General features: G+C 70.9%; 54 protein-coding genes, 1 tRNA gene, 2 pseudogenes and 1 riboswitch (2 of these 58 running past the window's edge). Of the genes and pseudogenes, 25 read left to right on the forward strand and 32 right to left on the reverse strand.

The window, feature by feature from the left end:
- The 19 genes and pseudogenes from G3I77_RS14165 to G3I77_RS14250 all read right to left on the reverse strand — a co-directional run.
- Positions 1-18: the 5' end (the start) of a Ppx/GppA phosphatase family protein gene (locus G3I77_RS14165; protein ID WP_248503635.1), read on the reverse strand. The gene continues 924 nt to the left of window position 1, outside the view; 18 of the gene's 942 nt are visible here — the first part of the coding sequence; its start codon is at positions 16-18; the stop codon falls past the left edge of the window.
- A complete protein-coding gene (locus G3I77_RS14170; RefSeq protein ID WP_248503636.1) occupies positions 15-614 on the reverse strand; it encodes a DUF501 domain-containing protein in 600 nt (199 codons plus the stop codon). The genes G3I77_RS14165 and G3I77_RS14170 overlap by 4 nt, the downstream gene beginning before the upstream one ends.
- A 53-nt stretch (positions 615-667) precedes the next feature.
- Complete coding sequence (locus G3I77_RS14175) at positions 668-1,144, reverse strand: septum formation initiator family protein (protein ID WP_248503637.1); 477 nt, start codon at positions 1,142-1,144, stop codon at positions 668-670.
- Positions 1,145-1,251: 107 nt separating this feature from the next.
- Positions 1,252-2,532 (reverse strand): phosphopyruvate hydratase, encoded by a 1,281-nt coding sequence (gene eno / locus G3I77_RS14180; protein ID WP_248503638.1) that lies wholly within the window; start codon positions 2,530-2,532, stop codon positions 1,252-1,254.
- A 262-nt stretch (positions 2,533-2,794) separates the two neighbouring features.
- The gene (locus G3I77_RS14185) at positions 2,795-3,487 is read right to left on the reverse strand and encodes a transglycosylase family protein (RefSeq protein ID WP_248503639.1); all 693 of its coding nucleotides are present in this window, start codon (positions 3,485-3,487) and stop codon (positions 2,795-2,797) included.
- A 4-nt stretch (positions 3,488-3,491) separates the two neighbouring features.
- Positions 3,492-3,657, reverse strand: a riboswitch (cyclic di-AMP (ydaO/yuaA leader).
- 228 nt (positions 3,658-3,885) lie between these two features.
- Positions 3,886-4,845 (reverse strand): transglycosylase family protein, encoded by a 960-nt coding sequence (locus G3I77_RS14190; protein ID WP_248503641.1) that lies wholly within the window; start codon positions 4,843-4,845, stop codon positions 3,886-3,888.
- A 121-nt stretch (positions 4,846-4,966) separates the two neighbouring features.
- Positions 4,967-6,268 carry a cytochrome P450 gene (locus tag G3I77_RS14195; protein WP_248503643.1) on the reverse strand — a complete coding sequence of 434 codons (1,302 nt, stop codon included), beginning with the start codon at positions 6,266-6,268 and terminating at the stop codon, positions 4,967-4,969.
- Positions 6,269-6,397: 129 nt separating this feature from the next.
- The gene (locus G3I77_RS14200) at positions 6,398-6,622 is read right to left on the reverse strand and encodes a helix-turn-helix transcriptional regulator (protein WP_248503647.1); all 225 of its coding nucleotides are present in this window, start codon (positions 6,620-6,622) and stop codon (positions 6,398-6,400) included.
- Positions 6,622-6,972: a DUF2975 domain-containing protein gene (locus G3I77_RS14205; RefSeq protein WP_248503649.1), complete on the reverse strand. Its 351-nt coding sequence runs from the start codon at positions 6,970-6,972 to the stop codon at positions 6,622-6,624. The genes G3I77_RS14200 and G3I77_RS14205 overlap by 1 nt, the downstream gene beginning before the upstream one ends.
- 100 nt (positions 6,973-7,072) lie before the next feature.
- Positions 7,073-7,510, reverse strand: a pseudogene (locus G3I77_RS41180) (PH domain-containing protein); the annotation flags it as partial.
- On the reverse strand, positions 7,447-7,833 hold the full coding sequence (locus G3I77_RS14210) for a hypothetical protein (RefSeq protein WP_248503651.1): 387 nt from the start codon (positions 7,831-7,833) through the stop codon (positions 7,447-7,449). The pseudogene G3I77_RS41180 and the gene G3I77_RS14210, both read right to left, overlap by 64 nt.
- A 271-nt stretch (positions 7,834-8,104) precedes the next feature.
- Entirely contained in the window at positions 8,105-8,314 is a 210-nt protein-coding gene (locus G3I77_RS14215; protein ID WP_248503653.1) for a hypothetical protein, read from the reverse strand.
- A 243-nt stretch (positions 8,315-8,557) separates the two neighbouring features.
- Complete coding sequence (locus G3I77_RS14220; protein WP_248503655.1) at positions 8,558-9,760, reverse strand: RHS repeat domain-containing protein; 1,203 nt, start codon at positions 9,758-9,760, stop codon at positions 8,558-8,560.
- Positions 9,761-9,849: 89 nt separating this feature from the next.
- Positions 9,850-10,884 (reverse strand): nucleoside triphosphate pyrophosphohydrolase, encoded by a 1,035-nt coding sequence (locus G3I77_RS14225; protein WP_248503657.1) that lies wholly within the window; start codon positions 10,882-10,884, stop codon positions 9,850-9,852.
- 106 nt (positions 10,885-10,990) lie between these two features.
- On the reverse strand, positions 10,991-11,638 hold the full coding sequence (locus tag G3I77_RS14230) for a SurA N-terminal domain-containing protein (protein ID WP_248503659.1): 648 nt from the start codon (positions 11,636-11,638) through the stop codon (positions 10,991-10,993).
- A 143-nt stretch (positions 11,639-11,781) separates the two neighbouring features.
- On the reverse strand, positions 11,782-13,278 hold the full coding sequence (locus G3I77_RS14235; RefSeq protein ID WP_282572954.1) for a serine/threonine-protein kinase: 1,497 nt from the start codon (positions 13,276-13,278) through the stop codon (positions 11,782-11,784).
- A 38-nt stretch (positions 13,279-13,316) separates the two neighbouring features.
- Complete coding sequence (locus G3I77_RS14240; RefSeq protein ID WP_248503661.1) at positions 13,317-13,949, reverse strand: hypothetical protein; 633 nt, start codon at positions 13,947-13,949, stop codon at positions 13,317-13,319.
- A gap of 183 nt (positions 13,950-14,132) precedes the next feature.
- Positions 14,133-14,876, reverse strand: coding sequence for an N-acetyltransferase (locus tag G3I77_RS14245; RefSeq protein ID WP_248503663.1), 744 nt, complete (start codon positions 14,874-14,876; stop codon positions 14,133-14,135).
- 159 nt (positions 14,877-15,035) lie between these two features.
- Positions 15,036-15,812: an HNH endonuclease family protein gene (locus tag G3I77_RS14250; RefSeq protein ID WP_248503665.1), complete on the reverse strand. Its 777-nt coding sequence runs from the start codon at positions 15,810-15,812 to the stop codon at positions 15,036-15,038.
- 162 nt (positions 15,813-15,974) lie between these two features.
- Here G3I77_RS14250 and G3I77_RS14255 point away from each other — a divergent pair, with 162 nt between their 5' ends.
- Positions 15,975-16,160 (forward strand): antitoxin, encoded by a 186-nt coding sequence (locus tag G3I77_RS14255; protein WP_248503667.1) that lies wholly within the window; start codon positions 15,975-15,977, stop codon positions 16,158-16,160.
- An 88-nt stretch (positions 16,161-16,248) separates the two neighbouring features.
- Here G3I77_RS14255 and G3I77_RS14260 read toward each other — a convergent pair whose 3' ends face one another.
- The gene (locus tag G3I77_RS14260) at positions 16,249-17,163 is read right to left on the reverse strand and encodes a hypothetical protein (protein WP_248503669.1); all 915 of its coding nucleotides are present in this window, start codon (positions 17,161-17,163) and stop codon (positions 16,249-16,251) included.
- 104 nt (positions 17,164-17,267) lie between these two features.
- On the opposite strand from G3I77_RS14260, the gene G3I77_RS14265 reads away from it, so the two are divergent.
- A complete protein-coding gene (locus G3I77_RS14265) occupies positions 17,268-17,870 on the forward strand; it encodes a TetR/AcrR family transcriptional regulator (RefSeq protein WP_248503671.1) in 603 nt (200 codons plus the stop codon).
- A 363-nt stretch (positions 17,871-18,233) separates the two neighbouring features.
- On the opposite strand, the gene mfd is transcribed toward G3I77_RS14265, so the two are convergent.
- The 3 genes from mfd to G3I77_RS14280 all read right to left on the reverse strand — a co-directional run bounded on the left by mfd (position 18,234) and on the right by G3I77_RS14280 (position 25,457).
- A complete protein-coding gene (gene mfd, locus G3I77_RS14270; RefSeq protein WP_248503673.1) occupies positions 18,234-21,791 on the reverse strand; it encodes a transcription-repair coupling factor in 3,558 nt (1,185 codons plus the stop codon).
- A gap of 301 nt (positions 21,792-22,092) precedes the next feature.
- On the reverse strand, positions 22,093-24,672 hold the full coding sequence (locus G3I77_RS14275) for an ABC transporter permease (RefSeq protein WP_248503675.1): 2,580 nt from the start codon (positions 24,670-24,672) through the stop codon (positions 22,093-22,095).
- Positions 24,669-25,457: an ABC transporter ATP-binding protein gene (locus G3I77_RS14280; RefSeq protein ID WP_248503677.1), complete on the reverse strand. Its 789-nt coding sequence runs from the start codon at positions 25,455-25,457 to the stop codon at positions 24,669-24,671. The genes G3I77_RS14275 and G3I77_RS14280 overlap by 4 nt, the downstream gene beginning before the upstream one ends.
- 469 nt (positions 25,458-25,926) lie before the next feature.
- On the opposite strand from G3I77_RS14280, the gene G3I77_RS14285 reads away from it, so the two are divergent.
- From G3I77_RS14285 to G3I77_RS14300, 4 genes are all read left to right on the forward strand, one after another.
- Complete coding sequence (locus G3I77_RS14285; RefSeq protein WP_248503680.1) at positions 25,927-27,420, forward strand: MFS transporter; 1,494 nt, start codon at positions 25,927-25,929, stop codon at positions 27,418-27,420.
- Positions 27,421-27,440: 20 nt separating this feature from the next.
- Positions 27,441-27,965 carry a GNAT family N-acetyltransferase gene (locus G3I77_RS14290; protein ID WP_248503682.1) on the forward strand — a complete coding sequence of 175 codons (525 nt, stop codon included), beginning with the start codon at positions 27,441-27,443 and terminating at the stop codon, positions 27,963-27,965.
- Positions 27,966-28,125: 160 nt separating this feature from the next.
- Complete coding sequence (locus tag G3I77_RS14295) at positions 28,126-28,575, forward strand: DUF485 domain-containing protein (RefSeq protein WP_248503684.1); 450 nt, start codon at positions 28,126-28,128, stop codon at positions 28,573-28,575.
- Positions 28,572-30,185, forward strand: a complete 1,614-nt coding sequence (locus tag G3I77_RS14300) for a cation acetate symporter (RefSeq protein ID WP_248503686.1) — start codon at positions 28,572-28,574, stop codon at positions 30,183-30,185. The genes G3I77_RS14295 and G3I77_RS14300 overlap by 4 nt, the downstream gene beginning before the upstream one ends.
- A gap of 349 nt (positions 30,186-30,534) precedes the next feature.
- Here G3I77_RS14300 and G3I77_RS14305 read toward each other — a convergent pair whose 3' ends face one another.
- From G3I77_RS14305 to G3I77_RS14320, 4 genes are all read right to left on the reverse strand, one after another.
- A complete protein-coding gene (locus G3I77_RS14305; RefSeq protein ID WP_248503687.1) occupies positions 30,535-31,422 on the reverse strand; it encodes a cellulose-binding protein in 888 nt (295 codons plus the stop codon).
- A 143-nt stretch (positions 31,423-31,565) separates the two neighbouring features.
- Complete coding sequence (locus G3I77_RS14310; RefSeq protein ID WP_248503689.1) at positions 31,566-32,027, reverse strand: carboxymuconolactone decarboxylase family protein; 462 nt, start codon at positions 32,025-32,027, stop codon at positions 31,566-31,568.
- A 172-nt stretch (positions 32,028-32,199) separates the two neighbouring features.
- Positions 32,200-35,220, reverse strand: a complete 3,021-nt coding sequence (locus tag G3I77_RS14315; RefSeq protein WP_248503691.1) for an SUKH-4 family immunity protein — start codon at positions 35,218-35,220, stop codon at positions 32,200-32,202.
- Between the two features lie 8 nt (positions 35,221-35,228).
- Positions 35,229-36,233, reverse strand: coding sequence for an SMI1/KNR4 family protein (locus G3I77_RS14320; protein WP_248503693.1), 1,005 nt, complete (start codon positions 36,231-36,233; stop codon positions 35,229-35,231).
- 398 nt (positions 36,234-36,631) lie between these two features.
- Here G3I77_RS14320 and G3I77_RS14325 point away from each other — a divergent pair, with 398 nt between their 5' ends.
- Both G3I77_RS14325 and G3I77_RS14330 read left to right on the forward strand, forming a co-directional pair.
- Positions 36,632-37,177, forward strand: a complete 546-nt coding sequence (locus G3I77_RS14325; RefSeq protein ID WP_248503694.1) for a YwqJ-related putative deaminase — start codon at positions 36,632-36,634, stop codon at positions 37,175-37,177.
- 80 nt (positions 37,178-37,257) lie between these two features.
- On the forward strand, positions 37,258-37,752 hold the full coding sequence (locus tag G3I77_RS14330) for an SUKH-3 domain-containing protein (RefSeq protein ID WP_248503696.1): 495 nt from the start codon (positions 37,258-37,260) through the stop codon (positions 37,750-37,752).
- Between the two features lie 21 nt (positions 37,753-37,773).
- On the opposite strand, the gene G3I77_RS14335 is transcribed toward G3I77_RS14330, so the two are convergent.
- Positions 37,774-39,078, reverse strand: coding sequence for a sensor histidine kinase (locus G3I77_RS14335; RefSeq protein WP_248503698.1), 1,305 nt, complete (start codon positions 39,076-39,078; stop codon positions 37,774-37,776).
- A 168-nt stretch (positions 39,079-39,246) separates the two neighbouring features.
- On the opposite strand from G3I77_RS14335, the pseudogene G3I77_RS14340 reads away from it, so the two are divergent.
- From G3I77_RS14340 to G3I77_RS14375, 8 genes and pseudogenes are all read left to right on the forward strand, one after another.
- A pseudogene (locus tag G3I77_RS14340) lies at positions 39,247-40,120 on the forward strand (hypothetical protein).
- A gap of 12 nt (positions 40,121-40,132) precedes the next feature.
- Positions 40,133-40,204: transfer RNA gene (locus G3I77_RS14345), tRNA-Gln, on the forward strand.
- Between the two features lie 124 nt (positions 40,205-40,328).
- The gene (gene glmU, locus G3I77_RS14350; RefSeq protein WP_248503700.1) at positions 40,329-41,777 is read left to right on the forward strand and encodes a bifunctional UDP-N-acetylglucosamine diphosphorylase/glucosamine-1-phosphate N-acetyltransferase GlmU; all 1,449 of its coding nucleotides are present in this window, start codon (positions 40,329-40,331) and stop codon (positions 41,775-41,777) included.
- A gap of 135 nt (positions 41,778-41,912) precedes the next feature.
- A complete protein-coding gene (locus tag G3I77_RS14355; RefSeq protein WP_248503703.1) occupies positions 41,913-42,893 on the forward strand; it encodes a ribose-phosphate diphosphokinase in 981 nt (326 codons plus the stop codon).
- Between the two features lie 188 nt (positions 42,894-43,081).
- Complete coding sequence (locus G3I77_RS14360; RefSeq protein ID WP_248503705.1) at positions 43,082-43,678, forward strand: 50S ribosomal protein L25/general stress protein Ctc; 597 nt, start codon at positions 43,082-43,084, stop codon at positions 43,676-43,678.
- Positions 43,679-43,747: 69 nt separating this feature from the next.
- The gene (gene pth, locus G3I77_RS14365; protein ID WP_030844875.1) at positions 43,748-44,350 is read left to right on the forward strand and encodes an aminoacyl-tRNA hydrolase; all 603 of its coding nucleotides are present in this window, start codon (positions 43,748-43,750) and stop codon (positions 44,348-44,350) included.
- 42 nt (positions 44,351-44,392) lie between these two features.
- Positions 44,393-44,896 carry a hypothetical protein gene (locus G3I77_RS14370; protein WP_248503707.1) on the forward strand — a complete coding sequence of 168 codons (504 nt, stop codon included), beginning with the start codon at positions 44,393-44,395 and terminating at the stop codon, positions 44,894-44,896.
- A gap of 138 nt (positions 44,897-45,034) precedes the next feature.
- Complete coding sequence (locus G3I77_RS14375) at positions 45,035-45,739, forward strand: LPXTG cell wall anchor domain-containing protein (RefSeq protein WP_248503710.1); 705 nt, start codon at positions 45,035-45,037, stop codon at positions 45,737-45,739.
- Between the two features lie 62 nt (positions 45,740-45,801).
- Here the strand turns inward: G3I77_RS14375 and ppc are convergent, their stop codons facing one another.
- The gene (gene ppc, locus G3I77_RS14380; RefSeq protein ID WP_248503711.1) at positions 45,802-48,534 is read right to left on the reverse strand and encodes a phosphoenolpyruvate carboxylase; all 2,733 of its coding nucleotides are present in this window, start codon (positions 48,532-48,534) and stop codon (positions 45,802-45,804) included.
- A gap of 294 nt (positions 48,535-48,828) precedes the next feature.
- On the opposite strand from ppc, the gene G3I77_RS14385 reads away from it, so the two are divergent.
- The 4 genes from G3I77_RS14385 to G3I77_RS14400 are packed head-to-tail and all read left to right on the forward strand — an operon-like array spanning position 48,829 to position 51,055.
- Positions 48,829-49,842, forward strand: coding sequence for a fatty acid desaturase (locus G3I77_RS14385; protein ID WP_248503712.1), 1,014 nt, complete (start codon positions 48,829-48,831; stop codon positions 49,840-49,842).
- Positions 49,839-50,516: a TetR/AcrR family transcriptional regulator gene (locus tag G3I77_RS14390; protein ID WP_248503713.1), complete on the forward strand. Its 678-nt coding sequence runs from the start codon at positions 49,839-49,841 to the stop codon at positions 50,514-50,516. Before G3I77_RS14385 ends, G3I77_RS14390 begins: the two co-directional genes overlap by 4 nt.
- Before the next feature lie 42 nt (positions 50,517-50,558).
- Positions 50,559-50,810: a type II toxin-antitoxin system Phd/YefM family antitoxin gene (locus tag G3I77_RS14395; protein WP_248503714.1), complete on the forward strand. Its 252-nt coding sequence runs from the start codon at positions 50,559-50,561 to the stop codon at positions 50,808-50,810.
- The gene (locus G3I77_RS14400; RefSeq protein ID WP_248503716.1) at positions 50,807-51,055 is read left to right on the forward strand and encodes a type II toxin-antitoxin system RelE/ParE family toxin; all 249 of its coding nucleotides are present in this window, start codon (positions 50,807-50,809) and stop codon (positions 51,053-51,055) included. Before G3I77_RS14395 ends, G3I77_RS14400 begins: the two co-directional genes overlap by 4 nt.
- Before the next feature lie 7 nt (positions 51,056-51,062).
- Here the strand turns inward: G3I77_RS14400 and G3I77_RS14405 are convergent, their stop codons facing one another.
- On the reverse strand, positions 51,063-51,893 hold the full coding sequence (locus G3I77_RS14405; protein WP_248503719.1) for a trans-aconitate 2-methyltransferase: 831 nt from the start codon (positions 51,891-51,893) through the stop codon (positions 51,063-51,065).
- Positions 51,894-52,020: 127 nt separating this feature from the next.
- Here G3I77_RS14405 and tamR point away from each other — a divergent pair, with 127 nt between their 5' ends.
- On the forward strand, positions 52,021-52,518 hold the full coding sequence (gene tamR, locus G3I77_RS14410; RefSeq protein ID WP_161369771.1) for a MarR family transcriptional regulator TamR: 498 nt from the start codon (positions 52,021-52,023) through the stop codon (positions 52,516-52,518).
- On the opposite strand, the gene G3I77_RS14415 is transcribed toward tamR, so the two are convergent.
- Positions 52,477-53,244, reverse strand: a complete 768-nt coding sequence (locus G3I77_RS14415; protein ID WP_248503722.1) for a response regulator transcription factor — start codon at positions 53,242-53,244, stop codon at positions 52,477-52,479. The two genes, tamR and G3I77_RS14415, sit on opposite strands and share 42 nt — an antisense overlap.
- Positions 53,245-53,552: 308 nt before the next feature.
- Here G3I77_RS14415 and G3I77_RS14420 point away from each other — a divergent pair, with 308 nt between their 5' ends.
- The 4 genes from G3I77_RS14420 (at position 53,553) to G3I77_RS14435 (ending at position 55,764) form a co-directional block, all read left to right on the forward strand.
- The gene (locus G3I77_RS14420) at positions 53,553-54,011 is read left to right on the forward strand and encodes an N-acetyltransferase (protein WP_248503725.1); all 459 of its coding nucleotides are present in this window, start codon (positions 53,553-53,555) and stop codon (positions 54,009-54,011) included.
- 96 nt (positions 54,012-54,107) lie between these two features.
- A complete protein-coding gene (locus tag G3I77_RS14425; RefSeq protein WP_248503728.1) occupies positions 54,108-54,767 on the forward strand; it encodes a hypothetical protein in 660 nt (219 codons plus the stop codon).
- On the forward strand, positions 54,755-55,132 hold the full coding sequence (locus tag G3I77_RS14430) for a hypothetical protein (protein WP_248503731.1): 378 nt from the start codon (positions 54,755-54,757) through the stop codon (positions 55,130-55,132). Before G3I77_RS14425 ends, G3I77_RS14430 begins: the two co-directional genes overlap by 13 nt.
- Before the next feature lie 176 nt (positions 55,133-55,308).
- Entirely contained in the window at positions 55,309-55,764 is a 456-nt protein-coding gene (locus G3I77_RS14435) for a hypothetical protein (RefSeq protein WP_248503733.1), read from the forward strand.
- Between the two features lie 56 nt (positions 55,765-55,820).
- Here the strand turns inward: G3I77_RS14435 and galK are convergent, their stop codons facing one another.
- Positions 55,821-56,161, reverse strand: the final stretch of a protein-coding gene (gene galK, locus G3I77_RS14440) for a galactokinase (protein WP_248503735.1). The gene runs 814 nt beyond the window's last position; the window shows 341 of its 1,155 coding nt (coding positions 815-1,155); its start codon lies beyond the right edge, outside the window; its stop codon occupies positions 55,821-55,823.

Consider the following 56,161-nt stretch of genomic DNA (forward strand, 5'->3'; position numbering starts at 1 on the left):
GGCGGCGACCCGGGTCATTTCCCGTCCTCCTCGATCGGCTTGAAGGCGAAGTGGCCCGAGTCCGTGCTCTCCACCTGCCACCCGTCACCGCTCGGCGGTCCGGCGGGCGTCACACAGGCGCCCTTGCGCCACCACTCCGGCAGCATCGCCAGCGCCTCGTCGCCCAGCGGGTTCACACCCGGCCCCGCGGCCAGCGAGTGGGCCACCAGGACGTGCAGGCACTTCACCCGGTCCGGCATGCCGCCCGCGCTCGGGAAGTTCTTCAGTTCCTCGATCTCGTCGCGCCGCCGGATGTAGTCCTCGTGCGCGGCCCGGTACGCCGCCGCCAGCTCCGGGTCCGAGGCCAGCCGCTCGGTCATCTCCTTCATCACGCCGTTGGCCTCCAGCGTGCCGATGGCCGAGTTCGCCTTCGGGCACGTCAGGTAGTACAGCGTGGGGAACGGCGTGCCGTCCGGCAGCCGTGGGGCCGTCTCGACGACGTCCGGCTGTCCGCACGGGCAGCGGTGCGCGATCGCGCGCAGACCGCGCGGGGGCCGGCCGAGCTGCTGCTTGAAGGACTCGACGTCGGCGTCGCTGGGCTCGGTGCGCGGGGTGGTCGGCGGGGGCGTTTCCATGACTGTCTTCAGGCTGTCTTTCTCTGGGTTCAGGTCACTGACTGGGGCTCGGGTCACCGGTCGGAGGCGTCGGCCTTGTCGACCCCGTCCCAGACGTTCGAGTACCAGGGGCGGTCGGCCGCCCCCAGGTCGGTGCGCGACTGCTTCGCCGCGCGTGGGTCGACGACGATGAAGCCCGTCTCCCCCGGCATGACGTAGTGCAACCGCCGCCGGATCTGCTGCTCGGCGTACGCGTCGTCCTGCCAGCGCGCCTTCAGGTCGCGCAACCGTTCGACGCGTTCGCGGGCCTGCCGCTGTTCGCGCTGGAGGTCCTCGATCTCGGCGCGCTGCGAGACGTACTCCCGCATCGGGTAGGCCAGGGCCACGATCAGCGAGCACATCACCAGGGCGAGCAGCGCGGCCCGGCCGGTCAGCCGCGAGCGGCGGGCCTGGCGCTTGGTCTGGGAGCGGTAGACCCGGGCCGCGGTCTGCTCGCCGAGCAACCGGATCCTGGTCGCGGTGGAGAACCGGTCCCGGTCCTTCACGGCCATCTGTCCGCCTCCCGCTCCACCGTCATACGCGCGTACGTCCCCGGACACGGTACGGGACCGAGTACGGGGACGTACGTACGACTGGCTAAGGCTTAACCCGGTGAGGGTCAGCCCTTGAAGCGCGGGAAGGCCGAGCGGCCGGCGTACACCGCGGCGTCGTCGAGGATCTCCTCGATGCGCAGCAGCTGGTTGTACTTGGCGACGCGCTCGGAGCGGGCCGGGGCGCCGGTCTTGATCTGGCCGCAGTTGGTGGCGACGGCCAGGTCGGCGATGGTGACGTCCTCGGTCTCGCCGGAGCGGTGCGACATCATGCACTTGAAGCCGTTGCGCTGGGCCAGCTCGACGGCGTCCAGGGTCTCGGTCAGCGAACCGATCTGGTTGACCTTGACCAGGAGCGCGTTGGCGGCGCCCTCGTCGATGCCGCGGGCCAGGCGCTCGGGGTTGGTGACGAACAGGTCGTCGCCGACGAGCTGGACCTTGTCACCGAGCTTGTCGGTGATGGTCTTCCAGCCCTCCCAGTCGTCCTCGAACAGCGGGTCCTCGATGGAGACGAGCGGGTACGCGTCGACGAGCTCCGCGTAGTACTCGGTCATCTCGGCGGCCGAGCGGTCCTTGCCCTCGAAGGTGTAGACGCCGTCCTTGTAGAACTCGGAGGCGGCGACGTCGAGCGCCAGGGCGATCTGCTCGCCCGGGGTGTAGCCGGCTTCCTTGACGGCCTCGAGGATGAGGTCGAGGGCCTCGCGGTTGGAGCCGAGGTTCGGGGCGAAGCCGCCCTCGTCGCCGAGGCCGGTGGCCAGGCCCTTCGACTTCAGGACCTTCTTCAGCGTGTGGTAGACCTCGGCGCCCCAGCGCAGGGCCTCGGAGAAGGACTCCGCGCCGATCGGGGCGATCATGAACTCCTGGATGTCCACGTTGGAGTCGGCGTGCGAGCCGCCGTTCAGGATGTTCATCATCGGCACCGGCAGCAGGTGCGCGTTGGGGCCGCCCAGGTAGCGGAACAGCGGCAGGTCGCTGGCCTCGGAGGCGGCGTGGGCGACGGCGAGGGAGACGCCGAGGATGGCGTTGGCGCCGAGGGAGCCCTTGTTGTCGGTGGCGTCCAGGTCGAACATGGCCTGGTCGATCAGACGCTGCTCGGTGGCGTCGTAGCCGACCAGCTCCGGGCCGATCTGCTCGATGACCGCGAGGACGGCCTTCTCCACACCCTTGCCGAGGTAGCGGTTCGAGTCGCCGTCGCGGAGCTCGATGGCCTCGAAGGCGCCCGTGGAGGCGCCGGACGGGACGGCGGCACGACCGGTGCTGCCGTCGTCGAGGCCGACCTCGACCTCGACCGTGGGGTTGCCTCGGGAGTCCAGGATTTCCCGGGCTACGACGACGTCGATGGACGGCACGAGCATCTCCTTCTTCATGTGACGCGGTGACGCGGGTCGCGTGGACCCGGCGAGGTGCGGGCCCGGTGGCTCGCGACATGAGCCTAACCGGCTCCGGGCGATCGGCCACCGGGTCGCCCACCCCATGGACAGAACCGAGAGTAAATTGTTTCCGAACGGAACAAAGCCGGTTGCCGAAAAAACCCCGCCCCGGTGCGTACGGGGGATGACGCACCGGGGCGGGGAGCCTGTGGACCCTGGGCGGGTCCGGGCGGGGCGCTGCTTACTTCAGGTGCAGCTGCTGGCCCGGGTAGATGAGGTTGGCATCGGTGACGATGTCCTTGTTCAGCTCGAAGAGCTTCTCCCAGCCGCCCTTGACCTTCTCGTCCTCGGCGATCGAGCTGAGGGTGTCACCCTTGGCGACCTTGTACTCGCCGTCGCCCTTCTTGACCTTCTTGCCGGTCGGGGTGGTGACGGTCTTCTTGGCCGCCGGGCGCTCGTCGGAGCGGGAGGCCGGCTGCTGCTCGCTCTCGCGGGACTCGGTGCCCTGCTGGTTCTGCGCGGAGCTGCCCGAGTCGCTGGAGGAGCCGCCACCGGTGTAACCGGCGCTCGACAGGCCCTTGCCGCAGACCGGCCAGGCACCCTTGCCCTGGCCCGCGAGGACCTTCTCGGCGATCTCGATCTGCTGCGCCTTGGTGGCCTGGTCGGCGGTGGAGGCGTACTTGGTGCCGCCGTAGCCGGACCAGGTGGAGGCGGAGAACTGCAGACCGCCGTAGTAGCCGTTGCCGGTGTTGATGGACCAGTTGCCGCCGGACTCGCACTGGGCGACGGCGTCCCACTCGGAGGCGGTGGCGGCGGAGGCGTTGCCGGCCGCCATCAGCGGGGCGGCGACGGCGGCGCCGGTGACACCGGCGATGGCGATGACCCGAGAGGCCTTGGACGGACGGCGGTGCGTGCCCTTGCCGGAAAACAGCATGGAGAGATCCCCTCACCGACGCCTGCGAGGTGAGCTGTCGGGTTCGGGCCGGTTGAGTTGCCCGGCCGCGTCCCTCCCGGGACACGGCTTCACCCCAAGCCCTTCCGGCCAACCGGCCGGTCGGGCACCTACCTTGGGTCCCCCGCTCCTGCCTACGGCGCTTGACGCGACGACTGTTCCCGTGCGGCCGCTGGCAGGATTCGGCGTTGCGGCAGCCGGGGCTCGTGGTGACGAGCGGTCACGACCGTAGACACGCGATCCGCGGAATTTCAAAGACGATCAGGGCTTCTGAGATCTATCTCTCACGGGCCCCAAACGGGACATTCGTAGCGAATCATGACGCGAACTCGTGCGGTTTGGGGGCGACTTCCGCCCCCGTTTCCGCACTGCCCGAACGGCTACTTCTCGTCCCCTTCGCCCGCCACCGTGAGCTTCTGACCGGGGTGGATGAGGTTCGGGTCGGTACCGACGGCCTGCTCGTTGCCGTCGTAGAGCGCGCGCCATCCGCCGCTGACCCGGAGGGCGTCGGCGATGGACCAGAGGTTGTCGCCGACGCCCACGATGTAGGCACCTTCGGACGCGTCAGGGGTGCCCTCGTCGCCGCGCGAGGAGTGGCGGCCCGTGGACTCGTCCGCACGGCCGCTCTCGGGCGTGCCGGTTTCGTCGGCACTGGGACCGCGATGACGACCGGAGCCGGTGTCGGTCAGCGCCGAGGAGTCGTCGCCCTGCTGCGAGTTGCCGGACCGGCCGCTCTCGGGGGTGGCCGACGGAGAGCCGTCGGACTGCCGGTCCTGCGACGAGCCGGAGGATTCGGGCGACTTGTCGGACTTATCAGGCTTGTCGGTTTCGTCACTCAGGGATGACGATGCATCGGGCGAGGACGACGGGGACGAGGAAGGGCTCGCGGAGGGCGACGGATCCAGCGAGTCGAGCAGACCGCGCGAGTCCTCTGAACCGGATGTTCCGGACGAGTCCGACTTCTTGCCCTCCTCGAGTCCCGAGAGCAGTCCGCAAGTGCGCCACGCGCCGACCCCCTGGTCGGCGAGGATTCTCTCGGCCACGGCTATCTGCTGGGAGCGACTGGCCAGGTCGGCGCTCGCTGCGTAGTCGAGACCGCCGTGGTTCTCCCAGTCCTCCTGGGACAACTGCAGGCCGCCGTAGTAGCCGTTGCCGCTGTTCTGGCTCCAGGCGCCGCCGGTCTCGCAGTCTGCGACCCGGTCCCAGGTCGTGCCGTCGGCCGCGCTGGCACCGGAGGCCCCGAGGAGCGGGATCGCGATGGCGGAGCCGGTCACTCCGGCCGCCAAGAGGAGAGCCGGAGCCTGGCGGGGGCGACGGTGCCGACCGTTCCCGGAGAGCATACGGAGACCTTTCGCGAGACAACTGTGACCACGCGGTGGGAATCCCGGGCCGCGTTGATGGGTGAACGTATCGGCAGACGATCACTTGTCACAAGTTAATGCCGCGCAGATCACGTGAAGATCACAGCTCTGATGTTTCGTCACTTCCAGCCGGTGAGAACTCCACCGGCAGCGTGCGCAGCCCGCGCATGATGAGGCCGCCGCGCCATCTCAGCTCGGCCGGATCCGCCGCGAGCCGGAGGTCCGGGAGACGGGTGAGGAGGGTGGCGAGCGCGGTCTGGCCCTCCAGGCGGGCGAGCGGGGCACCGAGGCAGTAGTGGATGCCGTGGCCGTACCCGAGGTGCTGGTTGTCGCGGCGGGTGAGGTCCAGCACGTCAGGATCGGCGAACCGCTCCGGGTCCCGGTCCGCGGCGGCCAGGACGACGAGGACGGGGTCGCCGGCCTCGATGCGCTGCCCGCCGAGGATGAGGGGCTGCGTGGCGAAGCGCCAGGTGGCGAGTTCGACGGGGCCGTCGTAGCGGAGGAGTTCCTCGACGCCGGTCTCCAGGAGGGCGGTCTCCCCCGCGGCGAGGGACGCCTGGAGCCGTGTGCGCTGCTCGGGGTGGGTGAGCAGGGCGTAGGTGCCGTTGCCGATCAGGTTCACGGTCGTCTCGAAACCGGCGAACAGCAGGATGAAGGCCATGGCCGCCGCCTCGTTCTCGGTGAGGTGCTCGCCGTGGTCGGAGGCGCGGATGAGACCGGAGATGAGGTCCTCGCCGGGGGCGGGGTCGGCGGGCAGCGCCGCCCGCTTGCGGTGGATGAGGTCGGCGAGATAGCCGCGCATCTTCTTCACGGACCGCGCGACCCCGCCCCTGGGCCCGCCCTGGTGACGGATCATCATGCCCGCCCAGTCGCGGAAGTCGTCCTGGTCCTCGCGCGGGACGCCGAGCAGGTCGCAGATGGCGTAGATGGGGAGCGGGAAGGCGAACTCGTGGATCAGGTCGGCGGATCCCTTCCGCGCGAACCCGTCGATGAGGGTGTCGGTGAGTTCCTGCACCCGCGGCGCGAACTCGGCGACCCGGCGGGGCGTGAAGGCCTTGGACACGAGCCGCCGCAGCCGCGTGTGGTCCGGCGGGTCGATGTTGAGCAGATGCGTCATCAACTCGGCCTTGCGCTCCCCGGGGATCCCGGTCTTGCCCTTGGCGTGCGCGGGTTCGGCGTGATGCGCGGGGTTCTTCGAGAGCCGGTTGTCGGCGAGCGTCTGCTTGGCGTCGGCGTACCGCGTGACCAGCCAGGCCTCCACACCGCTGGGGAGCCGCGTCTTGTGGACGGGGCTGTGCTCGCGGAGCCAGGCGTAGGCGGGGTAGGGGTTGCTCGCGAACTCCCAGGTGAAGAGGTCGGGAGCGGGGGGGGACGAGGGGTCGGGCTGGCGCTGGTCGGTCACATCCCGACGGTATCGGGCGGGTCGGGCCGCAGGACTCAGGGGACTGTGCCCCGCGACGGCGGCCGGAACCGTCGACCTGTCCGCCTCCGGACCTGTGGTGCCCGCAGGGCAGGCGGGCACAGGGGGCAGTCAGTCTTCGCGGACGCTGAGGAGGTCGCCGGGCTGGCAGTGCAGCTCACGGCAGATCGCGGTGAGGGTGGAGAAGCGGATGGCCTTCGCCCGGTCGTTCTTGAGGACGGACAGGTTGACCACGCTCACCCCGACCCTGGCGGCGAGTTGGGACAGAGTCATGCCGCGCTCGGCCAACAGCCGGTCCAGGTGGACCTGGACCCGGTGCTCCACCGCCGGTGACATCAGACCAGCCCATCGGTATCGGCATCGGCCCGCAGCTTCGTTCCGCGCCGGAAGACCTCCCCCAGCGCCAAGATGAGGAAGGCCAGCAGTACGTACTCGCCGGTGAAGGTGACCGCGAAGGGGACCTGCTCGGCCATGAGGGTGGCGCTCACCAGCATCTCCGCGGTGAGCGCCGACAGTATCGGCGCGAGGACGGCCTGCGCCAGCACCGTGAGTCCTACGACGCTCAGGCGCCGGGCGTTCACCGGCACGAAGACATCGCCGGCGCGCAGGGTCCTGGCCATCACGAGGAGGAGCGCCAGGATGAGGAGCAGGAACAGGCTTCCGACGATCTCCGGGAGGGCGAGCAAAAGGCGCTGGCTCAGAACAGGGTCGGCTCTCGGCCCGGGCCGAGAAGCGGGCGTACTGCTGCTCCGTGCACCTGATCTCGACGTACGGGGCGGCCAGCCGGACCGTGCGGCCGCTTGCGGTGCGGACGCGGACCCGGTGGGCACCGTTGCCGCGGCTGGCCCTCTCCCTCACGGCGACGGACTCGACGTCCGCCCACGGCAGGAAGCGCCGGCACAGGGGGCGGCCCGTGCGGACGCCCTTCTCGTCCACGACGGTCCTGCCGAGGGCCAGGTTGAGGGGGAGCGGGGACAGGGCCGGCAGGGCGGTGCCCAGCGCGTCGAAGAACGTGACCTGCCCGAGCGAACACCCGGACCAGCCCGGTGACACCCCCACCCCGCACAGAAAAGGGCGAACACCAGCGAACGCCCACGGTCCGGGGTGCGGAGCTCCAGGCGTCCGCCGGGCTGTGGGGCCGTCCCGTGCCGCACTGCGGGTCAGCCGCTGTACAGGAAGTAGGACAGGCAGACCCAGGCGAGGACACCCACGAGCATCGTCCACACGACCCAGGACGGCGGCTCGTACTCCTCGGACTCGATCTTCTCCCCGGCCGCCTTCCTGCGGTTGAGCTCCTTCCGCCTGCCGCGGGGGAAGAAGAACATGAGGGACAGCAGGGCCAGACCTCCACCGAGGCTGAAAAGGATCATGTTCAGTGACTCGCCCTTGGCCATCCCGAGGCTGATGCCGCCGATGAGCGGGACGAGGACCCACAGCAGCGGCGTCCGCTGCCTCCAGTTGACGGTGACGGCGTAGTAGCTGAGCGCGAAGACGGCGGCGCCGAGAACGAAGATGACGAGCGCGAGCTCGCGGGACGCGTGGGACACGGTGGAGGTCCTTGGGTCAGCGGTGGACGAACGGAAGTGGTCGGTGGGACGGGAACCGAGAGGACATCCCGAGGTCCCCTGCCAGGGTGCTGGGTGCTCTGGACGACCGGGATACCGGGGTGCCGCGAGGCCCGCGCCCCGTCTGCCGTGGGAAGCGGTGCAGGGGGTCCTTTCGCTATGAGCGTCCGATCAGGCCGCGTGGTCTGGTGCGAGGTGCGGTGCCAGGCCGCGCGACCCGGACGGGCGTAGTGAAAGGACCCCATAAGCCGGGTCAGCCGCCGAAGAGGGCGTAGGACACACAGATCCAGGCAATGATCGCCGTGACCGTGACCCATGTCACCCGCTGCGACGGCTCGAATTCCTTGGGGTCGACCTCCTCCCCGGCCGCCTTCCTCCGGTTGAGCGCTCTGACCCTCCCCGGAGGGTAGAACCCGCCCAGGGCGGCCAGGGCCATCGTGCCTCCCAGGCTGAAGAGGACCATGTCGGTTCGCCACCGTCTCGACGGAGGCCAGCGCGTTCGGACCGCCCTGGGCCGAGCCAGACGGGCCGTAGGAGTAGGTGCGCACCGAGTCCTTGGCCGTGTCGGCGCCTATGTCGTGCTTGACCTCCTTGGTGCGGTTGCCCAGGGCGTCATAGTTGTACGACGTCCAGTAGGGCATCGGACCGCCGACGTTCGCCTTCGACGGGCCCGCCGCGCAGTCGTCGGTCGACGTCCAGGCCTCGGTCAGGCGCTGCAGCGCGTCGGTCGTGAAGCACTGGGTGTCGGTCCGCAGTTCCTCGCCCTGGCCGGTCGACGTCTTGATGCGCTTGACGTTGCCCGCCGGGTCGTAGGTGTAGTGCGTGTCGTCGACCCGCTGGGTTGCCAGCGTCCGGTCGGTGGTGGCGCGCAGCAGCTCACCGGTGTGCTCGTCGTAGGACCAGCTGCGGTACAGACGGCGGGACTGGTCGTTGTACTCCGTGCGCAGCACCCGCCCGAACGGGTCGTAGGTGTTGGAGTTGACCGGATCCGGCCGCCCGCCGTCAGGCCCTGGGCCTGATCGTCGGCGTCGTGGCGGGTGACGACGCGCTCCGCGGGCAGGTCACCGAGGGCCGGCTGGGTGATCTGGGTCAACAGGCCGGTCTTGTCGTTGTAGCCGAACCCCCAGGTGTACGTGCCGGCCAGGTCCCCCTGCGCGGAGGGGACGACGGCCTGCATCCCGGTGGGCTGGTAGTCGTGCGTGTAGCCGGTGACCTTCTGGGTGTACGCCTGCCCGTCCACGTAGCGGCGGGCCTCGGACAGCTCGCCCTTGGCGATCGTGTCATACACCCACTCGGACCGGAGGGTGGAGCCCTCCTTGACTGAGACCACGCGGCCGAGCGCGTCGTAGACGGTCGTCAGGGACACGCCCCGGGCGTCGGTGGTGGACGCCCGGCGGTCCAGGACGTCGTACGTCATGGTGGTGGTGCCCTGGTCCGGGTCCTCGGCCCGGACCTCCCGCCCACGGGCGTCGTAGGCGAACGTGCGCACGGTTCCGGCCGGGTCGGTGATCCGCTCCAGCAGGCCCCGGGCGTCGTAGGCGTATTTCGTCGACTGCGAGGCGGTCCGGGACTCGTTGGTGTACTCGATCTCCTCGACCGGACGGTCCAGTGCGTCGGTGACCGTGGTGCGTGCCGTACCGCCCTTCGGCGGGATCACGGTGGTGTGGTTGCCGTCGTAGACCGTGGTGGCCCGGCGGGTCTCGGTTCCGTACTTCAGGGCGACCGTCTCGGTCGGGCGGCCGACACCGTCGTGGGTGATCCGGACGGCCGCGGGCGCCTTGGTGTCGTCGCCCGCCACGAGGACGGGCTCCGGGTCACCGGTGGCGTAGTAGTCGTCGTAGACCTTCCACTCCAGGCCGCGCGAGTCGTACAGCGTCTCGGTGAGCACCCGGCCGCCCGATCCGCCCAACGCGGGCGTCTGGGTCTGGCGTTCGCGCAGCAGGCCGTCGGCCCTCCTCGCACTGAGCTGTCCTGGCCGGCCGCATGCCTCGGCACGCCTCAGGCATCCTTCTCCTGATGCCCCCGGTGTCCCTCGGCGGCCCGCACCACGTCCCGGTAGGTCCGGGCGGCCACGCGCAGCGCCGCCTCGGGGTCGATGCCCTCCTCCTCGGCCCGCACCGCCAGCGCCAGCAGGTCGTAGCCGACGCCCTCGCCCGCGGGGAGCGGGACGTCCAGCCCCGCCGTGCGCACACGCGAGGACAGTTTCGCCGCCAGCGCCAGGCCCGGCTGGCCCAGGGGTATGCCGTCCGTCACCGAGGTGCGCTGCTTCTCGACCGCCTTGGTGCGCAGCCAGTGTGCCTTGACCTCCTCCGGCGTGGTGGCCGTCTCGTCGCCGAAGACATGCGGGTGGCGGTGGATCAGCTTGTCGACGATGCCGGCGGCGACGTCGTCGACGGAGAAGGGGCTCTCCAGGTCGTCCTCGGCGATCCGGGCGTGGAACACGACCTGGAGGAGGACGTCGCCGAGCTCCTCGCGCAGTTCGTCGCGGTCGCCCTCCTCGATCGCCTCGACGAGTTCGTACGCCTCCTCGATGCCGTACTTGGCCAGGCCCTTGTGGGTCTGCCGGGAGGACCAGGGGCATTCGGCGCGGATGCGGTCCATGACCTGGACGAGGTCGAGGAGCCGGGCGCCCGGCAGGTCGTAGGAGGCGGGCAGCAGCTCCAGCTCGGGCATCGCGATGCGGCCGGTGCCGGCGAGGCGGGCCAGGCCGTCCGTCAGGACCGGTTCGCCCTCGCCCGTCGCCACCACGACCACCGTGCGTCCGCCGGCGCAGGCGTCGACCAGCTCCTCGGCGGCCGGGGACGCCTCGGCGACGGTGATGCCGGCCTCGCGCAGATACGGCAGCTGCGGGTGCGTGCCGTCCGCGCACAGCACCTGGTCCGCCGCGTGCAGGGCCTGCCAGGCGGGCCAGGAGAGCAGACCGGGTGCGACACGGTGGCTGGTGGTGAGCAGGATGATGCGGCCGGGGGCGACGGCCGCGTCGGGAGCGGTCCGCTCGGGGCCCGGGGTCGCTTCGGGGCTGTTGGCGTTCACGGTTCGAAGCTATCCCACGCCGCCGACAGCGCCCGAAGTTGTCCACAGGGCCCGGAGAGGGCGGGGTGCCCTGCGTACCGTACCCGCCCTGCGTGCCGTGCCTGCTCTACATGCCCTGCTGGTTCTGCGCCGTCGTGACGTCCCGCACCCACGGCGTCTTGGCGTCGGCGCGGCTGCTCTTCTGGACGTCCCAGGTGCCGTAGCGCGGGTTGAGGTCGACGTTCAGCTCCTTGGAGGCGTCGGAGAGGGCCTTCCAGAACTCGGGGCGGTCGGTACCCGTCCCGAGCTTCTCGGCGAGCTTCTGGGCCTCCAGCTGGAGGCGGAGGTTCTCGTCGAGGCGCTGCGGCGGGATGCCGTACTGCTGGAGCCAGGTCGTCTCCAGGGCCTTGGCGCCGCCGGCCTGCTGTTCCAGGCCGGACCGCATCGCCTGGATCTCCTTGCGGGAGACGGTCACTCCGGCGTCCTCGGCGGCACGGTGCAGCACCCGGTCCAGGACCATGGTCTGCAGGGTGTCGCGGGTGAGGGTGCCGGTTCTGGCGATGACCTGCTGGTACTGGGCCTCGTCCTGTACGGCCGCCCGCTGGGCCGCGCGTACCTCGCCGACCCGCTCGTCGAGCTGGGAGACGGTGATCCGCTGGCCGCCCACCACGGCTGCCGCGCCGGGATGCGCGTCGTTTCCGCAGGCGGTGAGAAGGGGCGCCACGGCGGCGATCGCTGCGGTGAGGACGAGCGCGGTGCGACGGCGGCGGTGCAAGGAGACCTCCCGAGGAGATTGTGCGACGGTGCACAAGGTCTTGCGATGATCGATGGTAGGCAGTGGCCACGCTCTGGCCAACCCATTCGACCAACGATTCACCGGGACTTCCGGCACCGCCGCGCCATGCCCCGGGGCGGTCGTCAGCCGCGGACCTGCCCCAGCCAGTGCAGCGTCCTGCGGATCTCCGCGCCGAGTGGGTGCCCGGGGCCGTGGGTGCGCTCCACGTCGTGCAGCAGCCGGGCCAGGGTGTCGTGGGCCGCGCCGCGGTCGCCGAGGGCGAGCAGGAGGTGCCCGATCCGGCGGCGGACGTCGTGCGCGAGCTCGGGTCCGCCGGCGGCGACGTACTGGTTCTCGTAGTAGGGCAGCACCGCCCGGTACTCGGCGAGCGCTGCGGCCGGCTCGCCCAGCTGTTCGAGGCACTGGGCGGCCTCGTAGCGGAAGCGCAGGGCCTGCGGGTCGGCCTGGCCTGCCTCGGCGGCGCGTTCGTCGGCGAGCCGGCGCAGCTCGGGCAGGGCGCGCCGGTACTGGCCGTCGTCCAGGAGCGTCGCCGCGTACTGCTTGCGCAGGGTGCGGACGACCGGGGAGTGCGCCCCGTGCTGTTCGGCGGCGGCGGGCAGGATCCCCCCGAGGATGTCGACGGCCTGGGTGACGCGGCCCTCGCCGAGAAGCCGCTTGACCTCGTCGACGGCGCGGGCGATGTCCGTCTGCCCCGGTGTGTCGGTGACGGGTGTGGCGGGCGTGGGCTGGGGCGCGGGGGTGCGCGCACGGTCGGGCCAGGGGGCGTGCGGGCGCAGGAACGGTCGGGTGGGGTCCAGGGCGGCTCCGGTGGGCGTCCCGCGCGCGGGCAGGAGCAGCTCCAGGTGCTCGTAGACCTCCTGCGCCGAGGCGGGCCGGTGCTGCGGGTCCTTGGCGAGGAGGCGCAGGACGAGGTCCTCCAGGGCCTCGGGGACTTCGGGGCGGATGCGGCGCACGGGCAGTGGGGGCTCGTACAGGTGCCGGTGCAGGACGCCGAGGGCCGTGGAACCGGAGAAGGGCACATCGCCACTGAGCAGTTCGTGCAGGACCACGCCGAGGGCGTACAGGTCGGTGTAGGGGCCGACCGCGCCGCCCATCGCCTGCTCCGGGGCCATGTAGGCGGGCGAACCGATGGGGGTGCCGGTGTGGGTGAGGCGGGTGGTGTCCGCGTCCATGACGGAGGCGACGCCGAGGTCGAGGACGGTGACCGTGCCGTCCTGCTTCACCATCACGTTGCGCGGCTTGAGGTCACGGTGGACGATCGGCACGGCGTGCACGGCGCTCAGCACGGCGCACAGCTGCGCGGCCACCGCGACCGCCCACTGCCAGGGATACGGGGTGTGCTCGGCGAGGTGGCCGGCGAGGTCGGCGCCGTCGATGTACTGCATGACGAGGAACAACTCCTCGCCCTCACTGCCCGCGTCGTGCACGGTGACCAGGCCGGGGTGGTCGACCTGCGCGGTCACCCGGCACTCGCGCACGAAACGGCGGCGCAGTTCCTCCGCGTCCTGGCCGGCCACCTTGTCCGGGCGCAGCAGCTTCACCGCCACGCGCCGGTCGAGCCGCTGGTCGTACGCCGTCCAGACCTGGCCCATGCCGCCCTGCCCGAGGACGGTGGCCAGTTCGTAGCGGCCGGCGACGACACGTCCCGCGGCCCCGGTCACCGTCCGCCCTCGTGGTTGCCGTCCCGGGGTCCTTCGCCCTCGTGCCGGCGCAGGTAGTCGCTGAGCTCGTCGAGTTCGGCGCGGACCTGGTCGATGCGGGCGGGGGCGGGGCGCTGGGGGGACGGGGGCGGCTGGATCGGGCCCTGGGCATGGGGCGTGGCGTCGTGGGGGGCCGGTGTGTGAGGTGCCGGGGGCTGCGGGACGGGCGTGGACGTCGGGGCGTACGGCGGCGCGGGCTGCGGATAGCCGTACGGGGTGTGCACGACGGTCGGCGCGTGGGGCGAGGCGTAACCGGCGAACTTCCGCCGCTCGCCGTGGTGGCCGATGTCCACGACGAGGAAGTGGATGGCGGCGCCCGCTCCGAGCAGCAGGACCATGGCCAGCGCGATGTCGGTGCGGTAGTCGCCCTCCGGCAGAGCGCCGACCACGGCGAAACACGCGATGGACAGCGGCAGGCTCACCCAGGCCAGCACCCAGTCGAGGGCCCGTCCGCGCAGGACGGCGACCCGGAACAGCGGTACGCAGGCCAGCACGCCGCACGTGAGGAAACCGGCTGCGACGAACAGCACCCGCAGGGAGATGACCGTTGCCGCGCTGCGGGGAGGCGGTGCCGCGCCGTGGCCGTACATGACTGCTCCTGGACCGGTGTGGCCGATGGGGACGGACGTGCGAGTGACAAACCCTGTTGGGGAATCCGAGCGTATAGCCCGACACGGACAACCGGTCACGGGTTGTACCGAACCGTTGTCATGCTGATCACTTCGTGTGAACAGCCGTCCCGGGGCCGGTCGCGGCCGACCGTCCGTCATGCCCTACAAAGGGTGCCGCATCCACACGTTGGGCTCGACGTACACCGCGTACCCGCGCTCCACTTCGCAGCGCACCGGCACCAGACCGCCGGGCACCTCGATGTCGCCGTCGGTGTCGAAGGGCAGGCCCGTCCAGCGGCGCCAGTCCGCGAGCGGGGCGGACACCGTCATGGACGCCGGTGCCACCGAGTCGATGGTGGCACCGGCCCGGGCGTGGACGCGCAGCCACGGGTCCTGAGGCAGGCCGTCGGGGCGGACGCGGTGGGCGTACTCCTCCATCGGCGTGTGCGGTTCGAGGTGTTTGGCGTTGGGGCGGACCGGGGCTATGACCTCGCGGAAGCCGCGGGCCCGGGCGTTGTCGCGCATGGCCGAGAGCATCACCGCGGACAGGCCGCGGCCCTGTGCCTGCGGGGCGACGGAGACCGAGATCGCGCTGGCGGTGTCGGGCCGGACTCCGCGCCGCAGGTCGGAGAAGGCCCACACCAGCACCGCGTCCCAGCCGTTGGCCGGCAGCCGGCCGCGGTGCTCGGCGTCGAGGGCGAACGGCACGCTGTAGGCGTTCGCCACGATCTCGCCCCGCTCGTCCTCGGCGAACAGGACGTACTCCGGGAGTTCGGTGGCGATCCGTGGGAAGTGGGCGGCGCCCACGAGGTCCTGGATCACGAACTTCGGCCAGCTGTCCGCCATCCCGACGACCCGCTCCAGCATGTCCGGGCGGTCGGCGAGGCTCGATATCTTCGGCTGCATGTGATCACGGTAGGCACGGGGGCGGACACCCGGAACCGAATTACCGAGCGGGCACCCGGTCCGCCGCGCCCCCGTAGAGCGGCGCGGTGCAACCGAGACCCATGGAGATGGCCAGGCCTCTGAGCCCATCGCCATCAACCGGCCTCCGGACAGGGGCACTTACCCGCCGCACTGCTCCAGCATCATCTCCTTGTCGGCCGCCGTCACGGCGAGTTCGTACTTCAGCGACACCTGGGCGAAGCGCACCGAGTAGGCGCAGCGGATCTGCTTGTTCGGGGGGAGCCAGGACGCCGGGCCGGAGTCTCCCTTCGAGCCGTTGGTCGGCCCGTCCACCGGGACGAGGTTGAGCGGGTCGTTGGCGATGGACTCCCGCTTGTCCTCCGTCCAGCGCGAGGCGCCCATCTGCCAGTCGTACGACAGCGGCATGACGTGGTCTATCTGGACCTTGATCGCATGGGACTTGGTCCACTCGATGACCTTCCCGGTGTACGGGTCGTGCAGCGTCAGTGAGGTGACGACGCAGTCCGACCCCGCCCGGAAGCGCAGGTCTTCCCCGTCTCGTTTCAGAAGGTCGTTCCGCGTGTCGCAGCCGTTGCGGGAGAAGGGGACATCGCGGGGTGCCGAGTCCATCCAGGCGTAGCCGAACTTGTCCCGTTCGTAGCCCGTCTTGGGGCCGCGGCCCTTCGTCGTCACCTTCTCGATCAGGGCACGCGCCTTCTCCTTGTCCGCGCTGGAAGTGATCGCCGCCAGCCCCGGCTTGGTGCCGTCCGGGTTGTCCAGCGGGCTCACGGCCCGTCCGTCACCGGCGGCCGGAACGCCGGAACCGGAGGGTCCACCACTGTCCGCGGGCGGGGCCAGGCCCTCGCAGCCGGCCAGTGCCGAACCGGTGAACACCATCGCGACAGCCAGTGCCGCCCCACCCCTCAGACGCCTCACCGTGCGCCCCTCCTCTGTCTGCGTGTTCCGCTCCGGCACGGGCGGCCGGTGCCCGGTCCCACGGTAGCGAGGAAGAGGTTCAGACCACATCGGGCCTCAATGCGCATTCTTCGCATCTCGCGCGTATCGTCGGTTCTGAGTCACCTCCGGAGGGAGCTTTGCATGGGCATCTTCGACAAGTTCAAGAGCCAGGCGCGGCACAAGGGCAAGCAGGGCTCTGACACCGCGGAAGAGCGGATGAACGAGAGGACCGGCGGCAAGTACGAGGACCAGGTCGACTCCGGCCAGCAGCGCGTCGAGGGCTCTCTGGGCATGGACCGCGACCGGGACCGGCCCGAACAGCAGTAAGGCCTCCGAACCCGAGGCCGTCCGCGGAGACCCAGACGTATCTCCTGCGGGCGGCTTCCCATGTGCGAAGTCTGGCCGCCCCCTCCGGTCAGACCTTGCCTATGCCCAGCGTCGTCTCCGAGGGCAGCAGGCCCGACGCCAGGACCGCGACCCAGAAGTCGCCCAGCAGCTCGGCGAGACGGTCGGCACCGACCGGGCCGAGGGACTCCCAGGGCCGGGCGGCCAGTTGGTCGGTGTGCCGCTCCACGCGGTGACGCAGGGCGCGGCCCGCCTCCGTCGCCGTACCGTCCGCGTCGACCAGTCCCCTGGCGGCCAGGCGGGCGCGTGCGGCCGTCCACTGCTCAGGACTCCAGCCGCGGCTCTCGAAGCGCTCCACCGACGCGGCACCTATCGCGGCGAAGGAAACGAGCGCCTCCACGGGATCGAGTTCCGCCATGAGCAGGGCCGCGAGGTGGCCGTCACCGCGGTGTTCGCGCAGGATCGTCGCCGCGTGCCACAACTGCAGGTGCGGGGCCTGCGGCCAGTCGAGCCCCGCGTTGGCCGCGGCCAGTGGGCGGGCGGCGGTGTCCGCGGCCTCTGCCGCGCGCCGGGCGAGTGCGGCGGCCTCCGCCAGCTCGGGGCCGGACACCCGGTCGCCGAACAGGGAGCGGTAGGCCCTGTCGACCGCCCGCGTCCTCGCCTCGATCACCGCGATGGGGCTCGCGATTCTCCACGCCGGTTCGACGTACTCGGCGACCATGCGCGGGCTGAAGCTGTAGAAGGCCGAGGCCACCTGTTCCGGTCCGGCCTGCCCCAACGGGGCGGCGCGATACGGGAAGTAGCTCGGCCAGCGCTCCCCCGTGTCGTATCCGAGGGCAGCCGCCTCCGCGAAGGCCTCCGGGGCGTAGTACAGCACCGCGTGCAAGGGCTCCAGCAGGTGCCACATCTGCCGTACGCGGGCCGGCTCCACGCCGCCCTCCCGCGCCGCGGCGCCCTCGCCGATCTCACTGACCTGTTCCGGCATGGCGTACCTCCACTCGCATCCGGCCACGCGCAACTTGACGCTGACAAGATTGCCCGAGTCGAGGCCAACTTGTCAATGACAAGATTCGGCGTACGCTCCTGACCATGAGCTCCAGCAAGGCATCAGCGAACGAAAAGGGCCCCGCGAACCGCCCGTACCACCACGGTGATCTGCGCCGTGCCATCCTCGGCGCCGCCCTCGACGTCATCGCGGCGGACGGTCCGGCCGCGCTGAGTCTGCGCGACCTCGCCCGCCGCGCCGGTGTCTCGCACGCCGCGCCGGCCCACCACTTCAAGGACCGCGCGGGGCTGCTCACGGCGATCGCCGCCGAGGGCTTCGGACTGCTCGCGACCACGCTCAGGGAGGCGGCGGACCTGAAGGAGGCGGGCGTGCGCTACGTGCGTTTCGCGCGGGAGTATCCGGCGCACTTCCAGGTGATGTTCGCGCCCGAGCTGCTGCGCGGCGGCGACCTGGAACTGACCACCGCCCGTGCCCTCGCCTCGGACGCCCTGCGCGACGCCGTCGCCGCCGTGCCGCCGGAGGGCCGCGGCACCGACGCCCGGCTCGCCGGTGTCGCGGCCTGGTCCCTGGCCCATGGTTTCGCCACGCTGCTGCTCAGCCACAACCTCGACGGCCCGGTGGGCGATCAGGACCCCGAGGAGGTGTTCCGCGGGCTGGCGGCGATGCTGTTCCGCCCCGCCGACTAGCACCCCCGGGTGGGGCACGCGGTTGACCTTGCCCCTGACGTCAGGGGCATGCCTTCGCCGACGAGGGCGCGCGCACGTCGTGGCGGTGGGCCGCCGCCGCGAGGCGCCGCTCCTCGGGACCGCGCGAGGCGCCGCTCCTCGGGACCGCGCGAGGCGCCGCTCCTCGGGACCGCCGGCCATGACCCGTCCCGGACCAGCCCGCTCGTCGCCGACATCACGGCCGCCGGCGGCCCCGAGAGCGCCGTCGGGACGGCGCTCGACCGGCACGGCCCCGCACCAGGCCACCGCTACCCACGTACGCCCGGTGGCCTGACGGAACCTCAGCGGAACCAGGGCGTCAGCGCCGCCCCGTGCGCCGAGGCATCAGGACCCCAGCACCGAGGTGAGGAACTCCCCCACCCACGCCAGCAGTTCCCGTCCGACCAGCGGCTTGCCGCCCACCTTCGCGGTCTTCGGGCGCGGCACCAGCACCTGGTGGACCGCCGGCTTGATGACGACCCCGGGGTACAGCCGCTTGACGCGCAGCTCCTGCGACTCGCGCAACTCCACCGGCGCGAACCGGATGTTGTTACCCTGCAGCACGATCTCGCCGACGCCGCACGCGCGCGCGAACATCCGCAGGCCCGCGACGAGCAGCAGGTTCTCCACCGGCTCGGGCAGCTTGCCGTAGCGGTCGACGAGTTCCTCGCGGACCGCCTTGATGTCCTCCTCCGAGTTGGCGGAGGCGATGGCGCGGTACGCCTGGAGCCTGAGCCGCTCGCCCGGCGCGTAGTCGTGCGGGACGTGCGCGTCGACGGGCAGCTCGATCTTGACCTCGAGCGGCGGCTCCTCCTCGATCTCGCCTGTCTCCAGCTGCCGCCGGTAGTCGGCGACGGCCTCGCCGACCATCCGCACGTACAGGTCGAAGCCGACGCCCGCGATGTGGCCGGACTGCTCGCCGCCGAGGAGGTTGCCCGCGCCGCGGATCTCCAGGTCCTTCATGGCCACGTACATACCGGCGCCCATCTCCGTGTGCTGGGCGATGGTCGCGAGCCGCTCGTGCGCGGTCTCGGTCAGCGGCTTCTCCGGCGGGTAGAGGAAGTAGGCGTAGCCGCGCTCGCGGCCCCGGCCCACCCGGCCGCGCAGCTGGTGCAGCTGGCTCAGGCCGAAGTTGTCGCCGCGCTCCACGATCAGGGTGTTGGCGTTGGAGATGTCGATGCCGGACTCCACGATCGTCGTGGACACCAGCACGTCGAACTTCTTCTCCCAGAAGTCGACGACGACCTGCTCCAGCGCAGACTCCGACATCTGACCGTGGGCGGTGGCGATGCGCGCCTCGGGGACGATCTCGCGCAGCCGGGCGGCCGCCCGGTCGATCGACTCGACGCGGTTGTGGATGTAGAAGACCTGGCCTTCGCGCAGCAGCTCACGGCGGATGGCGGCGCCGATCTGCTTCTCCTCGTAGGGGCCGACGAAGGTCAGCACCGGGTGGCGCTCCTCCGGCGGGGTGGTGATCGTCGACATCTCGCGGATGCCGGTGACCGCCATCTCCAGCGTCCTGGGGATGGGGGTCGCGGACATCGTCAGCACGTCGACGTTGGCCCGCAGCTTCTTCAGCTGCTCCTTGTGCTCGACGCCGAAGCGCTGCTCCTCGTCGACGATGACCAGGCCCAGGTCCTTGAACTTGGTCTCGGACGAGAACAGCCGGTGCGTGCCGATGACGATGTCGACCGAGCCCTCGCGCAGGCCCTCCAGGACCGCCTTGGCCTCGGTGTCGGTCTGGAAGCGGGACAGGGCCTTCACGTTGACCGGGAACTGCGCGTACCGCTCGCTGAACGTCCCGAAGTGCTGCTGCACCAGCAGGGTCGTGGGCACCAGGACGGCCACCTGCTTGCCGTCCTGGACGGCCTTGAACGCGGCGCGGACCGCGATCTCGGTCTTGCCGTAGCCGACGTCGCCGCAGATCAGGCGGTCCATCGGAACCGTCTTCTCCATGTCCTCCTTGACCTCGGCGATGGTGGTGAGCTGGTCGGGCGTCTCCGCGTAGGGGAAGGCGTCCTCCAGTTCGCGCTGCCAGGGGGTGTCCGCCCCGAAGGCGTGCCCGGGGGCGGCCATGCGGGCGCTGTACAGCTTGATGAGGTCGGCGGCGATCTCCTTGACGGCCTTCTTCGCACGGGCCTTGGTCTTCGTCCAGTCGGCGCCGCCGAGGCGGTGCAGGGTGGGGGCCTCGCCGCCGACGTACTTGGTGATCTGCTCCAGCTGGTCGGTGGGGATGTAGAGGCGGTCGCCGGGCTGGCCGCGCTTGGCGGGGGCGTACTCGACGACCAGGTACTCGCGGGTGGCGCCCTGCACGGTGCGCTGCACCATCTCGATGTAGCGGCCCACGCCGTGCTGCTCGTGGACGATGTAGTCGCCCGGCTCCAGGGTGAGCGGGTCGATCGTCTTGCGGCGGCGGGCCGGCATCCGGGCGCCCTCGCGGCCGGACGCCTTCTGGCCGGTCAGGTCGGTCTCGGTCAGGACGGCGAGTCCGAGGGCCGCGTCGACGAAGCCGTGCTCGATCGAGCCGCACGCCACGTGCACGACGGACGGGGAGATCCCGGCCAGGTCGGAGTCGAGGCGGGCCGCGATGCCCTCGCCGCCCAGCACCTCGACCGTACGGGCCGCCGGGCCGTGACCCTCGGTGACGAACACCGTGCGCCAGCCGTCGGCGAGCCAGCCCTTGGTGTCGGCGAGGGCCTTGGCGGTGTCGCCGCGGTAGGTCTCCGGGGCGCGCATGCCGAGCTTGAGGGTGTCGCCCGCCGCGTCAGCGGCATATGTCTCCGTGAGCTCTTCGTCGGCGGCGAACGGCGACACCGACCACCACATCATGTCCAGCTCACGGGCCCGGCCCCGGACGTCCGCGATGGACCACAGGGAGGCCGCGCCGACGTCGATGGGCGCCTCGCCGCCACCGGCGGTGGCCGCCCAGGAGGCCTGGAGGAACTCCTGCGAGGTGGCCACGAGGTCCGACGCCCGCGTGCGGACCCGCTCCGGGTCGCACACGACGGCCATGGAGCCCTTGGGCAGGACGTCGAGCAGCAGCTCCATGTCGTCGACGAGGACCGGCGCGAGGGACTCCATGCCCTCGACGGCGATGCCCTCGGCGATCTTGCCGAGCAGTTCACCGAGCTCGGGGTGCTGTTCGGCCAGGGCACGCGCGCGCGTGCGGACGTCCTCCGTGAGCAGCAGCTCGCGGCACGGCGGCGCCCACAGGCCGTGCTCGGCGACTTCGAGGGAGCGCTGGTCGGCGACCTTGAAATAGCGGATCTCCTCGACGTCGTCGCCCCAGAACTCGACGCGCAGGGGGTGTTCCTCGGTGGGCGGGAACACGTCGAGGATGCCGCCGCGCACGGCGAACTCGCCGCGCTTCTCGACGAGCTCCACGCGCGCGTACGCCGCGGCCGCGAGGGCACCGGTGATCTCCCCCAGGTCGGCGCTCTGCCCCGACTTCAGGGAGACCGGCTCCAGGTCTCCGAGGCCCTTGACCTGCGGCTGGAGCACGGACCGGACGGGTGCCACGACGACCGAGACCGGGCCGGTCTCGGGGTCGTCGGGGCGGGGGTGGGCCAGGCGGCGCAGCACGGCCAGGCGGCGGCCGACGGTGTCGCTGCGGGGGCTGAGCCGCTCGTGCGGGAGCGTCTCCCAGGACGGGTACTCCACGACCTCCTCGGCCGGGAGGAGGGAGCGCAGGGCCGCGGCCAGGTCCTCCGCCTCACGGCCGGTCGCCGTGACCGCCAGCACCGGGCGGCCCGTGTCACGGGCCAGGGCGGCGACCGCGAAGGGGCGGGCCGCAGGGGGGCCGACCAGGTCGACGTGCATGCGGTTGCCGTCTGCGGCCGCCCTGATCGCTTCCGCGAGGGCGGCGTCCTTGACTACGGCGTCGAGCAGACCGTGCAGGCTCATTCGGGGCTTTCCGTCCAGGGGTCCAGAGGGGTGGGCAACACGACGGGCCCGACGCGCGCCGCGGGCCGGGGGGTCTCCAGCGTACGACGACGCGCGCCCGCGCGGCGGGCCTGTGGATGACGCCCCCGCGCCGCCGGGTCTGCCGGCGGGGCGACACCCGCGGCGTCACCCGGAGTACATCGCCCTGGAGAACACCCTCCCCCGCCTCCGCACAACCGCCGGGCCCGCCCCGGAGGCGATGCCTCCGGGGCGGGTCCATCCTCCGCAACCCCCGTGTGCGGTGGTCCTTGGGTGCCTACGGCTACTCCGTCGCGATCGCGTTCAGGACGTTCATCCGGCCCGCCCGGAACGCCGGGACCAGTGCCGCGAACAGGCCCACGAACGCCGAGCCGATGAAGACGCCGATGATCGTCGGCCAGGGGATGTCCAGGACCATCAGGCCCTCCAGGGCGAGCAGCTGCTGCGCGGTGGCGCCCCAGCCCATGCCCAGTCCGAGGCCCAGCAGGGCACCGAAGAGGGCGATGACGACCGACTCCATGCGGATCATGCGGCGCAGCTGCCGGCGGGAGAGGCCGATCGCCCGCATCAGGCCGATCTCCCTGGTGCGCTCCACCACCGACAGGGCCAGGGTGTTCACCACGCCCAGGATGGCGACGATGATCGCCAGGGCCAGCAGGCCGTAGATCATGTTGAGCAGCTGGCCGATCTGGTCCTTCAGGGCGTCCTTGTAGTCGGTCTGGTCGCGCACGGTGTACTGCGGGTAGTCGTGCAGCGCGGACTTCAGGGACTTGTAGGCGGCGTCCTGCTGCCCCTCCTTGGCGCTGGCGAAGACCAGCGTGTCCAGCGGCATCTTGTCGGCCGGGACGTACGTGGCCATCGTCGAGATGGACGTGTACATCGCGCCGGCGTCGATCACGACGTCGCTGCTGGTGATCGCCCGGACCGTCAGATCGGCCGCGGAACCGTCCTTGAAGGCCACCTTGATCTTCGAGCCGAGGCTGATGCCGTGGTCCTTGGCGAACTTCTCGTGGACCGACATCGAGTCGGGCTTGTAGGCGTCGGGGAGCTTGCCGGCGACGGTCTCGGTGCGCAGGTCGGTCGCGTACGTCGGGTCGGCCGCCGTGATCGCCGTGTCCTTGAGCATCTTGCCGTCGGGGGTGGTGAAGTCGGCCTTGGTCCACTTGTACTGCGTGACGTGCTCCAGGTCCGGCGACGACTTCACGGCCTTGACCGCCTGCGGGGTGACCAGCTGGCCGCTGTCGGACTGGATGATGAAGTCCGTGCCGACGGTCTTGTCGAGCTGGTCGGTGGCGGACGCCACCATGGACGAGCCGACCACGGACAGGCACGCCACCAGGGCGAGGCCGATCATCAACGCGGCGCCCGTCGCGCCGGTGCGGCGCGGGTTGCGCAGGGCGTTGCGCTCGGCCATGCGGCCCACGGGGCCGAACATCCGCAGCAGGACCGCGCCGAGCACGCGGACCACGGCGCCGGCGAGCAGCGGGCCGATGACGACGAAGCCGATCAGCGACAGCACCACGCCGAGGCCCAGCCACATCGAGCCGTCCTTGGCCTTGTCGGCCTCCGACGCGAGGTAGAGGGCGAGGCCGCCGGTGCCGGTGAGGACCGTGCCGATCGCGGCGCGGATCCAGCCGGCCTTGGCGTCGGCGGGGGCTCCCGCGTCGCGCAGGGCGGCCATCGGGGAGATCTTGCCGGCGCGCCGGGCGGGCAGGTAGGCGGCCAGTACGGTGACGATCACGCCGAGGACGAGGCCGACCACCGGGGTCGTCCAGGCCACCGTGAGGTCGTCGGTGGACAGTTCCACGCCCATCTGGCCCATGAGCTTCATCAGGCCGATGGCGAGGCCGACGCCCGCGGCGACGCCGAGCACCGAGCCGACGACGCCGAGCAGCAGTGCCTCGGCCAGCACGGAGCGGTTGACCTGCTTGCGGGAGGATCCGATGGCCCGCATCAGGCCGATCTCCCGGGTGCGCTGGGCGACCAGCATGGAGAAGGTGTTGATGATCAGGAAGATGCCGACGAGGAAGGCGATCCCGGCGAAGCCGAGCATCGCGTACTTCATGACGTTCATGAAGCCGGCGACGTCCTTCTGGTTGGCGTCGGCGGTCTCCTTGGCCGTCTTCACCTGGAAGTCGCCGCCGAGTTCGGCCGTGACGTTCTTCTTCAGCTGCGCGTCGCTGACGCCGGCGGCCGCGGTGACGTTGACGTTGGTGTAGACGTTGCTCGCGCCGACCAGGGTCTGCTGGGCGGTCTTGGTGTCGAGGTAGAAGATCGCGGCGCCGGGGTTGGTGACGGTGAAGTCGGCGATGCCGGAGACCTTCGCGGTGTGGGTGCCGACCGCGGTGATCACGCCGATCTCGTCACCGAGCTTCAGGTCGTGCTTGTCGGCGGTGTCGGCGTCGACCATGATCTGGTCGGCGCTCTTGGGCGCCGCACCGGAGGTGATCTTCATGGTGCGGGCTTCGTTGCTGTTCCAGCTGCCCACGATGGTCGGGGCGCCGCTGGAGGGCGACAGGTTGTCCTTGTCGCCGTCGACGACGGTCACCGAGGTGGAGAACACCGCTCCCTCGGCGGACTTCACGCCCTGCGCCTTGCGGACCTCGCCCAGCACGGAGGCCGGCATGACCGGCGGCTTGCCGTTGTCGGCGGTCGTCTCACCGGTGTCGGAGGCGCCCTTGGCGCTCACCGTCACGTCGGAGGAGGTGGCCGCGAAGAGCTTGTCGAACGTGGTCGACATGGTGTCCGTGAAGACGAGCGTGCCGCAGACGAAGGCCACCGACAGCAGGACGGCGATCGCGGAGAGCGCCATCCGCCCCTTGTGCGCGAGGAAGTTGCGCATCGAGGTCTTCATGACGGTCATGACGTGCGCCCCCGGGCGTCGAAGTCCTTCATGCGGTCCAGGACGGCCTCGGCGGTCGGCTTGAGCATCTCGTCGACGATGCGGCCGTCGGCGAGGTACAGCACACGGTCCGCGTAACTGGCGGCGACCGGGTCGTGGGTGACCATCACGATGGTCTGGCCCAGCTCGTCGACGGACCGGCGCAGGAAGCCGAGGACCTCGGCGCCGGCGCGGGAGTCGAGGTTTCCGGTCGGCTCGTCACCGAAGATGATCTCGGGCTGGGCCGCCAGGGCCCGTGCCACGGCGACGCGTTGCTGCTGGCCGCCGGAGAGCTGGGTGGGCCGGTGCTTGAGGCGGTCGGCGAGCCCCACGGTCTCCACGACCCGCGTCAGCCACTGCTTGTCCGGCTTACGGCCCGCGATGTCCATGGGCAGGGTGATGTTCTCGACGGCGTTCAGCGTCGGCAGCAGGTTGAACGCCTGGAAGATGAACCCGATCCGGTCCCGGCGCAGCCGCGTGAGCTTCTTGTCCTTCAGACCGGTGATCTCGGTCTCGTCGAGGTAGATCTGCCCGCCGGTGACGGTGTCGAGCCCGGCGAGGCAGTGCATGAGCGTGGACTTGCCGGAGCCCGAGGGGCCCATGATCGCGGTGAACTGGCCGCGTGCGATGTCCACGTCGACGTGGTCGAGGGCGACGACGCGGGTCTCCCCGGAGCCGTACGCCTTCACGACCTGCCGCGCCCGCGCGGCAACGGCCGTACGCCCTCCAGTACCCCCGTGCCTGGGAATGGTCACAGCCGAAGTCACGGTATGTCTCCTATATCGGTCAGCAGATGGTGAAGGCGGTCGCCTGGTCGACAGCCGCTGTGCGTGGTGCCGGACCAGGAATCCGTCCGACGCGTTCAGTCTCGCGGCGGGGAGGGGTCCCGCGCCCTGGTGTTCAGCGCAGTCTTTTGCTGTGGAAAACCCCACCCCCGCCGGTGTGCCGAACCGCCCCCCGGCGGCGTAAAGCCAGGTTAAGGACGGGCCCCTGCCCGTCTCGTCCTCCGTCGGTACGAACCCTCCCCAGGTCGTAGTACGGAGGTACCCCTAGGGGCAGTCCACCGCAGGGTGGAGGCGGTCTCAGGGTTGGCTCCACCCGGCGGCCCGGTCAGGCTCCACCCTCCCGCTGCGTCAGGGTCAAGTGGGAAGCTGTCCGCGGCAGGTAGGTGCAAGGGGCATACATGCGACGGGGCCCGTGGCGCGGGCGCGGCCGGGGCGAGGGGAGGAACCCGGGGTGGGCAGCACCGGTTCCGCGGCACGTGAGGCCGCACGTCCCGCCACGACCGGCCGGCGGGGAGCCGTCGTCGCGGCGCTGATGCTCTCGATGGCGCTCGCGGCGCTCGACGCGACCATCGTCTCGACCGCCGTCCCGCAGATCGTCGGGGACCTGGGCGGTTTCTCCGTCTTCTCCTGGCTGTTCTCCGGCTATCTGCTGGCCGTGACCGTCACGCTGCCCGTGTACGGCAGGCTCTCCGACACCTTCGGCCGCAAACCGGTCCTCATAGCGGGGTCGGTGCTCTTCCTGCTCGGGTCCCTGCTGTGCGCGCTGGCCTGGAACATGGGAGCGCTCATCGCGTTCCGCATCGTGCAGGGCCTGGGCGGCGGCGCACTCCAGGGCACGGTGCAGACACTCGCCGCCGACCTGTACCCGCTGAAGGACCGCCCCAAGATCCAGTCGAAGCTGTCGACGGTGTGGGCGGTGTCCGCGGTCGCCGGCCCGGGTATCGGCGGGGTGCTCGCCGCGTACGCGGACTGGCGCTGGATCTTCCTGGTCAATCTGCCGATCGGCGCGGTCGCGCTGTGGCTGATCGTCCGTCACCTCCACGAGCCGGAGCGGGAAGCCACCGCGCACGGGCGCGTGGACTGGGCGGGTGCGCTCGCGGTGTTCGCCTGCGGGGGCGTGCTGCTCACGGCCCTGGTGCAGGGCGGGGTGGCGTGGCCCTGGCTCTCGGTGCCCTCACTGGCCCTGTTCGGTGCGGGACTTGCCCTGGTAGCGGTCGTGGTGCTGGTGGAGCGCCGGGCGGCGGAGCCGATCATCCCGGGCTGGGTGTGGCGGCGCCGCACGATCGCCGCGGTCAATCTGGCCCTGGGCGCGCTGGGCCTGCTGATGGTCGCGCCGTCGGTCTTCCTGCCCACCTACGCCCAGTCGGTGCTGGGCCTCGCGCCCGTGGCGGCCGGATTCGTGCTGTCCGTCTGGACGTTGAGCTGGCCGGTGTCGGCGGCGCTGAGCCAGCACGTGTACCGCAGGATCGGCTTCCGCGACACGGCGATGCTGGGCATCGGCACGGCCGCACTGATCCTGTTCGCGTTCCCCTTCCTGCCCTACCCAGGGCAGGCGTGGCAGCCGACGCTGCTGATGCTGCTGCTCGGCGCCGCGCTGGGCCTGTTCCAGCTGCCGCTCATCGTCGGTGTGCAGTCGACGGTGGGCTGGGCGGAGCGCGGTACGACGACCGCGTCCGTGCTGTTCTGCCGCCAGACCGGCCAGACGATCGGCGCCGCGGTGTTCGGCGCGGTCGCCAACGGGGTGCTGGCCGCGCGGCTCGGCGGCGCGGGCGACCTGGACTCGGTGACGCGGGCGCTCGACTCGGGCAGCGCGCCGGAGGCGACCCGGCGGGCGATCGCCGACGCGGTGCACGCGGTCTACCTGGGTGCGGCGGGCGCGGCGGCCCTGGCGTTCCTGGTGCTGCTGTTCCTCGCGCCGCGGAAATTCCCGGTGCTGAAGGACTGAGCGTCCGTATCCTCCCGCGCATGGTGACCTTGGAGCGCCTTCGGGCTGATCACGCGGACGCGCTGCTGGCCTTCGAGCGGGAGAACCGGGCGTACTTCGTCCGCACGGTGCCCGACCGCGGGGACGCCTTCTTCACGCCTGCGGGTTTCTCCGCCCGCCTCCGGGCGCTCCTCGACGAGCAGCACGCGCGCGTGTGCCACTTCCATGTGGTCCTCGGGGAGGACGGTGACCTGATCGGCCGGGTGAACCTGATCGATGTGGCGGACGGCGGCGCCGAACTCGGCTACCGCATCGGCGAACAGGCCGCCGGCCGGGGCGTGGCGACGGCAGCCGTCGCGCACGTGTGCCGGCTCGCCGCCGCCGACTACGGTCTGACGTCCCTCACCGCGGTCACCACCCTGGACAACCCGGCTTCCATGAGGGTCCTGAACCGCAACGGCTTCACACAGGTGGAGAACACGAGCGTGGGCGGCCGCCCCGGACTCCGTTATGTACGCCGGAACTTGGCGTTCGCACCGCCCGCACCACCGGTGATTCCGGGTTAACGCGGGTAACACCCGAGGTCGGAAAGGCAAGCGCATACCGACCGATCAGTTTGCAGAAACCCTCGCGCAGGACCCCTACTCCGAAGTAGCGTGCGTGGCTCCCGCCCCCCACCTCCCTGCGGCCCGCCGCACCGGATCCCACCTCGCAAGGAGCACCGGGATGTCCTACGACCCGTCCCCGTCCTACCCGTACCGACCACCCGGTCCGCCGTCGTCCTACGACCCGTACACGTACGACACCTACCCCTGGGCACCGCAGGAGGCGCCCGAACCGGCCGGACGGCGTCCCCAGCGCCACGCCGCGCTCGGACATCACAGCGACCTTCGCGTTCTGCGCAGCGCCTACCGCTGGCAACGGCGCGTGGCCACGCTCACGGCGCTCGGCTACTTCGTCCTGTTCCTGATCCTGTCGGCGTTCGCGCCGTCGTTCATGACGAGCACCGTCACCGACGGCGTGCCCACCGGCCTGCTGCTCGCGCTCCTCCAGGTCCCCGTGACCTGGCTGGCGATCGCCCTGTACGAGCAGACGGCCCGCCGCCGTGTCGACCCGATCGCGGACCGGATACGCAAGCACGCCGAGCTGGACGCGAAGCGGGAGGGGACACCGTGACCACCGATTTCAGCGGCAACGCCCAGGCCATGTCCCTCGTCGGCTTCACCGCCGTCGCCACGATCACGCTGCTGCTGTGCGTGATGACGGGCCCGGACCGGGACGACCTGGACGAGTTCTACACCGGCTACAGCTCGCTGTCGCCCATGCGCAACGGCCTGGCGATCGCCGGCGACTACATCTCCGCCGCGACCGTCCTCGGCACCGGCGGCGTCATCGCGCTGTTCGGCTACGACGGGATCGTGCTGGCGCTGAGCACGGCCCTGTCCCTGATGCTGCTGATGTTCCTGCTGGCCGAACCGCTGCGCAACGCGGGCCGTTTCACGATGGGCGACGCGCTGACCCGCCGGATGCCGGGACGCGGTGTCCGTATCGCGGCCTGTGCCGTGACCCTGACGGCGCTGGTGCCGCTGATGGTGGTGCAGCTGGCCGGAACCGGGCAGCTGATGGCGTTCATCCTCGGCTTCTCCGGCGAGACGCTGCAGACGGGCTGCATCATCGGCGTGGGCGCGCTGATGATCAGTTACGCGGCGATCGGCGGGATGAAGGGCACCGCCCTCATCCAGATCCTGAAGATCGTGATGCTGCTCGGCTCCGGCATGGTGGTCGCCGTGCTGATCCTCAACCGGTTCGACTGGGACCCGGGGGCGCTGTTCGACGCGGCCGCCGCGAACAGCGGTGTGGGCTCGGCGTTCCTCTCCTCGGGCCTGCAGTTCGCGGGCGGCCCCAGCCCCGACCTCGACATGATCACCGCGCAACTGACGGTCGTTCTCGGCGGTGGCGTCCTGCCGCACGTCACCATGCGCATGTACACGGCCTCCAGCGCCCGGCAGGTGCGGCGTTCGATGTCCTGGGCGGTGTCGGGCGTGGCCCTGTTCGTGCTCGTCATCACGGTCGTCGGCTTCGGCGCGACCGCGCTGGTCGGGCGGGAGCTGATCGCACAGGTCGACCCGCAGGGCAACACGGCGTATCTGCTGGGATCACAGGCGGCGTTCGGGGCGCAGGTGTCGTCGGCGGAGACGTTCCTGTTCACGACCGTCACCACAGCGGTCTTCCTCACCCTGCTCGCCTCCGTCGCCGGCATGATCCTGGCCTGCGCCAACTCCCTCGCGCACGACGTGTTCGCGGCCCGGGTGCAGGACATGTCGCCGCGCCGCGAGATGACCGTGGCGCGGCTGTCGGCCCTGGCCGTGGGCGTCACCGCGATCCTCCTGGCCACCCAGGTCCAGCACCGCAGTCTGCAACCGCTGGTGACGCTGTCCTTCTGCCTGGGTGCCTCGGCCATCGCGCCCGCGCTGGTCTACAGCCTGTTCTGGCGCCGCTACACGCGAATGGGCCTGCTCAGCACCCTCATCGGCGGCTCCCTGGCCGTCCTGCTGCTGATGCCGGGCACCAACCTGGTCTCCGGCTCACCCGTCTCGGCCTTCCCCGACGCCGACTTCAACTGGTTCCCGTTCACCACCACGGGGCTGCTCTCCATCCCCCTGGGCTTCGCCTGCGGCTGGCTGGGCACGATCGCCTCCGGCCGCCAGAAGTCGGAGGAGCAGCGCCACCAGTACGAGGCGGTGGAGGGCTGGATCCTGGCGGGCGCGGCACGCAGGGACCCCTGACGCGAGGGCGGACGGCACGGCAGGAGGGCGGCTTGCCGTGCCGCCGGGCGGGCGGAGACCGCCGGCCCGGCGGACGAGGTCGGGCCCAGCCGGCGGATCAGCTCGGGCCCGGCCGGCGGACCAGGTCGGGCCGACTGGCCGACTGGCCGACTGGCTGACTGGCTGACTGGCTGACTGGCTGACTGGCTGGCTGCCTCGTCGCACACCGTGCGCAGGAGAGCGGCGCCGGCCGTCGGCCCCGGCCGACCTCACGCGGTGCGCCGTCCCCCGTCAGCGTCGCGTACGGGCGGTGGGGACAGCGGGCCTTGCGTTGCCCGCAACCGGCAGTCGGCGTGCCCCCGCCCTCGACTCACTCCGCCGCCACCCGCCCCGCCCAGGCCGTCAGGCTCGTGTGGACGTGCTCGATGTGGGCCCGGGCGTCGTCTCGTTGCTCGGCGTGTTCGCGCAGGAGCCGGTCCGTCTCCTCCGCCACGCTCTCCGCCTGCTCGCGGGCCTGTGCGATCAACTCCGCCGCGTGGGCGTGGGCCTCTTCCTCCAGGTCGCGGGCGGAGTCCTCCGCGTCGGCGAAGGCCTGCGCGGCCTCGGACAGCGCGTCCTCGGCGCGCGTCAGCGCCTTGTCGTCGTGCGCGTCAAGCGCCGCCTCCCGGGCGGCCTCCTCCCGCTCCGTCTCCGCCCACCGCTCGGTGCGTTCCTTTTCCTGCTCGGCCAGCATCCCGGAGGTGCGTTGCCGCATCTCCCGCAGCGCGGCCAGTGCCTCGCCCCGCTCTTCCTGCGTCTCACGCCGGGCCGCGCCCCGGATCTCGTCGGCCTCGGCGTGCGCGGCGAGCAACCGCTGCCGGGCCCGTTCGTCGGCATCGGCGCGCACGGCATCGGCGTGCGCCTGCGCGGACTCGCGCACTCCGGCCGCGGACTCCCGCGCCCCGTCCACGCGTTGTCGCGCCTCCCGCCGCGCCCCCTCCCGTACGGCTGCGGCCTCCTCCTCGCCGAGTTCGAAGAGCCGCCGTGCCCGTTCTCCGAGCGTCTCGTAGTTCTGCGGGGCCAGCCGGGCCACGGCCTCGCGCAGCCGCCCCAGTTCCTCGTCCATCTGCCGGGCGAGCACCGTCAGCCGGGCCGCTCGCTCCCAGGCCGCGTCCCGATCCGCGGAGAGGGCCTGGGCGTACTCGTCGACCTGCTCGGGACGGTAGCCGCGCCCCCGCACGGCCGTGAAGCCGTGCGGTGACACCGTCGCGCTGCTCATCCGGACCCCTCTCCACCACACCGCCGTGAAGTCGCGCTAGAAATGGGACGATTTCGCGCACATCTTGGTGGATCAGACGGAAGTGTTCATAACGCGACACTCCGCACAGAGGTCACGGGCCCACCGGCCGGGCCGTACGGCCGTCAGCCCCAGGTGGTGCCCGCGGGCTCCTGGATGGTCGTGTTGATGCGGTTGAACAGGTTGGTGACCGAGACGGTGAGGATCAGCGCGGAGAGCTCCTTCTCGTCGAAGTGGTCGGCCACCTCGTCCCACAGCGCGTCCGGCACCGACTCCCCGGAGAGGTCGGAAAGCCGCGTCATCGCCTCCGTCAGCTTCAGCGCGGCGCGCTCGGCGTCCGAGAAGAAGGGCGCGTGCCGCCAGGCGGCGACGGCCGCGATGCGTTCCTCGCTCACCCCCATCTTGCGGAGGTTGGCGACGTGGCCGTGCACACAGGCCCCGCAGCCGTTGATCTGACTGGCGCGCAGCCCGGCGATCTCCGCCACGTCCTGCGCCAGACCGCCCTCCCCGATCGCCTGGAAGAGGGTGCCGATGCCCTTCATCGCGCCGGAAAGGACGTACGCCGGGTTCGTCATCCGTGCCCGCATGATCTCTGCCTCCTGGGTCGGCGGTGCGTCACTGTCACTCAACTGACGGAGCGGCGGCAGAAGGTGTGACAGCCCGGCCCGGATTTCTTCTCCCGGCCCGGGCACGAAGAAGCCGGGCCCGGTCGTACGAACGACCGAACCCGGCTCCCTGCGGCACGTCAGCGGCGAGGCGTCACAGCAGTCCGTCCCACATCTGCTCCAGCAGCACCGACCACCAGCTCTCCGGCGAGCCCAGCGCCGCCGGGTCGAGCGCGGCCAGCTGGGCCTGGAAGTCGACGGTCCAGCGGCCCGCCTGCTCCTGGTTCAGCCCGAACCGCAGCCGCCACATCCGCCCGAGCAGCGCCAGGCAGCGCGCGAACTCCGGCAGCCCGGTGTTCACGAACTGCGGCGGCACGGGCGCCCCGCCCGGCCCGGCCTCCACCGGCACGGCGACGATGTTCGCCGTGCCGTACTGCACGCAGATCGCCTTGCCGAAGTCGCTGCCCATCACCAGATAGGAACCCGCGTCCGAGGCCGGCTGCACACCGCGCTCGGCCGCCAGCTCCGCCAGCGTCGGAACCGGCCGCCCGGGCTGCGCCTGAGCCCAGAAGAACGGGCCCATGTCCATCGGCAGTCCGGCCGCCACCAGCGTGTGCGCCACCACCGGCGGCACACCCTGCCGCGACACGGCGGCCTGCTCGAACCGGAACACCCCCGGCCCGAACGCGGCCCCCAGCTCCTGCCCGATGGCCTCCGGCGGGATCGGCGGCACCGCCTGCACCGGCGGCAGCGGAGCACGCACCGGAGCCGGACGCGCCGGGCCGTCCGCCACCTGGTGCAACTCGCCCTGGTGGGCCAGCAGCTGCTGCATGCCCTGCTGCCGGCTCGCGTGGTCCGTACCGTACGGCGCGATGCTCGTGATGCGCGCCTGCGGCCACTGCTCCCGGATCATCCGCGCGCAGTACGCACCCGGCAGCTCGCACGACTCCAGCTCGGTGTGCAGCTCCAGCACCTGGTCCGGGGGCACGTTCATGGCCCGCAGCTCGTGGAAGATCTGCCACTCCGGGTGCGGCGTACCCGGCGCCGAACGCCGGATCAGCTGCTGCTCGGAACCGTCCTGCGCGCGGTAGCGCAGCACGGCCTGGTAGCCGGGGCCGACGGTCGGCTGTCCGGTGGGCTGCTGCGGATAGCCGTACGCCGGCGGCTGCCCGGGGACGGGCCGGCCGGGCGGCGGCATCGCACCCGGGGGCATCGCGCCGGGCGGCATCGCACCCGGCACCGCGCCGTGCGGCATGGGCGACGGCGCGCCGGGCACACCAGGGGCGCCCGGGGCAGCGGGCGGTGCGCCGGGGGCCTGCGGCGGCGGAGGCACGCCGGGGCCGCCCGCCGGAGGCGTGGCCAGCATGGTCTCCGCGTGATGCACGGGAGGCGAGCCGCCGGGAGCACCCGGAGCGCCGGGGGCACCGGGCGGCTGCGGCGCACCGGGCGGGTTCGGAGCGCCAGGCGGGTTCGGAGCGCCAGGTGCTCCCGGAGGCCCAGGCGGCTGCGGAGGCTGAGGCGCGCCCGGGCCCATCCGGCCGGGGTCGGCAAGCATCGTGGCGGCATGGTGCACACCACCCGGAGGCGTACCACCAGGGGTACCGGGCGGCTGCGGCGCGCCAGGGGGATTCGGAGCCCCCGGAGGCTGCGGCGCATGCGGAGCACCCGGCGGCTGCTGCGGAGGCTGCGGCGCACCCGGCCCCTGCGGAGACCCGGCACCACCGGGACCCTCGGGACCCAGCGCCGACACAAGCTGCGTAGGCACGTAACCGCCCGCCGGTGTCCCCGGAGCCCCGGGCCCCGACGGCGGGGGCGGGGGCGTGCCGCCCGGCCGCGCACCCGGCGCACCCGGAGCGCCCGGCGGAGGCGGCGTGGTCGGACCCGCGTTCCGCCCGCGGCCCGGCGGCGGAGCCGCCTTGCTGGTCGCGGCGTCGGCGATGTCCCCCGCGTTGGGCGCGAGGGGCCGCTCGGGCACACCGGTCCCGGCCGGCGGCTGCGGCCCACCCACAGGACCGGCAGAACCGGAAGGACCAGCGGAACCGGCAGCCCCACCGCCCGCCCCCTGCGGATACCCGTACGTCGTCCCGCCCGGCCCGGCCGGAGGCGTGCTCCCCTGCGGATAGCCGTACGGCCGGCCGCCCGGCGCAGGCGGAGGCGTGCTGCCCTGCGGCACCCCACCGGGCGGCGTCCCCGGCACGCCGGGCGCGGTGGCCGGCCCCGAGGGATAGCCGTAGCCGGGGCCGCCCGCAGGGCCGGAGCCCGGGGCGTTCGGGCCGTCCACCGCCGGTGTCACCGCCGTCGGCGGAAGCCGGCTGCCGCCCGACATCAGGGCCGTCTTGGCGTCGGAAGCCGTCGACGGCGGCGGCGTGTCGCCGTCGGCCTCGCTCAGCGGCGGTGCGAAGACCGTCGCGGGCAGCGGTACGGAACGGTCGTCACCGGCATCGCCGTTGGTGTCCGTACCGGCCCAGGGCGTCGCCCCGGCGGGCACACCCCCCGGCGTGCCGGAAGCACCCGGATCGGCGGCCGGGCCTCCGCCCGCCCCCTCGTCGCTCCCGCCCGCGGCCGGCCACGACGCACCACTTCCCGGCGCGACGGGCGCCCCCTGCGCGGGAGTCGCCGAGCCCCCGGCCGACCCGGCGGCAGGGGAAGCCGGCCCACCGGCGGAAGCCGCGTCAGCGGCAGAAGCCGGTTCCCCGGCGGAAGCCGCGGAAGCCGCACCCGGCTCACCGGCGGCGGCCGACGGAGCACCAGCCCCCGCACCCGCACCCGCACCCGCACCCGCACCCCGACGATCCGGAATGCCCAGCTTGTCCGCCGCATCCTGCAACCACTCCGGCGGAGTCAGCAAGAAGGACGTCTGATTCAGATCCACCCGCGCGGCAGGCGCCGCCGGCGCCGGCTCATCGGCCTCGTCCGGACGGCCGTACTCCTCCTCGTACCGGCGGATCACCTCACCCACCGGCAGCCCGGGCCACAGCGTCGCCTCGCCGCTGTCCCGTGCGATCACCAGCCGCTGCGCACCACCGTCCGACCGCGGCCCGTCCGCCCGGTCCTCGGCCCACACCACGAACCCGAGGTCGAACTCCCGCACCCGCACCTCACGATGCTGGTACGAGGGCAGATCCCCGTTGATCCACTCTTCCGCGCGCTCCTGCGCCTGCGCGAAGGTCACCATCGCCGACCTCACTCCCCCACGACCGAGGACGACACCGCACCCACCGGCACCACACGCGCGAACCCGCCGTCCACCATCAGGTTCGCCACCGTCTCCAACTCCGGCGGATTGCCCGCCAGCCGCGACAGGAAGACGTCGAAGTCGTCCCCGCACGGCAACAGCAGCCGCTCCACCCGCTCCGCCGGCGGCACCGAGGGATCCACGTCCCGCGCGTCGTCGTACGAGCAGAACCACACCGAACCGATCCGCTCGCCCTTCACCTTCACGGCCAGCAGCCCGCCCTGGACGAACGAGATCCCCAGGTAGTCCTTGGTCAGATGATCACGCAGACACTTGTTGACGTACACCAGGTCATTGACCGCGGCCTCGTCGCGCACCGTGAAGAACGGCTGGTCGACCAGCAGCCCCAGCTCCGCGTCCAGCGCGGCACCCACCGGCGCGCAGCCGCCCGCCGCCTTCAGGAACGACCGGTACGCACCCGGCAACCGGTAGCCGAGGTCCTCCTCGACGCCCTGCACCTGCGACTCCGTCACCGCGACACCCGACTTCGGCAGCCCGAAGTGCGCCGGACGCGTCTCCTGGAGCGGCCGCGTGCCCCGCTTGGAATGGTCGACGCCCGACGTCGCCACACCCCCGTGATGCCGCAGCAGCGCCTTCACCTCGACCGGAACCAGCTCCAGCCGCCGCGTCCCCACCACGTGGTGCCACGTCCAGCCGTGCGGCGTCGCCACCGCCGGCACCGTGTCCCACAGCTCGTGCCCGGACGCCGACAGCGCCGTGTTCGCCGACACGTAGTCCGTCAGCCGCAACTCGTCGACGCCGAAACCCTCCGGCGGCTCCGCGATCTCCGCGGCCGCGCGCGCGTAAGCCGAGAAGTCGGGGTAGCCGTGCTCGTCGACCCGTACCCCTCTCGAGTGACGCGCCGCCCGGACCGGATCCGGGAAATGCACGACCTGCCCGGCGTAGGCCGCGTTCGGCGGCGCGGCTTGCTGCCCGAGCCGACCTGTCGTCATGGCGGTTGCCCCCTGCGGCACTCTGTACGACCCGTATTGACCACCCTTGGCGCACTACGACCCGTATCGACTGTCACGTCTGCTTTCTCGACTGCACTGCACCTCGGCGCACTTCACCGCGCCTCACTGCTCACCCACCGACACCACGGATCACCCTCCGGTTCACTGCATCGATCTCCGAACGGATCACCGCATCGCCCGCGGTGCGGACAGCCTATGCGGTACGACGACACCGGTCACCGGCACCGGTCGGCACCCCTCCGCTTCCGTGACCAGCCGTCACCCCACCGTGACGGCACACCCCGCTACGGGCGTGTCGCCGCGCCCCAGCTTCCACACCAGCCACGGCATTTGGCAGTCTGTGCCCCCCGGGGGGATGCACGGAGGGGAAGACGATCATGAACGCGACGCAGACGGGACCACACACCGGCAGGTCCGCCGACCCACGAAACGGCGACCCACGAAACGGCGACCCCCGCATCGGCTGGAGCGCCACCGAAGCGGCCCACGCCCCCGTCCTCCGCCACCGCCGCGACGGCATCCTCCCCACCGTCGCCGCCGCCCTCTCCGTCCGCGGCGCCACCCTCACCGGCACCGCCGCCCGCGGCGACACACCCCCCGCCCTGCACCCCCTCGTCCAGGACTTCCTGGACACCCTCACCAGCGCCCAGCGCGACCGCTACACCGGACGCTGCGCCGAAACCATCCTCATCTCCCGCCACCTCGCCGCCGCCGACACCGCCCGCAGCAAACGCGCCGCACGCAAACCCATGACCAACGGCGAGGCACGCAAAGCCCTCAAGCAGGCCAAACTCACCACCCGACGCATCCGCGAGGACGGCGACCCCCTCCACGGCAGCTTCGCCACCCCCTGCCGAGCCTGCACCGCGCTCAGCGCCCACTTCGGCGTCCGGATAGTCGACCCGGCATCCCAGAACAACTGACGCCCCTCCCCCCACCCCCCAGCACCAGGCACCCCGGCGCGCCTCACGCCACCCCACGACCTCGACGAGACGAAGGGCAGATGCACACCGACCGCACCTCCACCACCCGCTTCGCCGTACCCGTCGACGCCGCCCTGCGCGCCGCCGGATGGCAACCCGGACGCTGGGACATCAAACAAGCCGAGATCTGGGCCGACGCCCTGCGCGACCACGCCTCCCCCGCAGGCCACCGCCACACCGTCTTCCCCGCCGCCGTCGAAGCCTGGGCCGAATTCGGCGGACTCCACATCACCCCCACCGGCCCCGGCCGCCAGGTCGCCCCCGCCACCCTCCACCTCGACCCGCTGCACGGCCTCCACATGGCCCGCACCCTCGCCGACCTCGGCCGCGCCCTCGGCACCGACGTCTGCCCCCTCGGCGCCGAAACCGACAGCCAGGCCCTCCTCGCCATCGACACCGACGGCCGCGTCTACACCCTCGACCACACCGGCGACTGGTACCTCGGCCCCGACATCGACCAGGCCCTCGCCACCCTCATCGCCGGCACCCAACCCCCACGGCTCACCACAGGCTGACCACCACACACCCCGAGCGGGCTACGACGCCGGAATCACCGCCGACACCCGGAAACCCCCCGCATCCGTCGGCCCCGACACGAACACCCCACCCAGCGCCGAAACCCGCTCCTTCATCCCCACCAGCCCGTTCCCCCCGGACGGCAACCGCGCCGACGACGCCGCCTCCTCAGGCGGCTCGTTCTCCACCTGCATCGCGATCTCCGACACCCGATGCGCCAACCGCACATACGTCTTCGCCCCGGCCGCGTGCTTGTGGACGTTCGTCAACGCCTCCTGCACCACCCGAAACGCCGTCTGCTCCACCTGAGGCGCATACGACCGGGCATCCCCCTCCACCGACAGCGCCACCACCATCCCCGCGGCAGCCGACTGCCCCACCAACTCCTCGATCTCCGCCAGACACGGCCCCTCGTCATCCGCCGCCCGCGAAGCCGCCGCAGCCGCAGCCGCAGCAACCCCCACCGCCGCCAACGGCACCGACGCCGCCCGCTCACGCCGCCCGTCCCCACCGCTGCGCAGCACCCCGAGCATCTCCCGCAGCTCCGTCAGCGCCTGCCGCCCCATGTCCCCCACCAGCGCGGCATTCCGGACGGCCTTCTCCGGATCCTTCCGGGCCACCGCCTGCAGCGCCGCGGCATGCACCACCATCAGACTCACCCGGTGCGCGACGACATCGTGCATCTCCCGCGCGATCCGCGTCCGCTCCTCGTTCCGGGCCCACTCGGCCCGCTCCTCCGCCCGCTCCGCGAGCAACTGAAGCTCCCGCTCCAGACTGTCCGCCCGCTCCCGCAGGCTCTCCATCAGCCGCCGCCGCGCCCCCACATACAGACCGAGCAGCACCGGAGGCGCCGTGAAGCCCAGCGACATCGTGATCGCCGCGAACGGCACGAACCAGTCCCCTATGTCCAGGTCCCCCCGCGACATGTCCTGCCGCGTCTTCACGAACGTCACGATCAGCGTCCCCACCAGCGACATCCCCGCCAGCGAGGCGATGATCCGCCGGGGCAGCTCGGCCGCGGCCAGCGTGTACAGGCCGACGACGCCCAGCAGGAAACCCATCTCGGCCGGCGTGATGGCGATCGAGACCAGCACGACGGCGATCGGCCACCGCCGCCGCACCACCAGCACGGAACCGGCCAGCAGCCCGAAGACCACCCCCGCCGCCACCGGGATCCCCGCCTCCCGCGCGAACGGAATCCCCTCCAGCGCGCACTCCAGTGCGGACACCACGGCCAGACTCACATCGAACACGGCACTGCGCCGTCTGGCCCACCACCACGGCCCTCCCCGGGCCGTCACATGGTCTTCCCCCGTCACGGTCATGCCTCCCAGCCTAAAGGCGCCCCCCGCCCGCTTTCCGGCGAGTTTCCGGGACTGGCCCGCATCACACTCCGTGACCGTTCGGCCGCGATACCACCCGATATCCCTCGAACTGTTGAATCGCTCAGCGTTCGATCCCGGAAGACTCCATTCCGCCCGGACGGTATGCGTATGACACATGCACCTGGCAAGTACGCGGACTTCGAGGGGTTGCGGGAGAGGGCGGTGGCGCTGCGGCGCGCAGGGCTGAGCCGACGCCAGATCCGCGACCGCCTGCACGTCGACAACAACGACATCCTCAATCGCCTCCTGGATGGCGAGCCCGCGCCGGCCTGGACGAAGCGCCCGAACGCGAAGGACGACCTGAGGGAGAAGGCCAGGGAGCTCCGACTCCAGGGCTGGACCTACGACCAGATCCAGGTGGAGCTGGGGTGCTCGAAGAGTTCGATCTCGTTGTGGGTACGGGATCCGCCGAAGCCGGAGGCGCAAGCGAACCCCCGAGGAGGCGTCAGCAATCGCGAAGCGGGGCTGGGAAGCCACCATGCGCCTGCGTGACGAGGAGCGGCAGCAGATCAAGGAGGCAGCCAAGCAAGCCGTCGGCGCTCTGTCGCCGCGCGAGCTGCTCCTCTTGGGTGTCGGCCTGTACTGGGCAGAGGGCAGCAAGGACAAGCCCTACGACCGCCGTGAGAACGTCTGCTTCGTCAACAGCGATCCCGGCATGATCCGGGTCTTCCTGGCCTGGCTCGATCTGCTGGGCGTGGGGCGAGATCGCATCCGGTACGCGGTGATGATCCACGAGTCTGCCGACATCCCGGGCGCCGAACTGTACTGGGCCGAACTCGTCGGTGCCGACCGCTCCGCGTTCTACAAGACGACACTCGAGAAACACAACCCCAGGACGGTCCGCGAGAACACCGGCGACTCATACCGGGGCTGCCTTGCGATCAAGGTCCGGAAGAGCGCCGACCTGTACCGTCGCATCGAAGGCTCTTGGTACGGCATAGTGTTGGGAGCCACCCAGCCAATCGGCGAGATGTCCGATTAGCCGGGTTTATGGTCCCCTGTGGTGTAATCGGCAACACGGGTCACTTTGGATGATTTGTTCCAGGTTCGAGTCCTGGCAGGGGAGCACACACTCGGTTCGGGTCCTGGCTGATGCCAATGCCGGTCAGGCCCCACACCCACACCCCCCACAAAACCCCCCGGTATCCTGCGGATGTCACCCCACCCCATCCACAGCCGAAGGGCATCCCGTGAGCGCCAACCGCCCGGCAGCCGTCGTCGTTCTCGCAGCGGGTGAGGGCACCCGTATGAAGTCGGCCACACCCAAGGTCCTGCACGAGCTCTGCGGTCGCAGCCTCGTGGGCCATGTGCTCGCCGCCGCAGGTGAACTACAGCCACAGCACCTGGTCGTCGTGGTCGGCCACGCCCGTGAGAAGGTCACCGCCCACCTCGGCGACATCGCCCCCGACGTCCGCACCGCCGTACAGGCGGAGCAGAACGGCACCGGGCACGCCGTGCGGATGGGTCTCGAGGAGCTCGGCGAGTCCGTCGACGGGACCGTCGTGGTCGTGTGCGGCGATACGCCCCTGCTGACCGGCGCCACCCTGCAGGCCCTCGCGGCCACGCACTCCGCCGACGGCAACGCGGTCACCGTGCTGACCGCCGAGGTGCCGGACGCGACGGGATACGGGCGGATCGTCCGTGACGAGGCCACCGGAGCCGTCACCGCCATCGTCGAGCACAAGGACGCCACCGACGCCCAGCGGTCGATCCGTGAGATCAACTCGGGTGTGTTCGCGTTCGACGGGCAGTTGCTCGCCGACGCGTTGAAGAAGGTGCGGACGGACAACAGTCAGGGCGAGGAGTACCTGACCGATGTGCTCGGGATCCTGCGTGAGGCCGGGCACCGGGTCGGGGCGTCCGTGGCCGGCGATCACCGTGAGATCGCCGGGATCAACAACCGTGTGCAGCTGTCCGAGGCCCGCCGGATTCTGAACGACCGGCTGCTGACCGGGGCCATGCTCGCCGGTGTGACCGTCGTCGACCCGGCGACCACCTGGATCGACGTGACGGTCACCTTCGAGCAGGACGCCGTCGTCCACCCGGGCACCCAGCTGCACGGCTCGACGCACCTGGCCGAGGGCGCCGAGGTCGGGCCCAACTCCCGGCTGACGGACACCCGCGTGGGTGCCGGTGCGCGGGTCGACAACACCGTGGCCACGGGCGCCGAGGTCGGCCCGGACGCGACCGTGGGTCCGTACGCGTATCTGCGTCCGGGGACGCGGCTCGGCGCGAAGGGCAAGATCGGGACGTACGTGGAGACGAAGAACGCGTCGATCGGGGACGGGACGAAGGTGCCCCACCTCTCCTACGTGGGTGACGCGACCATCGGGGAGCAGTCCAACATCGGTGCTGCGAGCGTGTTCGTGAACTACGACGGCCAGGAGAAGCACCACACGACCATCGGTTCGCACTGCCGGACGGGCTCGGACAACATGTTTGTGGCGCCTGTCACGGTGGGGGACGGCGCGTACACCGCTGCCGGGTCCGTGATCACGAAGGATGTGCCGCCCGGTTCGCTGGCTGTGGCCCGTGGTCAGCAGCGGAATATCGAGGGTTGGGTGGCTCGGAAGCGTCCGGGGAGCGCTGCCGCGAAGGCGGCGGAGGCGGCTTCCCGGGAGTCGGCCGGCGAGGGCTGACCGGAAACCGATGCCTCAAACACGGCGTACGGTGATAAGTGCACACCCGCACCCCCACCAGCTGAGACGGCCTCCGGCAAGCCGGCTGCGAGGTCTCTCGACACCCAGCTGCGAAACCTCTGAGGAGACAGTGCTGTGACCGGGATCAAGACGACCGGCGAGAAGAAGTTGATGTTCTTCTCCGGCCGCGCCCACCCCGAGCTTGCGGAGGAGGTCGCCCAACAGCTGGGTGTCGGGGTTGTCCCGACGAAGGCCTTCGACTTCGCGAACGGTGAGATCTATGTGCGGTATCAGGAGTCGGCGCGTGGTGCCGACTGTTTCCTGATCCAGAGCCACACTGCTCCGATCAACAAGTGGATCATGGAGCAGTTGATCATGATCGACGCGCTGAAGCGTGCGTCGGCTCGTTCCATCACGGTCATCGTGCCCTTCTACGGTTACGCGCGGCAGGACAAGAAGCACCGTGGGCGTGAACCGATTTCGGCGCGTCTGATCGCGGACATGATGAAGACCGCGGGTGCGGACCGGATCCTGACCGTGGATCTGCACACGGATCAGATCCAGGGCTTCTTCGACGGTCCGGTGGACCACCTGTTCGCGCTGCCGCTGCTGGCGGACTACGTGGGCCGGAAGGTGGACCGGCAGAAGCTGACGGTCGTGTCGCCGGACGCGGGCCGGGTGCGGGTCGCGGACCGCTGGTGCGACCGGCTGGGTGCGCCGCTGGCGATCGTGCACAAGCGGCGGGACAAGGACGTCGCGAACCAGGTCACCGTCCACGAGGTCGTGGGTGAGGTGGAGGGTCGCGTGTGTGTCCTGGTGGACGACATGATCGACACCGGTGGGACGATCTGTGCCGCGGCGGACGCGCTGTTCGCGCACGGTGCGGAGGATGTCATCGTGACGGCGACGCACGGTGTGCTGTCGGGTCCGGCGGCGGACCGGCTGAAGAACTCGCGGGTGAGTGAGTTCGTGTTCACGAACACGCTGCCGACGCCGGGTGAGCTGAGCGGGGATCTGGACAAGATCTCGGTGCTGTCGATCGCGCCGACGATCGCGAATGCGGTGCGTGAGGTGTTCGAGGACGGTTCGGTGACGAGCCTGTTCGACGACCAGTAGGAGTCCCTGGTCGGGGTCCTGCAGATCGTTTTGGGTGCGGCCTCCCTTGCCGAGTAGACTGCTGAAGTTGCTCGGCGAGGGAGGCCGTTTCCCGTGGGTGGGATGCGGTGATCCGTTATCGACGCGCTCTTCGTAGCAGGCCGTTCGTGGCCGGGTGACCACGTCCGTTCTGATTTCGAGGAGTGATTATGTCCGAGGTGAAGATCTCCGCCGCGACGCGCACCGAGTTCGGCAAGGGTGCCGCGCGCCGTATCCGTCGTGAAGACAAGGTTCCGGGTGTCCTGTACGGGCACGGTTCGGACCCGCTGCACCTGACCCTGCCGGGTCACGACCTGCTGATGGCGCTGCGTACGCCGAACGTGCTGATCGCGCTGGACATCGACGGCAAGAAGAACGAGCTGGCGATTCCGAAGTCCGTGCAGCGTGACCCGCTGAAGGGTTTCCTGGAGCACGTGGACCTGCTGCTGGTGAAGCGCGGCGAGCAGGTCAACGTCGACGTCTACGTCCACACCGAGGGTGAGCTGGCCCCGGGTGCCTTCCTGCTGGAGCACGTGCTGAACGCGCTGCCGGTCGAGGCCGAGGCGACGCACATCCCGGAGTCCGTGACCGTCTCCATCGAGGGTCTGGCGGCCGGTGACTCCATCCTCGCGAAGGACATCACGCTGCCGAAGGGCACGACCCTGGCCGTCGAGGAGGACACCGTCGTCCTTCAGGTCCTGGCCGCGCAGGCCGAGGAGGCCCCGGAGGGTGGAGAGGCCGAGGGCGAAGAGGCCGCTGAGGCCTGATCCTCTTCGTCGTCGTTTCGTCGGCCGCTGCTCCCGTGCGGGGCGGCGGCCGACGCGTATGAAGGAGACATGGACGTGACGACCGATGCGGCCGCTCCCTGGCTGATCGTGGGGCTGGGCAATCCGGGGCCGGAGTATGCGGGGAACCGGCACAACGTGGGTTTCATGGTGGCCGATCTGCTGGCGGACCGGGTCGGGGGGAGGTTCAAGCGGGCCGGGCGGGCGCAGGCGCAGGTCGTGGAGGGCCGGATCGGGCCGCCGGGGCCGTTGAACCGGCGGGTGGTGCTGGCGAAGCCGATGTCGTACATGAATCTGTCGGGCGGGCCGGTGAACGCGCTGCGGGATTTCTACAAGGTGCCGGTGGGCCATGTGGTGGCGGTGCATGACGAGTTGGACATCGACTACGGGATGTTGCGGCTGAAGCTGGGTGGCGGGGACAACGGGCACAACGGTCTGAAGTCGATGACGAAGGCGTTCGGTGCGGAGTATCACCGGGTGCGGTTCGGGATCGGGCGGCCGCCGGGGCGGATGCCGGTGGCGGACTTCGTGCTGAAGGATTTCTCGTCGGCGGAGCGCAAGGAGCTGGACTACTTCGTGGACCGGGCGGCGGACGCGGTGGAGGCGTTGGTGATCGAGGGGCTGGAGCGGGCGCAAAGCACGTACAACTCCTGACTTGTCACCCACCGAGGTTGACGGGTCGTTCAGGCATGGCCAATGATCCCGGCCATGCCTGCCCATGCCACCTCTTCGTCCCAGGTCTCGGCCGTCGTGCTGCGGTTCGGGCGGTTCGCGGCGATGGGTGCGGTCGCGGTGTTGATCCTGATCGCGGGTGTGTGGGCGTCGTGGGGTACGGCGCAGCACGTGATGCTGACGAAGGGCCGGGAGCGGGGCACGGTCGATGTGGCGCGGTGCGGGCCGGAGGCGTGCTGGGGCCGGTTCACGCCGTCGTCGGAGGGGTGGCAGCCCCGGGCGCGGGTGGTGCTGGAGAAGTCGGTCGCGGTGGAGCGGGGCCGGACGTACACGGTGGTCGTGAAGCCCGGCGGTGATGACGCGGTGCGTTCGGGCCCGGCGGGGGTGCTGTACGCGTGGATTCCGCTGGGTGGTGCGCTGTTGCTGGCGTCGGTCGTGGTGGCGGGTGGTCTGCTGCGGACGCGGTTGGCGTGGGTGATGGCGTTGTCGGGGGTGGCGTTGCTGACGGCCGCTTTCGTGACCGTCTGAGGGGTTGGAGCGTTCTTTCCTTCTGTGGAGGGGGCGAGCGTTGTGTGTTCGTGATTGACGTGCTGCCGGGCGAGGCTGGAAGCTGAGCCGCCCCCTCCACATCTTCCCGGTCACTTCTCGAAGATGGACTACTTCCCCATGCGAACCTTCTCGCGTTTCGGCGCTGTCTGCGCCGCCGCTTCCGCTGTCCTTCTGCTTGCTCCGGCCGCCCACGCCACTCCTGGTGGTGACAACGGCACGGTGAAGATCCATGACGCCTCGACGGGCGAGGAGCTGCGTCGTAACGAGCCGCATGTGTGCGCCTTCTACCTTGATGCCTTCGGTTTCGACGGCGGTCAGGAGGTGGACTGGCGCATCGACGCGATCCCGCCGAGTGAGAACAAGGGGGAGACGGTGGAGTCCGGTGCGCTGACGCTGGACGCCCAGGGTCACGGCCGCAGTGAGGATCTGTCGCTGCCCGACGGGCACTACAAGCTGTTCTGGAACTTCGAGGGCGAGAAGGGGTCCGCCAAGCACAAGGTGTTCTGGTCGGAGTGCGAGGACGAGCAGGAGCCAGGTGGTGTGACGCCGTCCGGTTCGGCGTCCGTGTCGCCTTCGGCGGGGGCGTCCGGGGCGCCGTCGGGTGAGCCGTCCGGGTCGGCGTCGCCGAGTTCGTCGGCCGGCGGGGATGTGCCGGTGTCCTCGTCGCCGTCGTCGTCGCCGTCGCCGCAGGGCGGTGCCGGTGGTGACCTCGCCGAGACGGGCAACGGGGCTCCGGTGGGCCTGCTGTCCGGTGTGGCGGCGGTGCTGGTGGCGGGCGGCGGGTTCCTGGTGCTGCGGCGCCGGAGGTTCGGCCGCGGCTGATGTGGAACGCACCGTGCCCCCGAGCCTGTACGGCTCGGGGGCACGGTGGTGTCCGGGGTGGTTCAGCCGGTGTTGCGCAGGCCGGCTGCCACGCCGTTGACGGTGAGGAGCAGGGCGCGGGCGAGGAGCGGGTCGGGCTGTTCGCCGGCGGCGGCCGCGTCGCGCTGCCGCTTGAGCAGGGCGACCTGGAGGTAGGAGATGGGGTCGAGGTAGGCGTCGCGGATGGTGAAGGTCTGCTTCAGGACGGGTGCGGCGTCGAGGAGTTCGGCTTCGCCGGTGACGCGCAGGACTTCGCGGATGGTCAGTTCGTGTTCGGCCTTGATGGTGTCGAAGACGTGCTTGAGCTCGTCGGGGACGAGGGTGTCGACGTAGTGCTGGGCGATCCGCAGGTCGGTCTTGGCCAGGGTCATCTCGACGTTGGAGATGAAGTTGCGGAAGAAGTGCCACTGTCCGTGCATCTCGTCGAGGACGGTGTCAAGGCCCGCCTCGCGCAGCGCCTTCAGGCCGGAGCCCACGCCGAACCAGCCGGGCACGATCTGCCGTGACTGGGTCCAGCCGAAGACCCACGGGATGGCGCGCAGCCCGTCGAGCGACACGCCCGAGCCGGGGCGGCGGGAGGGCCGCGAGCCCAGGTGCAGGTCGGCGAGCTGGTCGACCGGCGTGGAAGCGAGGAAGTACGTCGGCAGGTCGGGGTCCTCGACGAGTTCGCGGTAGGCGGCGTGGGCGGCGTCGGAGACGACGTCCATCGCGGCGTCCCAGCGGGCGAGGGCCTCGTCGGACTGGCGGGGGGCTGTGTGCAGGGCGGACGCCTGGAGCGTGGCGGCGACCGTCAGCTCCAGGTTCTCCCTGGCCAGGGAGGGGATGAGGTACTTGTCGGAGATGACCTCGCCCTGTTCGGTCACCTTGATCTCGCCCTCGAGGGTGCCCCAGGGCTGGGCGAGGATGGCGTCGTGGGTGGGGCCGCCGCCGCGGCCGACGGTGCCGCCGCGGCCGTGGAAGAGGCGCAGGCGTACGCCGTAGCGGTGGGCGACGTCGCGCAGGCGGCGCTGGGCGCGGTGGATCTCCCACTGGCTGGTGGTGATGCCGCCGAACTTGGAGGAGTCGGAGTAGCCGAGCATGACTTCCTGGACGTCCCCGCGCAGGGCGACGAGGCGCCGGTAGGAGGGGTCGGAGAGCATGTCCTCCAGGATGGTGTCGGCTGCCTTGAGCTCGTCGGTGGTCTCGAGCAGCGGCACGATGCCGATCTTGGCCCAGCCGGCGTGCAGGTCGACGAGGCCGGCCTCGCGGGCGAGGACGGCGGCGGCGAAGACGTCGTCAGCGCCCTGGCACATGGAGATGATGTACGACTCGATGACCTCGGGTCCGAAGACCTCCAGGGCGCGCTTGACGGTGCCGAAGACGCCGAGGGTCTTCTCGCCGGGCGCGTCGACGGGTGCCGGGGTGGGGGCGAGGGGGCGACGGGAGCGCAGTTCCTTGGCGAGGAGCTTGGCGCGGTAGTCGCGGGGCATGTCGGCGTAGCGCCAGGATTCCTCGCCGAGCCGGTCGAAGAGCTGGCCGAGGGCGTGGTGGTGGGCGTCGGCGTGTTCGCGGACGTCCATGGTGGCGAGCTGGAGGCCGAAGGCGGCGAGGGTGCGGATGGTGCGGGCGAGGCGTCCGTCGGCGAAGAGGCTGCCGCGGTGTTCGCGCAGGGAGTCCTGGATGATCCGCAGGTCGGCGAGGAGCTGGCCGGTGCCGAGGTAGTCGCGGCCGGGCACGTGGGCGGTGCCCTCGGCAAGGCGCTTCTTGGTGTTCTCCAGCTTCTGCCGGATGCAGGTGGCCTTGAGCCGGTAGGGCTCTTCGGCGTTGAGGCGCTTGTAGCGGGGGCTGATCTCGGGGAGGTTCTCCAGGTCGGCCTGGAGGGAGGTCAGGAGTTCCTCGGTGGCGCCGGCGTAGCGGATGGAGTTGGAGAGGAAGCCGCGGAGTTCGTCGATCGTCTCCAGGGCGTCGTTGATGCCGTGTTCGTGCTGGAGGATGAGGACGTCCCAGGTCACCTGGGGGGTGACGTTGGGGTTGCCGTCGCGGTCGCCGCCGATCCAGGTGCCGAAGGTGAGGGGGCGGGTTTCGTCGGGGAGCTTGACCCCGGCGCGCTCCAGTTCGGCGGTGAGGTCCTCCAGGACGTCGCCGACGGCGTTGGCGTGGAGTTCGTCGAGGTAGTAGATGGCGTTGCGGGCCTCGTCGGCGGGCTCGGGGCGCACGACGCGGAGTTCGTCGGTCTGCCAGACGAGGTCGATGTTCTCGGCCAGTCGGGTGTCCAGGCGGCGCCGGTCGGACTCGATGACCGGGGTCTCCAGGAGCGCGGCGATGCGCCGGAGCTTGTTCAGGACCGAGCGGCGTGCGGCCTCGGTGGGGTGGGCCGTGAAGACGGGGCGCACGTTGAGGTTGCGGACCGTCTCGCGCAGGTGCTCGGGGTCGGCGTCCTTGAGCCGGTCGGCCGTACGGGCGAGGAGTCCGCCCTCGGCGGCGCGGCGGGCGCGCAGCTCGCGGCCGCGGTGGACCTGCTCGGTGACGTTGGCCAGGTGGAAGTAAGTGGAGAAGGCGCGGACCAGCTTGGCCGCGGTGTCGAGTTCGGTGCCGCGCAGCAGCTCGGCGGCGGCTTCGCCGTCCTCACGGGTGAGGCGGCGGACCTTCTCGACGAGTTCCAGCAGCTCGGGGCCTTCTTGGCGGACGAGGGTCTCGCCGAGGAGGTCGCCCAGCCGGCGGATGTCGGCTCGCAGCTCACTGCTCGTCGTCGTGGTCTGGTCGTCGGCACTGCTCACAGGTGCGGCTCCTTGCAGTGTTGAAGCTCGTCTGGGAGGGGAACCCGGACGGCGTCTCGCGCGGCGGGGCGCCGCATACGGATCGGACATCCGGGAAGAAATCAGAGCGGACCGCGCTGTCCGACCGACTCCAGGATAGGTGTCGGCCGGGACGCGCAGGCTCGCGGGCTCTTGCCGCCGGGCGACGCACTGCCATACTTACGATGCCGTAGGTTACGGAACCGTAGGAAGCACGTCACGGTTCACGTGCCCCGGCCACTCCATCTCCATCCACATACCCCCCAGGGGACGCGTATGACCAGTAGTTCCGACGTGATCGAGGACGCCCCCGAGGCGCCCGGTCAGGCCACCGATGCCGCCACCGCCACGCTGGGCGGCGAGAAGAAGCGGTCCATCGAGCAGATCGCCCTCCTCCTCTTCATCACCGTTCCGTTCCTCGCGCTGCTGGCGGCGGTGCCGCTGGCGTGGGGCTGGGGGGTGAGCTGGCTGGACCTCGGTCTGCTGGTCTTCTTCTACTACCTGGGGTGCCACGGCATCACGATCGGCTTCCACCGTCACTTCACCCATGGTTCCTTCAAGGCCAAGCGGCCGCTGAAGATCGCGCTGGCGGTCGCGGGGTCCATGGCGGTCGAGGGTCCGCTGGTGCGCTGGGTGGCCGATCACCGCAAGCATCACAAGTTCTCCGACGCGGAGGGCGATCCGCACTCGCCGTGGCGGTTCGGCGAGACCCTGCCGGCCCTGATGAAGGGCCTGTGGTGGGCGCACATCGGATGGATGTTCGATGAGGAGCAGACGTCGCAGGAGAAGTACGCCCCGGACCTGATCAAGGACAAAACGCTCCGCAACATCTCCCGCCAGTTCGTCCTGTGGACGGTGGTGTCGCTGGGGCTCCCGCCGCTGATCGGCGGTCTGGTCACGATGTCCTGGTGGGGCGCGTTCACCGCGTTCTTCTGGGGTTCGCTCGTCCGGGTGGCCCTGCTGCACCACGTGACCTGGTCGATCAACTCGATCTGCCACGCGGTCGGCAAGCGCCCCTTCAAGTCGCGGGACCGTTCGGGCAACGTGTGGTGGCTGGCGATCCTGTCCTGCGGTGAGTCCTGGCACAACCTGCACCACGCCGACCCGACCTCGGCGCGGCACGGGGTGATGCGCGGCCAGCTGGATTCGTCCGCCCGGCTGATCCGGTGGTTCGAGATGGCGGGCTGGGCGTACGACGTGCGCTGGCCGTCACGCTCCCGTATCGATTCGCGCCGTAACGGCGGGGAAGGCGGCTCCCGGCAGGGGAAGGAGCCCGTCGAGGCGGCATGATGGTCGCTGTGGCGACCGACTCGAGCAGCACCCCCAGCAACGACAAGCCGCGGCGAGCACGTCGCACCCGGATGACCGGCGCCGAGCGCCGTCAGCAACTGCTGGAGATCGGTCGCACGCTCTTCGCGGCGAAGGGGTTCGAAGGCACGTCGGTGGAGGAGATCGCGGCGAAGGCCGGGGTCTCCAAGCCGGTGGTCTACGAGCACTTCGGCGGCAAGGAAGGGCTGTACGCGGTCGTGGTGGACCGTGAGATGCGGCGCCTGCTGGACATGGTGACCAGCTCGCTCACGGCCGGTCACCCCCGCGAACTGTGCGAGCAGGCGGCGTTCGCCCTGCTGGACTACATCGAGGAGTACACGGACGGTTTCCGCATCCTGGTCCGTGACTCCCCCATCCCCCAGTCGACGGGCTCCTTCGCCTCGCTGATCTCGGACATCGCCACGCAGGTGGAGGACATCCTGGGCCGCGAGTTCAAGAGCCGCGGCTTCGACCCCAAGCTGGCCCCGCTGTACGCGCAGGCCCTGGTCGGCATGGTCGCCCTGACCGGCCAGTGGTGGCTGGACGTGCGCAGGCCGAAGAAGGCCGAGGTGGCCGCACACCTGGTGAACCTGGCGTGGCACGGCCTGGACGGCATAGAGGCCAAGCCGCACCTGATAGGACGCCGCAAGAGCTGAACCCATGGTGCCACGAGATTAACCTTGTGGCACCATGTGCGCATGACTGAGATCACGATCAGCTCCGCCCGTTCCCAGCTCGGCGACCTGGTCCGGCGCGCGGCCCACAGCCGCGAGACCATCGCCATCACCGACCACGGCCATGTGGCCGCGCTGCTCGTGTCTCCGCAGGTGATAGAGGATCTCGAGGACGCACTGGCTGTCGCCGACTATCAGCGACGCAAGGCGGAGGGCACGCTCGGCGAGGGCATTGCGCACGAAGAGGTCGGGCGCATGCTGGGGCTGCGCCCGTGACCTACCGCATCATCTGGGAGCCGAACGCCACGAACGCGGCGGTGCGCTTCCTCAAGGACGATCCTGACGGGCTCGCCGCCGTGTACGAAGCCGTCGACGCCCTCGCCGAAACTCCACGTCCCGCCGCCTCCACCCCTTACGGCTGGGATTTCCGCCGGCTCCGCGTCGGCGGCTACCGCGTCATCTACGCCATCGACGACGACGTGATCCACATCCTCGTCACCCACCTCGGCCGCACCGCCTGACCACCGGTCACCCTCGTTTCCGGGCCACCGCGAACACCCGGCGGAACGGGAACGGTGTGCCGTGCGGGCCGGCCGGATAGGCCTCGCGCAGGGCCGCCCGGTACTCGGCGACGAAGGCCTCCCGCGCCTCGGGCTCCTCGGCGAGCGCGGTCAGCACGGGCCGCAGGCCGGTCCCCTTCACCCAGTCGAGCACCGGGTCCTCGCCCTGGAGCAGATGGATGTACGTCGTCTCCCATACGTCGGCCGCGCAGCCGAGGGACGTCAGCCGCGCGAGGTAGGCCTCGGGGGTGAGGACGGCGTCGTCGTGGCGCAGGGCGTCGGCGAGCCGGCCGCGCCAGCGCGGGGAGGCGGCGAGTTCGCGCATGAGCCGGTGGCTGGGGGCGTCGAAGTTGCCCGGCACCTGGAAGGCGAGGGTGCCGCCGGGTTTCAGCCCGGCCACCCAGCCGGCGAACCGCTCGACGTGCCCCGGCACCCACTGCAGCGTGGCGTTGCTGACGATCAGGTCGTACGGCTCGTCCGGCGTCCATGTCCGTGCGTCGGCGTGGCCGAAGTCGAGACGCCCGCCGCCGGACGTGGGCCCCTCGTGGTCGACGTGGGCCTTGTCGAGCATCTCGGGCGAGTTGTCGTAGCCGGTGATCCGGGCGGTGGGCCAGCGGGCGGCGAGCAGCGTGGTGACGTTGCCGGGGCCGCAGCCGAGGTCGGCGATGCGGGGATGGCCTGCGGGCGGTCGCGTGGGCAGGTCGGGGACGCGGGCGAGGAGGTCGGTGAAGGGACGGGCGCGGTGGTCTGCGTGACGGAGGTACTGGGCGGGGTCCCAGGTGGGGGCGGCTGCGGGCATGGGTCCTCCTGGTGTCCTGGTGGTGACCGTGCGGGACGCGCACCCAGCGTGATCCCCTCAGTATCTCGATGTCAAGAAACTGGACATCAAGAGACTCTACGTCGACACAACCACTACACTGATCGTCATGGAGGACGAGGTCGATCGGCTGGTCGCAGCGTGGCGCCGGGAGCGCCCGGACCTCGACGTGGAACCGCTCGAGGTGCTCAGCCGCGTGAGCAGACTGGCGCGGCATCTGGACCGGGCACGGCGGCTGGCGTTCGCGGAGCACAATCTGGAGCCGTGGGAGTTCGACGTCCTGACGGCCCTGCGCCGCGCGGGCACGCCGTATCAGCTCTCGCCGGGACAGCTCCTCACTCAGACCCTGGTCACTTCGGGCACGATGACGAACCGCATCGACCGCCTGGCCAAGAAGGGCCTGGTGGAACGGCTCCCCGACCCCAGCGACCGCCGCGGCGTCCTGGTCCGGCTGACGGACGAGGGCCGGGACCGCGCGGACCAGGCCCTGGCGGGTCTGCTGGACCAGGAGCGCGCGATCCTCGCGGAGCTCTCCCGAGCGCAGCGCGGCGATCTGGCGGGGCTGCTACGCCAGCTGACCGCCCCGTTCGACAACATCCCCGGCTAGGTCCGCGGGCCCGACCCCGGCCCGCCGCGCGAGGGCGACGGCGGCGAGGGTGGAGTGCACGCCGAGCTTGCCGAGAACGTTCTGCATATGAGTCCGCACGGTGTGCGGCGACAGATACAGGCGCTCGGCGACGGCCTTGCGCCCCAGCCCCGCCACCATGCACCGCAGCACTTCCCGCTCACGCGGAGTGAGGGACTCGACGAGCCGCTCGCTCTCGGTGCGGTGCTTGCGGGCGGCGGTGAGCTCCCGCAGCACGCCCGTCAGCAGGGCGGGCGGCAGATGGGTCTCGTCCCGCAGCACGCCCCGGATGACCGTGAGCAGCCGGGACAGCGAGCAGTCCTTCGCCACCCACCCGGAGGCGCCGGCCTGCAGGGCGAGCGCGGCCCGCCGCGGATCGTCCTTCTCGGCGAGCACGACGATCCGTACGTTGGGCTGCGCGGAGCGCACTCCCGTGACGAGGGATATCCCGTCGACGAGTCCGTCCTCGTTGCCCTCCTGCACGGGTACGGCCGGGCGGGCGCCCGGCACCTTGCCGCCGAGGTCGGCGTCCACGAGCAGCACGTCGAACCGCCGCCCCTCGGCGACCGCCCGCTCCAGGCTGCGCAGCGCGGCCGGGCCACTGCCGGCCGCGGAGACGTCGACATCGGGCTCGGCGGCCAAGGCCGCCGCGAGTGACTCGGCGAAGATGCGATGGTCGTCGACGACCAGCACTCGGATGCGAACCACGAAACCCCCTTCCCCGAGCTCCCGAAGAGCAGGGGCTACCCCATCGTCGGAGGATGACACCGCGCGGGTACGACGCCGGAGTGTCCGGATCTGCTGCGTCTGACCGTTCGTCCTTGCCGCAGCAGCCTGTTCGGGTCGCCGCAGCCGCACGGCCGCCGCCGTGCAGTAACCGCTACCCCCACCCCGGGCGTCGTACCCGGCTGTCTCGCCCCCTGATCGGCACCGGCCCCCACCGGTGCTGTTCATCAGGGTACGGACGGGGGCCCGGAGCGGAAGGTTATTTGCAGAACTGACTGACCGACGCGTTTATGGTGTGCCGCATGTTCCGTCTTGAGACAGAAGTCGACAAGGCCCGACGTGATCTGCTCCGCACCCGCCTGCGGGACACGAACACAGCCGCCTCTCCGATCCTGCGCGCCCTGGTCGGAACACCGGACGAAAGGGACGTCCCCTTGCATGTGTGGGCTGTGAACGACAGGGACGACGACCTCGCCGGCGGCCTGGTCGGCCACACCTGGGCGACATGGCTCCACGTGACCTACCTCTGGGTCGACGAACGCCACCGCGGCAGGGGCCTGGGCGCACGGTTGCTCGCGCAGGCGGAACACATCGCGACCACGTCCCGCGGCTGCCGCTCGGCCCGCCTGGAGACCTGGGACTTCCAGGCCCCGAGGTTCTACGAGAAGCAGGGGTACGACGTGGTGTGCGTGATCCCGGACTATCCGCCGGGGATCACGGAGTACGCGTTGACGAAGAGGCTGGGCTGATCTGCGAGTGCGAAGCCCTCGACGCTGCGCCGACTTCGCCCACCGATAGCGTTGGTTCGCTTGAGTTATCCCCCCACATGATCAACGGGAGACACGGTGAACCGCCCCGCTCGGCTCGTGACAGCCGCGCTCACCGCATCCGCGGCCCTGCTGCTGACCGCCTGTGGCTCGGGGGGAGGTGACGGTTCGTCGTCGTCCGACAAGATCGCCGGAGCGGATTCGGGCGACAAGGCCTCTGCCTCGCCTTCGGTTTCCGCGTCTGCGGACGGGATCGACCGGCCGGAGATCAAGCTGCCCGAGGACATGAAGCTGGTCTTCGAGGGGCAGCAGACCGGCGACGCCGTCAAGGACGCGGTCCTGGCGGACAACGAACGTGCCGTCAGCACCGTGTGGCAGGCCATGGCGTACCGCGATCTGAAGAAGTCGGGCATGGCCTTCTACTACACGGACAACGCGCTGGTCGGCGTCTACCAGTATGCGAAGGGTGCCATCGACAAGAAGACCAGCTGGGCCGGCACACTTCGTTACTTCGACCGCCAGGTGACGGTGTTCGACAAGAAGTCGGCGGCTCTGACGTACTGCGTCGACGAGAGCAAGGCAGACCTCAAGGATCGCGAGACAAACAAGCTGCAGGGCACCAAGACCACGCCGAACAGCTACGTCTTCTACAACCTCGGTCTGAAGAAGAACCAAGAAGGTGTCTGGCAGACCTGGGACCTCACCGAGGACCGGGGGTCGCAGAAGTGTCAGCCCTGACGCGATGCCTGGGACTGGCGGCCCTCACCGTGGCGCTGACCGGACTCGGGGCGTCTCCGGCTTTGGCTGGAGGGTTCGACCCTGTCGGTTCCCAGCAGAGGAAGACATCCGGGGATTCCTCCGGCCCGGCCCTGGAATCCCGGGTCAGCATCACGGTCAAGGGCACCAAGGCGAAGGGCAGTGGTCCGATCACGTCCACAGCCGTGGACTGGGAGCCACCGGCCTGCTGGTACGAGCCCTATTGGAAGGCCAAGGACTTCAAGACGTTCAACGAGGCCAAGTGGTCGATGTACGAGTCCGCCGGTGGCGAGCCGGAGGGCATCGCTGACGTCCAAGCGCACTACAAGAAGGGCCATCCCTACTAGGACTTCAACGTCGCCAAGAACGATGAGGGCATGTGGTGGGTGGCCGTGAAGAACCCGGAGATGAAGGACGACCCGGCGGCCAAGGCCTGCACACGGGACCCCTTCTGGGTCGACAACGTGTCCCCCAGGCCATCGACACCGAAACCCTCGCCGGGCTCGCGCACCAGCGCACCGTCGTGCCGCCGACCAAGATCTCGCTGGCCCCGGACGGCAAGTCGACGGTGAACGCCCCCACCTGGATCTGGCTCGACAAAGGCGCCTTCAAGCCGGTCTCCGTCACGGCGAGTCTGCCCGGCACCGGGCTGTGGGCGACCACGACCGCCAAGCCGGTGAGCCTGCACCTCGATCCGGGCACAGCGGACGCGGAAACCCTCCCGGCGTCCGGTGAGTGCCTGATCAACGACGACGGTTCCATCGGAGAGCCGTACGCCAGGGGCAAGGGGGAGCTGACGCCTCCGTGCGGCGTGCGGTATCTGCGCTCGTCGGGAGACGGCACCTACGGCCTGGAGGCGACGCTCACCTGGGAGATCACCTGGGAAGGCGCGGGCGGCACGGGCGGCGACCTGCCCAACGGCACGTTCGCCACCACCACCCAGGTGCCGGTCCAGGAGATCCAGTCCGTCAACCGTTGATAAGTGACGAGAGCGGCGCCCGGTCGAAGGACGGGCGCCGCTCTCGTCGGGTCGGGTCAGTGCACGCGGCGTGCTCCCGGCGACGGGACCGCTTCGAAGACGCGGGGGGCCGTGAAGCCCGCCGCCGCGAAGGCTTCTGTCACCGCCTTGGTGATGGCGTCCACGTCCGGCTCCTCCGCGAGGACGATCGCCGAGCCGCCGAAGCCGCCGCCCGTCATGCGGGCGCCCAGGGCGCCGGACGCCAGGGCCGTGTCGACGACCAGGTCCAGTTCCGGGCAGGAGATGCGGAAGTCGTCGCGAAGCGAGGCGTGGCCCTCGATCAGGACGGGGCCGATCGCGCGGGTTTCGCCCGACTCCAGGAGGGAGACGACCCGTTCGACGCGTGCGTTCTCCGTGA

This window comes from Streptomyces sp. D2-8 (genome assembly GCF_023184515.1).
In the GTDB taxonomy this organism is placed as follows: Bacteria; Actinomycetota; Actinomycetes; order Streptomycetales; family Streptomycetaceae; genus Streptomyces.

Excerpts from the sequence above, each read along its gene's own strand:
- G3I77_RS14170 (WP_248503636.1), bottom strand. The coding sequence starts at position 614 with ATGGAAACGCCCCCGCCGACCACCCCGCGCACCGAGCCCAGCGACGCC.
- G3I77_RS14175 (WP_248503637.1), bottom strand. The coding sequence starts at position 1,144 with ATGGCCGTGAAGGACCGGGACCGGTTCTCCACCGCGACCAGGATCCGG.
- G3I77_RS14185 (WP_248503639.1), bottom strand. The coding sequence starts at position 3,487 with ATGCTGTTTTCCGGCAAGGGCACGCACCGCCGTCCGTCCAAGGCCTCT.
- G3I77_RS14190 (WP_248503641.1), bottom strand. The coding sequence starts at position 4,845 with ATGCTCTCCGGGAACGGTCGGCACCGTCGCCCCCGCCAGGCTCCGGCT.
- G3I77_RS14200 (WP_248503647.1), bottom strand. The coding sequence starts at position 6,622 with ATGTCACCGGCGGTGGAGCACCGGGTCCAGGTCCACCTGGACCGGCTG.
- G3I77_RS14215 (WP_248503653.1), bottom strand. The coding sequence starts at position 8,314 with ATGGTCCTCTTCAGCCTGGGAGGCACGATGGCCCTGGCCGCCCTGGGC.
- G3I77_RS14240 (WP_248503661.1), bottom strand. The coding sequence starts at position 13,949 with ATGTACGGCCACGGCGCGGCACCGCCTCCCCGCAGCGCGGCAACGGTC.
- G3I77_RS14245 (WP_248503663.1), bottom strand. The coding sequence starts at position 14,876 with ATGCAGCCGAAGATATCGAGCCTCGCCGACCGCCCGGACATGCTGGAG.
- G3I77_RS14255 (WP_248503667.1), top strand. The coding sequence starts at position 15,975 with ATGGGCATCTTCGACAAGTTCAAGAGCCAGGCGCGGCACAAGGGCAAG.
- G3I77_RS14260 (WP_248503669.1), bottom strand. The coding sequence starts at position 17,163 with ATGCCGGAACAGGTCAGTGAGATCGGCGAGGGCGCCGCGGCGCGGGAG.
- G3I77_RS14265 (WP_248503671.1), top strand. The coding sequence starts at position 17,268 with ATGAGCTCCAGCAAGGCATCAGCGAACGAAAAGGGCCCCGCGAACCGC.
- mfd (WP_248503673.1), bottom strand. The coding sequence starts at position 21,791 with ATGAGCCTGCACGGTCTGCTCGACGCCGTAGTCAAGGACGCCGCCCTC.
- G3I77_RS14275 (WP_248503675.1), bottom strand. The coding sequence starts at position 24,672 with ATGACCGTCATGAAGACCTCGATGCGCAACTTCCTCGCGCACAAGGGG.
- G3I77_RS14290 (WP_248503682.1), top strand. The coding sequence starts at position 27,441 with ATGGTGACCTTGGAGCGCCTTCGGGCTGATCACGCGGACGCGCTGCTG.
- G3I77_RS14295 (WP_248503684.1), top strand. The coding sequence starts at position 28,126 with ATGTCCTACGACCCGTCCCCGTCCTACCCGTACCGACCACCCGGTCCG.
- G3I77_RS14305 (WP_248503687.1), bottom strand. The coding sequence starts at position 31,422 with ATGAGCAGCGCGACGGTGTCACCGCACGGCTTCACGGCCGTGCGGGGG.
- G3I77_RS14310 (WP_248503689.1), bottom strand. The coding sequence starts at position 32,027 with ATGCGGGCACGGATGACGAACCCGGCGTACGTCCTTTCCGGCGCGATG.
- G3I77_RS14315 (WP_248503691.1), bottom strand. The coding sequence starts at position 35,220 with ATGGTGACCTTCGCGCAGGCGCAGGAGCGCGCGGAAGAGTGGATCAAC.
- G3I77_RS14320 (WP_248503693.1), bottom strand. The coding sequence starts at position 36,233 with ATGACGACAGGTCGGCTCGGGCAGCAAGCCGCGCCGCCGAACGCGGCC.
- G3I77_RS14325 (WP_248503694.1), top strand. The coding sequence starts at position 36,632 with ATGAACGCGACGCAGACGGGACCACACACCGGCAGGTCCGCCGACCCA.
- G3I77_RS14330 (WP_248503696.1), top strand. The coding sequence starts at position 37,258 with ATGCACACCGACCGCACCTCCACCACCCGCTTCGCCGTACCCGTCGAC.
- G3I77_RS14335 (WP_248503698.1), bottom strand. The coding sequence starts at position 39,078 with ATGACCGTGACGGGGGAAGACCATGTGACGGCCCGGGGAGGGCCGTGG.
- G3I77_RS14360 (WP_248503705.1), top strand. The coding sequence starts at position 43,082 with ATGTCCGAGGTGAAGATCTCCGCCGCGACGCGCACCGAGTTCGGCAAG.
- pth (WP_030844875.1), top strand. The coding sequence starts at position 43,748 with ATGGACGTGACGACCGATGCGGCCGCTCCCTGGCTGATCGTGGGGCTG.
- G3I77_RS14370 (WP_248503707.1), top strand. The coding sequence starts at position 44,393 with ATGATCCCGGCCATGCCTGCCCATGCCACCTCTTCGTCCCAGGTCTCG.
- G3I77_RS14375 (WP_248503710.1), top strand. The coding sequence starts at position 45,035 with ATGCGAACCTTCTCGCGTTTCGGCGCTGTCTGCGCCGCCGCTTCCGCT.
- G3I77_RS14385 (WP_248503712.1), top strand. The coding sequence starts at position 48,829 with ATGACCAGTAGTTCCGACGTGATCGAGGACGCCCCCGAGGCGCCCGGT.
- G3I77_RS14390 (WP_248503713.1), top strand. The coding sequence starts at position 49,839 with ATGATGGTCGCTGTGGCGACCGACTCGAGCAGCACCCCCAGCAACGAC.
- G3I77_RS14395 (WP_248503714.1), top strand. The coding sequence starts at position 50,559 with ATGACTGAGATCACGATCAGCTCCGCCCGTTCCCAGCTCGGCGACCTG.
- G3I77_RS14405 (WP_248503719.1), bottom strand. The coding sequence starts at position 51,893 with ATGCCCGCAGCCGCCCCCACCTGGGACCCCGCCCAGTACCTCCGTCAC.
- tamR (WP_161369771.1), top strand. The coding sequence starts at position 52,021 with ATGGAGGACGAGGTCGATCGGCTGGTCGCAGCGTGGCGCCGGGAGCGC.
- G3I77_RS14420 (WP_248503725.1), top strand. The coding sequence starts at position 53,553 with ATGGTGTGCCGCATGTTCCGTCTTGAGACAGAAGTCGACAAGGCCCGA.